Consider the following 57,671-nt stretch of genomic DNA (forward strand, 5'->3'; position numbering starts at 1 on the left):
CCCTCCAAAACGGGAACCGAATGACCTTGGCCCGTGACTACGCAACAAGCCGGGACACCTCCTCAACCAGCTACACCACTCCGTGGGACGCCACCCTTGTGCTGGCAGGCGCGGGACCTGGCGCGTAGCCCGCCACTTGCCGTCCCTCCTCCTCTGCTGTGCCGAGCCGTTGGGGAGTGCGATGGAGACTGGCCAATAACCGACTGACTACAGCCCGTCCTGACCTGCCCTCAATGCCCCTTCCCGCAGGAAGCACTGGATGCCAGCGCCGCGCGCTCGGCCGCACTGTCACACCTGGCAGGCCACGCGCCCGGCGGGACCATGAGCGCGCATCGCTTGTACCGCCCAGAGGGATGAATCACTCAAGTCACGCAGGAGAGTTGACTCGATGTGCGGCCATCATGCACTCGAGCAGACCATGGGAGTTGCGCTGCTCCCGGCCCCACCGCCTGCTGTCAGCCCTCGCCCCGCCCAATCCCGCGCCTACCACCGGAACCCACGGCGGCCGCTGCCGGTCCTGGCCGGCGGGGTTCATGCCGCCAGGGCAGAGAAGTCGCCGAAGACCTCGTCGAAAGGGTGCGCACGGTGAGTGGCGACCAGTACCCAGGCCCCGCTGCGGTGGACCCGCGCGTGGGCCGTGTAGTGCTGCACTTCGGACGGGGTCAGAACATTGAGGTCACCGAAGACGTAATACAGAGGTGTCGGGGCGTGAGCGCCGGTGAAGAGCAGGCCGGCGTGCAAAGTGGCGGTGCTGATGGCGTAGCGGTCAGTGTGGGTGCTGGGCATGCGGTCTTTGGCGTCGATGGTGACCACCTCGTCGCCGCGGGCGGCGATCAGGTCGGGGAAGTAGCGCAGCGCCGAGTCGGTGTGGGCCAGCGCCCGGCGGATGGCAGGCGGGTAGACGCCCTGGCCGCAGCCGTGGACCGTCCACCCGTGGGCGCGCAGTGCCCGGGTGACGCGTTGTTCGTGGGCGTCGCCGATCGCCTTGCGATCCTGCCAGTGCGTCACCAAGGTTGTCCCCTCCGCGGAGTTCACGTTGCGTGATACGAACATTGCTCTTTTCGTGCTACTCCCTCATGGCTATGATGCCCTGCATGGCGTCATACGTAGACCCACGCTTTCGTCCCACTCTGTGGCCCGGAACGCCCGTCCCTGCACCCGAGTTGAGGCCCGTGCCCAAGGCGCGGGCGGAGGACGGATGGGTCGTCTGGGCCCCCCACATTCCGTGGAAGGGCGCCACGGTTGCGCTGCCGGAGGACTTCTACCTGCATGAGCTCATGGACGTCGACCCCTCCGACCTCGACGACATCGCCCGCCTCATGCGCACGTACGGGCAACTGGGCGGCGACGTCGCCTCGGGCGGCTGGGACGCCGAGTACTACGAGTACTATGCCGGGCTCGAGGAGCAACTCCACCCCGTGCACGAATCGTTCGCGCTGCACGGCGAGCTCGCCACGCTGTTCGTCTCCGAGGCCCAGGAGGCCGTGGCCACCTGGGTCGCCCTGCGACGCGAGGGCGGTCTAGACGCGCTCGTCGACCAGGACGTGTCCGAGGAGGAACTCGCCCTGTGGCGGGAAGACAACGCGGACCGCTCCGAGGTTTTCCCGCGCGACCTGGAGCATCTGCGCGAGGTGATGCTCGATGTACGGATCAGTGACCTCCGGAGCACTCTCAATGCGGCCCTGAAGCCGTTCAGCATCGGCATCGGCGACCTGGGCGACCGCTACCCCACCATCCTGTCGGTCGCCTTCCTGCAGCTGTACAACCACCTCGCCGAGGACGCCACGCTGCGCACCTGCGCCAACGAGACCTGCCGACGCTCCTTCGTCCGCCAGCGGGGACGCGCCGCCTACGGGCAGAACCGCACCAGCGGCATCAAGTACTGCACCCGCGAATGCGCCCGCGCCCAGGCCCAGCGCGAACACCGCCGACGCCGCAAGCAGGCCGCTTCCTGACCGTGCCGGTGCGCAACGGCTCTATGGTGGCGGCGTATTGCAGCCGCACCCGGTGGGCCGCCCGGCCGGATGCACCGCGGCCGACCGCTGGGCACCGGCCTTCGTCGCCCTCTACCCTGCCCTCCCGGTCGGCCGTGTTCCTGTGGTCTGATACGCCGCATGTCAAAGCTGTGCGAGTCCGGGGACGGGAAACCTGCGACCCGGATGGGCGGCACGAGATGTCAGGCCTGCTACCGGTACTACCGTAAGCACGAAACCTTCGAAAGGGCTGGCTCGCGGGCCCCGATCAGTATCGAGATGGTGCTCCAGAGCGTGTCGGCCACCGAGTCGGGATGCCTAGTCTGGCAGGGGATGACGGACAAGGACGGCCGACCCCTTTACTACGACGGTGACCGCTACGCAGCGGGCGAGAATCCGCTCGTCTACGTTCAGCGATGGATGTTCGAGCGCTACTCCCGCAAACCCCTCGCGGCGGGACAGGCGGTCACACACGACTGCGAGAACAAAAAGCTGTGTGTCCATCACGCACACGCCGTTCTGTGGCGAGACTTGGGAAACGGGGCCTTCGTGAACCGTGGCAACGGTCGGGGTGTCGACGACGCGGCCCCTGCCGCCAGGTGCGCGAACGGGCACGACTTCAACGACAACAACATCCCCTATGCGAATCCGACGACCGGCGTGCGCAGTTGCCGGCGCTGCACGCGCGATTCAAAGCTGCGCGCACGCGGGATCGATCCGGAGTCGGCACCCTACGTGCCGTATCGCAGAGGCAACACTCGCTGTCGGGCAGGTCACGAGTACGCCGTCTACGGTTTCAAGAACCGAGGAGAGGGGCGTGTCTGCAACGAGTGCGTCCGGATCAAGAGCGCGAAGGGCAATCTGAAGAAGGGCTACGGTCTGACGTTCAGGGACATTGCCCGGATGCTGCTGGAGCAGGACAACGCCTGTGCCACGTGTCTGACCGGATTCACTGAGGCTGATCCCGACGACTTCCGGATGGGCGACGCCAATGTGGATCACTGTCACGCCCGCGGGCTCACCCGAGGGCTGCTCTGCATGGACTGCAACATTGCGCTCGGCAAGGTCAAGGACAACCCGGACACGCTCAGCAGGATGGTCAACTACCTGACCGGGCAAGGGTTCGTGCCCGCAACCCCAGGCACCGGGACAACGTCGGCAACGACTGGGCCCGAAGCCCGCTAGGCTGAGGCATCCGCCGCCAGCTGACGCGCCTTGCCACAGCTGGTGGACTGGGCGCCCACAGTCCCGTGTGGCGTGATACCGGGGACCTTCGCCTTTGTGTCAGGTGCAGCAGGACAGTTATCTGGTCTGCACACTGCTTTCACCGGCGACGGGTTGGCAGACTCGCCGTCACCGGATGAAGCCAGCCAGCGAGGCGTAGCTTGAGTCCTTGCCGGACTCGGCGCGGGCATCCTGACCGTTCTGGCAGGAGAGAGCGTCGCCAGCGGGGTCCTGGCAGGCGGGACCGCTTTCGCCGCCGCGGTCCTCTTCTTCCACACCATCATCGCCTGAGCGGCGGTGTGTTGTGGGGAGCCCGGGGACGGCTGCCGGACTCCCCACAACACACCGCCACCGCCCTGGCGCCCCCGCTGTCAGGCACCTGCGAGGTGGGTGATGTGAGCATTGGCGTGGATGCGGCCGCTCTCCACAAGCCACTGGTGGATCGCGGCGGTGACGTCGCCGCCTGCGGCGTCCACCCGGGGGGGGGCGAAGCCGCCGGGTGGTGGCGGAGTCGCAGGAGCGTTCTTCGGTGTGGTCGGGGCGTTGGATGACGTCGCGGCCGGGTGAGTCGGTGCGGCTGCCCGACGCGTGGGGATCGACCTCAACCCACAGGCGGGCGACGCCGGGTGGAATTGCTCACCGCCGAAGCCGCCCTCGTCGACCAGCCCGCCGCAGCCGTGCGACGCCCCTTCATAAGGCAGTACAGAAATCCCCGATGCTTCTCTCATCCGCGTCCAAACACACTGAAGTCGATCAAACTCACCCCGCCAGCCGACTCACTCACCCTCCGCGAGGACAGCGAAAGTCGAGGAACGGACATTCAGTCAAGAGAACTGGATGGAGTTGCCCTGAACCAGCCAGCTATCTCGGGGTGCCTTTGCGCCCCGTCAAGCCGCTTGCGGCTGACGCCGTTTGGGCGTTCACGATCGTGTGGCAGTCCCGCAGCCCGCGTTTTCGGCCTCCCGCATGCGCTCGTCCATCGTCGTGCTGCGATCGTAGGGATCGACCGCGGGACCAGAGCCCGCGCTCTCGCCCTCGGCGCCGAACGCCGGGATGAAGTGGCCGCCGGTGTACTCGTCACAACCACCGTTGGTGGCATCGACTTTGTAGGACGCCAGCGAGAACGTCCCGGGCTTGATACGCACCTTCACCGGGTCATCCCAACTCATCACGATCTCGCGGCGCACGATGGTGCGCGCGACCTCGTCGCGCCCTCCATCGGCGCGTACCACCGGGTAGACGTAGGTGACATCGGTGCTGACCTTGACCGCCCCGCGCTCGCCCTCGCTAAACGTCATCCGGCCCCGCGTCTTGACCACGTCGCCGACCAGCCGCACCTTCTCCTTCTCGAAACGACTGAACAGCAGCAGCGGATCGGTCTCCTTGCTGGGCTTGCTGAACGCCGCCGCCAGATAGCTCTGGACGTCCTGCTGATCCGGGTTGACCAGCGCAATGGCCCGCCCGGGATACTCACCGCGCAGGACCCCAGGATCCAGGCTGGAGGCGGCAAGGAAGTCTCGGGACTTCTGGAGGGCTTGCGCGACCTGCGCCTGGCTCATCCAGCCCGTCGCCCGCGCTGCGGGGACGTGAATACCGTCCGCCCCCTCGCCCCACCGGGCCGCCGGCGACCCGCGGAACGGCTCCTGCAGCGTGGGCGCCTGCGCCGCCATATCAGCCGGCGGCTGCTCCGGCCGCTCCGACTCCGCGGCCAGTGGCGCCTCCTGCTGGCCGCTGCCGAACCACCCCGCCACCCGCTCCGGGGCCACGGCTACGACCCCGACCAGCACGGCGGCCACCACGACCAGGCCAGCCGCGTACCGGCCCTTGCCGCGCCGCCGCTGGTCCGACTCATACGTCCGCCACCCCTCCGGCCGGCCGGGCTCCTCCCGCAGACGCCGCGCGACCATCCGCGCCCGTGCCGACGGCTCCCGGGGCGCTCCCTCGGGCCCGGCCCCCGCCTCCCGCAGAAACCGCGCCCACTCCTCGTCCGATACCGACCCGCCCTTACCCACGCGGGAATCCCCCCGATTCACATGCTTCCGGCCCCTCCCCGGGGCCAGTCGTCGTCTATGGAGCCAACCGTCCAGCACCGAGTTTCGACCGGCACGGAACTGCGATTCAACCGAGCCAGTCGACGCGCCGCCCAGGTCAAGGTTGTTTTCGCGGCCTCGATCATAGGCCGGTGGACTACCGGGCCCTCCAACGGTTCACGCTGGTCCAGGGCCCGCCAGGCCGCTGGCCATCGTCGGCACAAGCGGCCGGCATGACACTCCCGCCGTGGTGCGCCCAGACAGGCCGCCCCGGCCGGTGACGCAGCCGTGAGCGAGAGTGCACATCACGTGCTCGCTGCGGTACATCGCACCGGCACCGCGTCCCCGTACGAAGGCCAGATTCCACAACCTACGATCGGCCTGATCAGACCTTTGTCTCGCAACGACGTGGTGTTCTACAAGATCTCGAGGGTCCCGGGCGGAATCGGGCCCTCGTTTGTCCAGGCATGGCCCGACGGTGCCGACGGTGCATCGTCCTCGGCGAGTGTCAGGCTGGGCCAGGGTCCGGCGAGGACGGCGTCGTCCAGGGTGATGCCGAGGTGGCCGAGTACGAGGGCGACCGCTGGAGCCATCCCGGCGTCCTCGCCTTCGTGTGCGGCGAGCGTCTCTTGCATCCGGTCCCACCAGGGGCTGGTTTGTTCAGGCCGGGTGTGTTCCATGCCGGGCTCGAAGTACTCGACGCATTCGCCGTTGCGCCAGTACTGGAAGACGTCGATTCCCTCGGTAGTCGCCACGCTGTACGTCTCGGTGCCCCGGGACAACTCCGCGAGTGTTTCTTCCTCGAAGCCGATGCCACCTTCTTCCTCGACACAGAAGGCCCAGTCTCCGAGCCTTCCGGCCCGCAGCAGCGAGACCATCCCGTCGCCGGAGTCGCCCGGAACCAGGTCCGAGGCCGTGTCCCAGTCGAGCAGGCGGGCCTGGGCCGGTTCGGCCCCGTAACGGGTAAACACTTCCTCGGGATCGAGGCCGCGGGTGAAGGTGACGCACATCCAGGCCACTGCCCAGCGGAGCGAACGCACGTCCGTTCCTGCTTCCATGTTCTGCTCCCGTAGATCCTTGTTCATTTCCGGTACCACTGGTCGACCCCCAGGCCTCCGGGGCCCCACCGTGCACGTGGCACGGCGGGAGCACGGCTCGTGATGCCTGACTCAGGCGGTGAACTCGATGCGGAAGGGGTCGCCATCCACGAGGCGCTGGAACTTGCGCAGGGATCCTAGAACTCCGCCTGCGGAGTAGTTGACGCGCCCGGTGACGTGGAGCCGCAGGCAGGTCTCCTTGCGGGAGGTCGGGCGATCGGGCCAGGTCGCTGGGGCGGACCACACACCGTTCGCAGCAATTTGAGGGGTCAGCTCGGCGCACAGGTCGCCATTCTGACCGCCCTCCTTCGTGCTGGCCATCGGGAACTCATCACAGGTGTCCGCGTTCTTCTGCCCTGGGTACAGGCTGGTGAACGGCTTGCACGTCGCGTCACGGTTGGTCTTCGCCTTATCCTGATTCACCGCGTGGAGGATGTCGGTTCCCCGGCGTCTCATGATCTCTTCGTAGATGGGCACGACGATTCCGTGCTTCGGGTGCGACCGAGAGTAGGTCAGTACCGGGAGGTCATCGGTCGGTATGACACAGCCACGCAGCCGGGGCTGCTCCTTGTCGCAGCGGACCTTGCTGTTTGCAGGGCTGGACCAGGAGGCGCTGGGGTCGACCGGGGTCGCACCGGGCATCATCACGTACATCTTGTAGCTGGTCTGGAACGAGGAACGAGTGGTGTTCGCCGCGAAGGCGTCACCGCTGTACTTGGTCTTTCCGGTCTTCACCCCACCGGGCGTCATGGGGGTGCTGCCGAACCACGGCTGCTTCGTCTTAGTTGTACACCCGGCGCCGCAGCTGACCTGCATTTTCACCACAAGACTCTTCACATCGCCGGTGACCCGGACCAGCTTGGCGGTGATCGTCTCGTTGAGGTCCAGCGACTTGTACGAGGTGGCGAGTGTGGAGTTGACCTCGATGAGGCCGGTGCCCAGGGCCTTGCCGGATTTATCGTAAAGCGTGTAGGTGACCTTGGCGCCGTTCAGGCACATGCCGCCGGTGCGACTCCAACTCCACTGCCCCGGGTTGGTCAGCGCGCACGAGGGCGGAGGCGGCTCGGGGTCGTCGCCTTCCGGCTCGAACTCCGGGTCCGTGCCGGAACCGGCCGGTTCGTCGGCAGGGGGGGCGGCAGCAGCGGCCTGCTTGAGGATCGTCGTGCTCGCCTTGCCGGGCGCCCTATCCAGACTCACGCACGCGGTGACGGCATTGGGCACCTGCGCACGGGCGTCGATGGGGAGCCGGGAGCAGGAGTCCTCGGCAGTGAAGGCGGCACTTTGCAAGGTCGCTGACGGAGCGGCGGGGTGGGCCGAATCTGCGGTCTCGCTCGCAGCCCCGGTGACAGACGCACGGGCCTGTGCGGTCTGACTACCGACGGCGCCGGCGGTGCTGGTCCCGGTGAGGACCACGGTGAGGAGGAGGGCGGGCAACGCCCACCTGCGTGGTGAGGTCATCTCTTCTCTCTGGTGTGGGTGGGGAAGGGAAACGTAGGGCCGCTGAGGCGCCGCTCAAGCACTGGACGTGCGGGACAGTGGTCCACATGAACGGCATCCAGCGACGGGCAGGAAAAAGGGCTGGCTGCAGGGCTTGTTGTCGTACTACGTGGCGTCGGGATCACCGGGCTGATTCCCCGCGGTCGTTGGGCACGGATGCAGACAACCGGCCTGCGGCAGTGCAGTAGGGGGTGGCGGTCCTGCCTGTTTCCTGCCGACGGGCGGGATCGAGGCTGTGATCCGCGGCCATCAGGCGGTTTCCGGTGTGGTCGTGTCCGTTGCTGTGACTAGGACAGGGCCCTGATGATCGGGGAGGCGACGTCGCCGGCGAACTCTGTGACCTTCTTGATTGCCTTGGGTGCCTTCTTCACGATCCTCAGCCCTGTGCCCGCTCCTCGGGTCAGCAGGCCCAACGCTGCGTCGCCTGCGCCGTGGACGAACTCGCTGCTTCCGAAACCGTGTTCGACCCCGGTGAAGATGGCTCCGAGACCAGCGGAAACGGCAGAGATGCCGCCGATTGTCAATGCGATCGGGCCGGTGACCGGGGCAGCCGGAGGGAAGGCAAGGCTGATCGCTCCGAGACCTGCCGCGACCAGTCCGGTGGCGGCGCTGACGTTGTTGAACGCGTCAGCCCACCACCCTGCGTCCTCCCACCACTTCTCCTTCCCGGCCCCGGTCCCGTTGGGGTTCACTTGGTCGTGCTTGGGGGAATCGGCAGGGTTGCGTTTGTTCTTCCTGTCCTCGTCGGCCTTCTTCGCTGCTTCACGTGCGGCCGCTGCTATTTCCGCGCTTCGCTTCTCGATGACGATCCGTCGGGCGTCAGTGGCGGCGGCTGCCGCTGCCCGTTCGTCCTGGCCGGCCCGGATCTCGGACTGTCGCGCGCTCGCGGCTGATGCACGGGCGCGGTAGGAGGAGTTGCTGGCGCTGCGGGCCGAGTCGAGGGCCTTGTTCGCTGAATAGTTCGCCGCGCGCGATGCGCCACGGGCTGTGGCCGCTGCCTTGGTGGCCTTGTTCGCGGATGCCTGGGCGTCGGAAGCCGACTTGTCCGCGGTATTGGCGTGCTTGTTGGCTTCCTTGGCAGAGTCGTCGGCCTTGCGTGCTGAGGCGATCGCCTTGTCGGACCATTTCGCTGCCTCGGCTGCGGCATCCCACGCGTCCGCTGCTGCCTTGGAGGCTAGTGCTGCGTCCTTCTGCGCCTGATGGGCGATCTTCGCGGCGGCCGCGATTGCTGCCCGGATGGCCGCCGCGTGGCCGGCGGATTCGAGGTCGAGTTGGGCGGCCTGGTACTGCACGACGTCGACGAACCGCCGTCGCATCCACGTCGGGCCCTCCATGGCAACGTCCGCGTACGCCTTGGCGTACGCGCCTCCGGAGGCGATGACTGTTGCTGTGGTCACCGCGTCGTCCTCCTGTACCGCCTCGGCGAGGTCGTGGTCGAAGAACCTCTGGAGTGCCTGGGGGGTGTCAGCCGTGAGTGCGGCATTGGCTGCGGCCGTGATGGCCTTGCCCGGCTTGCTGTTGAGGATGCGGAAGATCTGGACGCGGTGTTCTTCCGCTCTCGACGTGATCACGCCCGAGGTGATGAAGTCCCCTTCGGCCTGGGAGCTGTCGCTGCCGAGGGCCTTGGCTGCCGCATCCGCCACGACCGGGCCGGATACTTGGGCGATGTAGAAGATGGTCTCCCGGTTGTCCTGGCCCTCGGCAAGAGCCCGGTCCAGGTCTATCCAGCTGTGGACATCGCTGTCTGTTCCCGACAGAGCAAACTGGGCGGCTTCGCGGGTCCATACTCCCCTGGAGTCCAGGAGGCCGACGGCGGCCTTCCGGCCGAGTGTGGCGGCCAGGGCCAGGTCGTCGGCGGCCAGCGCCTGCTCGGCTTTGGTGATCAGATCCTTGATGGCCTGGCTGGTCTGCTCCGCCTGAGCGCGCTTGTTCTGGGTGGCTGCGAGCTCTTCCGCTTCAATACGGGCGAGTTCCCTGGCCTCCTGCAGTCCTTGCTTGCGGTCTTCCTCCAGGCTCGCCATCTCGGCCTCGCGGGCCTTCTGTTCTACGGTGAGGGCTTTCTCAACAGCCTTGGTGGCGGTGTTGGCTGCCTTGATGGCTGCGGCTGCGTAGGCCTTGGACTTGTTCGCGTAGTCGATGGCCTTCCCCGCATGCTTCACGGCCTCCTCGGCGGCGGCTGCCGCCTTGTCCGCATGGTCCGCAGCGGAGTTGGCGGCATCGCGGGCGGTACGTGCTGCAGATGCAGCCGTGTTGGCCAGTGACTGCGCCGCCGACGCCGCGTTGGTGGCCTGGCTTGCCGCTGCCGAGGCGATGGTCGCCTGACGCTTGGCCTCTGCTGCCTCCTTCTGGGCGCTGCCCGCGGCGGACGCGGCCTGCGCGGATGCATTGGCGGCGGCAGCGGCGTTGCGGGCAGCGGAGGCCGCCGCGAAGCCGGCGCTGGCGGCTTGCGCGGAAGCATTAGCGGCCTGATCAGCGGCCTTGGCCGCCGATCGCGCCCGGCCGGCCGCGTTCCGCGCCGCGAGGGCCGCGGTCTTCGCGGCATTGGCCCGGGAGGCGTCCTTCGAGGCGGCGATCGCTGCGTTGTAGGCGCGGGAAGCCGCGGAACCGGCGGTGGCGGCTGCCTGGGATGCGGCGGTGGCAGCCCAGGACGCGCGGCGGGAGGCTTCCACGGCAGCGTTGGATGCCCGGATGGCTGTCCGGGCAGCGTCCGCCGCGCCACTGGCGGCGTTGGCCGCCTTGCGCGCCGCCGCGCCGGACTTCGCGACGTCCTTCTCGGCCTTCCTGGCCTCCGCCGCAGCCTTCTCGGCTGCCTCCTTCGCCTTCTGGGCGGCGGTCTGAGCGCGCTCCGAGGCTTCGACCGCCAGGTCGGTCTTGGCCCGCGCCCGCTTTCCTTCCCGTTCCACCACCGTGACGAGTTCCTCGATCGTCGCCTTCTCCTGGTCACGGGCCCGGGCGATGTGCTGCCCGGTATTGAGGAACCACAACACGTCTTCATCTGTGCCACTGAGCGCGCGATCCGCGTACTTTGTCACTTCAGGACCGGCGTCGACCATCATCTTGGTGATCTCCACCCGCATGTCCTCGAAGTCAGCGGTGAACTGCCCCTTGGTGAGGAAGTCTTCGAGAGCCTGCTGGGTACCGGCGTCCATGGCGGCAGCGCCTGCCCGCTTCACCGCCTTGCCACCGTTGTTGATGATGGTTGCGGTGGCCACCTGAAGGTCTTCCCTGACAGCTCGCTTGAAACCGTCCTTGATGAACGCAGCGATCGCCGCATCGCCGCGATCGAGGGCAGCTGTGGCATCCCTGCGCATCCCCTTACCGGCATTGGCCAGGTAGGTCAGGATGGCAACGCGGTTGTCCTCGATGGTCGTCTTTGGCAGCTGCTCGGTGAGGAAGGACCGGATGTCGGCGTCACTGCCGGTCAGCACCTCGGCTGCGGCGGCCCGGGTGGCCCTGCCGCCCGTGATCCATGCTTTGACCGCTCTCGCGCGCTCGGTGTCCGGAAGCGCAAGCGGGTCGGGCACCTCGCCTTCGGCGGCACGGGCCAGCGGTGTGAATGCCAGAGGCGAAGCTGCCATGGCGGTGGCAGCGCCGAGGACACCAAGGACGTGGCGCCTGCTCCAAAACGTTGTCTGCATCTGAATGTTGTCCTCGTCATGCATGCCGATATGGCAGTTCGGTGGTCACTGACGCGACAGCCCCTCTGCACAGCTGATGCACGCGCGGGCCAGACGGCCCTGCACAAGGCCTGCCGCTGATGCGGGAGCTGGGAAGGCGCCGCGTTGAGAGCGCAGTCGGCGGTGAAGCAGTACGGCCTGCTACGAGTCAACTCCACCTCATTGCCCCGGGCTGACGGTGCTATCCCCTCAGAAGCTCTGCACAGACACGAACCTGACAGACAGAAGGCCGCCGCTCCCCTTCCTCTAGGGGGTCTCGGCAGTCTGCGCCTGGAACGACAGCATCGGCTGTTGGCCGTGGCGTTTCCGTCTGAGCCCGTCCCTCCCCGAGGCCTATCGCGCCGCCCAAAAGATCTTCACACAGCGATTCCGGTGAAGTAAAGCCGGGGTCTTAATTCGCCTCCAAAGGGGCCCCGTTTCCCGATTACACGGCCGCCACCTGCGATTCAGCAAGGTCGTTTAATAAATATCGAGCGACGCACCGCAACGGATTCGTGACGCTTTCGTGACCAACCCCCGAAACAGGCATTTCAGCTCCTGAGTGACCCTGTTGTGCGAATCGACACAACAGGCGCCATCTGCGTCACTTCGCCCAGGCGTAATACCCACTCCAGAGCACATAAGTCCGATATGCCCTTCTGGACATGTGATCATGCTGTGGATTTGAATGTGCAGGTCACGCACTAGCGGCGGGGCGGGGAGCGCGCATCGCTGCCGCACCGAACGCGGCTGGGCAGTATCGGCCAGCAGCTCTTCTTTGCTCGTACTTTGCCTGTAGTTGATTCGCCCGATGGGGCCGGGCTGGCTAAGTGCATGTGCCACTGAGGCTGTTCGAAACGCCTATCGCCCATGACGTGGCGCCCTATTTTATGGGCGACACGGCGAGTGCGGGTGGCATCTAACCTACGCAGAGGAAACGCATGAAACTCATCACTCGCACCCTTATGGCAGGGGGCGCCGCTGCGGCCGCAGCCATAGCGTGGTCCGTGTCCGGTCCGGCTGGGTCGACCAACGCAGCAACCTCCGTCGCCGAGGCGACACCCGGGTACGCGGTGGAGGACTTCAACTACCCGCAGGCGGACAAAATTCAGCAGGAGAAGGGCATCCTGCTCAAGCGCGGTGACGGACACATCATGCTGGCCGAGTGCGGCAGCCAGGAGGGCCTGCTGGAGATCTGGGCGCGCAGCAAGGACAAGGTCTGCTTCCGCGTCATAGGCAACAGCGGCCATCTGAGCCTGGAGATCCCTGCCGTGTTCGGCATCAAGGGCAACAGCTACGACACCGACGTGACCATGACCGTGGGCGGCCGGGAGAAGAACCTCGACATCACGAAGAACACCTTCACCCCGGTGGGCGAAACCGCAGACCCGGACGGCCGTGAACACATGCTCGTCGAGATCCGCACCTCCAAGTAACCCTGCTCGCCGGAGAACGCACACCCCATGAAGTCAACTCCCCGCCGACGTAACGGACGTGCCGCCCTGATCGCGGCAGCTGTCGTCGCCACCCCCCTCGCCGCCGCTGGGCCCGCCCACCCCGTCACCGGCGGCAAAGAGCCCAACAACCTGCGCGCCTACACCGCGCGCCTGGACATCGGGGGCGGTGACCGCGCCTGCACCGGTGCCCTCGTCGCCCCGCAGTGGCTGCTGACCGCCAAGTCCTGCTTCGCCCAGCACCCCGCCGCCTCCATCGACGTCCCCGAAGGCGCCCCCCAGTCGCCCACCAAGGCCGTCATCGGGCGCACCGACCTGACCAGCAAGGCCGGGTCCGAACGCGAGGTCGTCCAGCTGGTACCCCGCAGCGATCGCGATGTCGTCCTGGCCAAGCTGTCCGCGCCAGTCACCAACGTCACCCCCGCGGCCCTCGCATCCGCCCCGGCAGAGGCGGGCCAGAGCCTGACTACCACCGGCTACGGCCGCACCAAGACCGACTGGTCGCCGCTGGACGTGCACCACGGCACGTTCACCGCGGCCGCCCCCGAGGCCACCAATGTGGAGCTGACCGGCACAGCAGGTAACGCGATCTGCGCGGGCGACGCCGGCGCGCCCCTGGCCGTGGGCAGCGAGGATCGTCCGCAGATCGCCGCCGTCGCCTCCCGTTCCGATCAGGCGGGCTGTTTCGGTATGGCCCCCGACCAGAAATCCACCAAGGCGATCGCATCCCGCACCGACGACCTGGCCGCCTGGGTCGGCGAGCAGACCGGCCAGGCCGGCTTCGTCGACTTCAACGGTGACGGCGTCGAGGACATCGCCATCGGCGACCCGTACAACACTGTCAGCGGCATCAAGCAGGCCGGTTCCGTAAGCGTCGTGTACGGCGGCGGCAAGGGCAGCGCCCAGATCGACCAGAGCCTGTCCTTCGTGCCCGGTGGGGCCGAGGCGAACGACCGGTTCGGGCACGCCCTGGCCACCGTCGACTACGACAAGGACGGCTACACCGACCTGGTCGTCGGCATTCCTTACGAGGACCTCAAGGGCCAGGCGGACTCCGGGATGGTGTCCGTGATCTACGGCTCGCCCACCGGCCTCGGCAAAGGCCGGGCGTCGACCAACTTCGAGCAGGGCGCGGGCACCGGCGCCCTGAAGAGCTCCGTCGCCGAAGCCGGGGACATGCTCGGCTACTCGGTCACGGCCGGGATCACCCACACCGGCAACCCGTTCATCTTCGCCGGTACCCCCGGCGAGTCCATCGGCTCAGCCAAGGACGCCGGTTCGTCCGTATACATCACCGGCGACACCAGCTTCGGCATCACACAGGGCAACGGCGGGGCCGCGGGCGCCGTCGAGGCCGGCGACCAACACGGCTGGTCAGTCGCGTCGGACGCCAACTACATCGCCATCGGCGCCCCCGGCGAGTCCATCGGCACGAAGGCCAACGCCGGCAATGTGAGCGTGCTGCGCCACCCGGCCACGCCCGGGACCAAGCCCACGTACACGGCAAGCATCAACCAGGACAAGAGCTACGTCTCCGGCGGCGCCGAGGCGGGCGATAAGTTTGGCTACTCCCTGTCCATGACCGCGTACCGGGGCGAGGGTGAGAGGACGGCCACGTCCTCCGCTCTCGCCGTCGGCTCTCCGGGCGAGGGCATCATGCCCCCAGGTGGCGGCGCGGAGAAGAAGGAAGCGGGACACACTCACATCCTGGGCCTCGCCGCCGACGGCAGCGGGAGCCAGTTGGCCTCCGTCTCGCAGATGAACACGGTCAACCAGAACGAGGCCGACACCGCGGGCGGTGCCGAGACCTACGACCACTTCGGCGAGCGCGTCGCCATCGCCAACCGCGCCCCCGGCAAGATCCCGGGCCGCTTCGACCTGGTCCTGGCCGTCGGCTCACCCGGCGAGGACCTCGAAGGCATCAGCAACACCGGCGCCGTGCAGACCTACTCGGCCATCGGCAAGCCCGGCGACGGCGACCGCTGGATCGAGATCGGCAGCAACGGCATCCCCGGCCCCAAGAAGACCAACCAGTACCTCGGCACGACGCTCACGGCCACGCCGACCAGCCTCTACATCGGCACCCCGTTCGGTCCGGCCGCCAAGGGCGCGGTCTACTCCCTGCCCTGGACCACCCTGACCGGCGGCCCGAAGGAGCCGACCACCGTGTTCCAGCCGGGCAAGGACGGCATCCCCAACGAGGGCTCCCGCTTCGGCACCAGCGTCCAATAACCCATCCCCACCACGGCAGCACCCGATTCCCGGCTCGGTATAACTCCGAGCCGGGAACCGGCCGTTCGGAACGACATACGTGCCTGCTCACGGCGAACGCTGCGGGCACTTGGTCAACGCGGGCGCCAGGTGCATACCTCAAGGTCGTCGGGGTGGATCTCGCTGTAGGCCAGGCGGCTGTGGTCGTCGACGGCTGAGTGGACGTAGTCGAAGCCCACGTTGTTGCGGGTGGCGCGGCCGGCCTGGCGGCCCAGCACCTCGTGGCCGCCGCCGTCGGGGACCCGGCCGAGTTTCTTCACGTCCACGTGGATCAGCTCGCCCGGCCGTTCACGCTCGTAGCGGCGGATGACCTGGCCGGTGGGCCGGTCCAGGAAGGCCAGTCGGTTCAGGCCGTGGCGGGTCAGGATGCGGTGCACGGTCGAGGCGGGCAGGCCGAGGATCGGCCCCAGGCGTGCGGGACTGAGCTTGCATTCCTGCCGCAGCCGGCAGACGCGGGCTTCGATGGTGGCGGTGGTTCGGTGTGGTGTCGTGCGGGGCCGGCTGGAGCGGTCGATGAGTCCGTTTTCGCCCTCGTGGTGCCAGCGCCGGATCCACTTGTGGGCCGTGGGACGGGAGATGCCCATCTCCGCGGCGACGTGCGCGACGGGACGCCCGGAGCGGACAGTTCGATGAGCAGCCGCCTGCCGTGAAGGGTCAGCCGGGCATTACGGTGGGACATGAAGGCCTCCGTGCGGTGAAGATTCGACACCTCCACCACACACGGAGGCCTTCGCCATGATCAAGCCCGGCCAGCGTTAACAACGCTCGTGATCAATACACCTAGGAAGCCCCTGATGGTTCACGCGCGTGATCCCACGTGAGTGCGACCGTGCGACAGAGATAGTCGTACATGTCGCCTCGCCGGTATTTCTTTACAGGGCTCAGCTGTCCGTGGCGGGTGTCCTCGTACTGGGTCAGATAGACGACGCGATCGGTCAGAACGATGCGGGCGATGTGGGGTTGGCTGTACAGGCGCATCTCCATCTGCCCCGAGGCTGCGTGCGCCGTCAGGTAGGAAATGTTCTGCCGTATCTGCAAGCGCAGAAGCCCGCTCCGATAGGCGTGGTCAAAGGATCCGGTTTCGGCCTCCCGGACGCCGATCCAGTCCGGCGGGCCGACGGCGTCGGGGTCTGGAAGGAGCAGCCGTACACGTTTGGTGCCTGCAGAGGCTGCGCGCAGCGTGTCCGCGAACACATGACGTTGCAGGTCGTTGCCCCGGCTCGTCATCACCGTCACCCACCTGGCTCGGGCCAACTCGGCCTGCAGGTCCTCAGCCACATGCGCTGCGTCCTTGAACGATTGTTCCAAGTCCAGGCCGAGTACACGGGTAACGATCAAAACGGTTGCATGCCGCGCAGTCCTGGAAAGGCCCCAGACCAACAGAAGAAAGATGGCTGACCCTGCGACAGAGATCAATAGTTCACGAAGAACCCCCATGCCGAAGAAAGGTAACAGCGATCCCGCAGATCCCGTCGGCGATCGACTGCAACCGCACGGACTGGGAGTCTGTCCCTTGCCGCCACAGCGCTTCGCGCCTCTCAGGCCCATGCGACCACACCGAATGGCGACAGCACCGCTGCCCCCGTGACCGCCTTCATTCCACTGCTCATCAGACAGGGGTGAGGCTGGGAGCGACGCCGTGACGCGCCAACGCGTCACCCCGTTTGCTGCTGACCTCCGCGACCAACACGACCCAGTACTCGAAGACGGCCTGCTCAACAAGCTCAGCTGGTACCACACCAGCACCTACGCGGACTGGCCTACGCAACTCGGCAATGCACTCCACCTCGGCACCTTTGAGGCCGCCCTCGAGAACATGTACAGGCGCATGCAGAACCAGTCCGACGCGGGCTCAGCGTTCCACCTTCATCGTGTGCGCATGAGCGTCGCCCCTGCCCGGGTCAACTCGGGCTATCGCGATGAGAGGACGAAACCGCGGCGAACATCAGCTTCCTGGACACGGTGATCTCGCGCATCGAAGATTGAGCGATTCTCAGCGAAGACTGGTGACTTGCGGTCCTTCTCACCGATGGGTAAGTGCGCAGGTGAGGTCGTTACGTCGCATGCCGAGACGAAACAGCTACTACGGCCCGAACCAGGCGCTGATCGTTTCGCCACGGCTTTGGCGGGGCTTCGCAGCTTCCTGACCTGCTGGATCCTCTCACTCGCCTCGGTGAGAGAGGGCCAACCCCTGTCCACTTCGGTAACTAGCCCGGTTTCTTCCGCCTATGGAGGGAAGGCCCACTGCATCCGCCTTGACGCGGACTTGGACCGCCTACGGAGCCGCTACCGCATGAGTGCCTTACCAAGGCAGAGGTTGGTGAGGACCTTGGTCAGCCATGCCTCGGGGGTTTCGATCCGTTCGTGGTCGGCCGCGTGCCAGCGCAGGTAGGTGTCCTGTACGGCGTCTTCGGCGTCGCCGGCGGAGCCGAGGAGGCGGTAGGCGATCGCCTCCAGTCGGCCTCTGGAGTTCTCGAACAGGTCGGCCTCGGGGGTGTTGAGCAACATCCGGCCAGGATCGGTTATTTGTGCAGGCCACGTCCACCTTTGAGGTGGCCGGAACCCGGCCCTGCGGGCTGTTCGTCGGGCCGGTCGAGGGTGCCGTGGAGGGGTGTGGGGCGGGCCTGGGTTGTTACCTGCAGGGGGTGCTTGTGCTGGTGGTGTGGATGCGTGCGCGGGTTGCCGGGCTCATGGCGCCCCTATGTCTTGCGTGACTCCACGCGGCTCATCACCAGGTTTGCCGCGATCCCGAGCAGGGTGGCCGCTGCTGAGGGCAGCCATGGATGGGTGGCGTGCAGTCCTGGGGTGAACTCCAGGACGAAGAGGGCGGCGAGAAACGTCGTCAGGCACGAGGTGAGCGCCTCCACCGCCTGCTTGGTCCGCTGTGTGGGCTGGTTGAGCCGCAGCAGCAGGCGCACCGGAGTGGTGAAGACACCTGCGAGCAGCCCGCAGGGCAGGCACAGCAGGGCGGCCCAGAGCAATGTGCTCACGCCGTCGAGTTCGATCACGTCGCTGAACGCGGCCGTGACGATGAGGACCATGAGCAGGAGGAAGAGCAGGACGAGGGCTGCGACGCCGAAGCTGAGGCAGGTGATTCCGGTTGCGGCAAGGATCTTTGCCTTGGTGCTGAGGGAATTCCACGTTGGTTCTTCCTCGTTTGGCGGGTGCTGCTTGCTCATCGCTCACTCCTTTCTTGTCGTGTCCGACCGTCCTGGCGACCGCCTCGCACAGGGAGGGCCGCCGGTCGGGGTCCGCGCTCGGGATGGATAAGGGGCCTACTTGATGAGGGGCCCACTTGATGAGGGGTCGATCGGCGTCGAGGAACGGCAGAGCCTGCTGCGCAGAGGTGGTCATGTGAGTACGGTGGCGGCCCCTGCCGGCGGCCCGTCTCGATGGCCGGGGGCGGGGGCAGGCCGCCGTCTCCGCCCGTGTCCGCGCGGGTGGTGCGGGGGGGGTCAGGCGCCGGTGGTCTCGCGGCATTCGACGTGGCCCCAGCCGTGGGGGTTCTTGGTGATCTTTTCGCCGGCTGCGTAGGGCTTTTGGCAGTGGCAGCGGCCGGGGAATTTGGCTTTGATGACCGCGCTCGAGGAGGACTTCCCGGCCCGGGCGGTGGCCTTCTTGGGGGCGGGGCGTGCGGTGGTGCGGTCCGGGCGTGGTTGGGGGATTTGCTGGGCGCCGTGTGCGGTGCCCGCGGGCTCCTGGGTCGTGGCGGCGTCGCTGGCTGCGACGTCGGCGATCGCGTTGAGGTGGTCGCCGTCCACCTGGTGGGCGGCTACGTGCCTAAACGTCACTGCGCGGTTGTGGAGCAGGGCGTCGATGCGTACGACGAGGTCTTTGTTGGCGACCGGCTTCTTCGCCGCGGTCAGCCAGCCGTTGCGCTTCCAGGAGGCGATCCATTTGGTGACGGCGTTCATGGCGTACTGGCTGTCCATGCGTACCTCGAGCGGCACGGTCGGGTCCGTGGCCTCCAGCAGCTCGGCCAGGGCGGTCAGTTCGGCCACGTTGTTCGTGGAGTGGCCCAGCGGGCCGGCCTCCCAGCGCTGGGGGCGGCCCTCGGCGTCGGCGACCACCCAGGCCCAGGCCGCGGGCCCGGGGTTCTTCTTCGCCGCTCCGTCGCAGGCGGCAATGATCAAGTCAGGCATTCCCCGATGATTTCATCCGGCGGCCGGCGGTCCGCACCCGGCGCCCGGGGCGCGGCGCCCGGGCCGGATCAGCTCCTTGCCTCACACGAGGTGTGAGGCAAGGAGCTGATCCGCGTCTGCCCGCGATACGTCGGGCGACACACGGACCGCCCGGTCGGCGCAGGGGGCATAGGGGCCCTGCGGGTGTGTGGTGGTCATTCGGTCGTGTCGGCCGGTGTGCCCAGGTCGACTTCGCTGATGCCCTCGATCCGTGTGAGTTTCTCCACCAGGTGGTGGCCCTGGGCTGTGCCCTGGAGTCTGAGGCGGGCCGCTGCCCGGCCGGGGGTTTCCTCGCGGGTGACCCGTACCGCGTCGACCCGGAAGCCCGCGCCGGTGGTCAGTTCCAGTACGCGGCCCAGCAGGCCCTGTGCGGTGTCGTAGGTGATGGTGAGCTGCAGCGCCTGGGGCCGGGGCTTGAGGGGGATGCGGTCGGTCAGGCGGGGCAGGCCTCGTACGACGAGGAAGTGCACGGCTGTCGCGGCGGCGGCCAGCAGGGGCAGGCCGCCGCCGCAGGCCATGCCGATGCCGCAGGTGAGCCAGATGGTCGCGGCGGTGGTGAGGCCTTGTACGGCGTCGCGTTTGACGAAGATCAGTCCGCCGCCGATGAAGCCGATGCCGGAGACGATCTGGGCGGCCACGCGGGAGGGGTCGAGGGAGGCTCCTTGGAGGTGTGCGGTGGCGGCGAAGCCGTGGATGGAGACTTCCATGAACAGGGCGCTGCCCACGCCGACCAGCATGTGGGTGCGCATGCCGGCGCTTTTCTGGCGTGCTTCGCGTTCCACGCCGATGAACAGTGACAGGACCAGGGCCAGGCCGAGTTCGGCGAACTGGCGGCCGCTCTGGCCCACGCTGGTGTCGAAGAGGGGGGCGGCGCTCGGCTGCAGCGCCTGACCGAGCGCCTGACCTGTGGACAACATGCCCTGATTGTCCCACTGTGGCGGGCTGGTGCGGGTGAGGGGGCGGGCGCGGGGGCGGGTCCGGTGTTTTCGTGGCGCCGGTGATTTCGCCGATGCCGGTGGGGTCTGGGCGGCGTCACGGTGGGGGCGCCGATGAACGATGAACACGGCGGTCTCCCACCGGGTGTGCCTTGTGGCGTGTGTCCTGAGGGGGGGCTGTCATGACCGAGAGGATCTCTCCGTGTCTGTGCATGCCTTCTCCCGCCCGGTGGTGCGGGCCTGTCTGGCCGTCGCGGTGGTCGCTGCCGGTCTTCTGGGGCCCGGTCTGGTGCCCGGCGCCCGGGCCGTGGCGGACAATCCCTATGAGCGCGGTCCCGCGCCGACGGTGGCCGGTATCGAGGCGCCGCGCGGCCCCTACGCCGTCTCGCAGACCAGCGTCTCCCGGCTCGGCGTGTCCGGTTTCGGCGGGGGCACGGTGTACTACCCGACGTCGACGGCGGACGGCACGTTCGGTGCGGTGGTCATCTCCCCGGGTTTCACCGCCTATCAGTCGAGCATCGCCTGGCTCGGGCCGCGGCTGGCCTCCCAGGGCTTCGTCGTCTTCACCATCGACACGCTCACCACCCTCGACCAGCCCGACAGCAGAGGGCGTCAACTCCTGTCGGCGCTGGACTACTTGACGAAGTCGAGTGCGGTGCGCGGCCGGATCGACGCGTCCCGGCTGGGCGTGATGGGGCATTCGATGGGCGGCGGCGGCACCCTGGAGGCGGCCAAGAGCCGCACGTCGCTGAAGGCGGCGATACCGCTGACCGGCTGGAACCTGGATACGACCTGGCCCGAACTGCGCACCCCCACCCTGGTGGTGGGCGCGGACGGGGACACCGTGGCCCCGGTGGCCACCCACTCCGAGCCGTTCTACCAGTCACTGCCCGCCTCGCTGGACAAGGCGTACCTGGAGCTCAACAACGCCACCCACATCACACCGAACTCGTCCAACACGACGATCGCGAAGTACAGCATCTCCTGGCTGAAGCGGTTCATCGACGACGACACCCGCTACGAGCAGTTCCTCTGCCCGCTGCCCAGGCCGAGCCTGACCATCGAGGAGTACCGGGGCAACTGCCCCCACACCTCCTGAACTTGACGGCCCCAGGAAGGGTGGGCGCGGGGTCTGCCGGGGGTGGGGGGTTGTGCCCGTGCACACCTGGGTGCGGGGGCTGGTGGTGGTGTGCCCAGTGCGGTGGGTGCGGGGCTTCCGGGCGGTGTTACGCGTGAGTAGCGTGCGGGCGTGGTCCTTCCGACGCCCCTCCCCCACGCGCCCGCCTCTCTGGAACTCTTCGGCCGCCGTACGGAAACGGCCGCCGTGCGGGCCCTGGTGGAGCGGGCGCGGGCGGGCCGGGGCGGTGTCCTCGTGCTGAGCGCGCCGCCCGGTCTGGGCCGCAGCGCGCTGGTGGAGTACGCGCGCACGCTCTGCGGTCCGCTCCCCTGGGTGCGGCCCGCGCTGCCGGCGGTGCCCGAGCAGCAGGGGCCGCTGCTGGTCTGCCTCGACGACGCGCACCGCTGGGATGCGGCGTCCCGGGCCGCTCTGGGCGCGCAGCTGCGCGCCCTGCCCGCCGCGAGGGCGGTGGCCGTGCTGGTGACCCTCGCCGAAGGGCGCACCGGGGCGCGGGAGTTCGCCGGGCCGGCGGCGGTGCGGCTGGCGCCGCTGGAGGAGAGCGCGGCCACCGCTCTGCTGGACCGGCTCACCCGGGGACGGGCCGATCCGGCCGTGGGGGCGTGGCTGGTGCGCGAGGCGGCGGGCAACCCCCGGCTGCTCACCTCCTACGCCGCGGCCCTCACCCCCGCCCAGCTGGCCGGGCGCGCCCGGCTGCCCGACCCCCTGCCCGGCGCGGAAGGCGTCCTGGAGGACTACGCGGCCCGCCTGGACGACCTGCCGGGCGCGGCCCGCACGCTGCTGCTGTTCGCCGCGGCGGCCACCGAGCACGAGGGGGAGGGCGCGGGCGCCGAACTCGCCCTGGTGCTGCGGGCCGGCGCCGACTCCGCAGGTCTCGCGCCCGCCGAGGCGGCCGGGGCCGTGCTCGGGGCGGGCGGGCGGGTCCACTTCCCCCAGCCGCTGCTGCGCGCAGCGGTACTGCGGTGCACGCCGCCGGCCCGGCGCCGGGCCGCCCACCTCCGCCTGGCCGGGGCGTGCCGTGATCATTACGCGCGGCTGGTCCAGCTCGCGTGTGCGGCGCAGGAGCTGGACGTACGCCTCGCCGGGCGCCTGACTGCCGCGGCGGCCCGGCGCCCGCACGCCGAGCGCTCCACCGCGCTGGCCCGCGCCGCGGCCCTGTCCGCCGGCACGGCCGCGCGCAGCGACCGGCTGGCCCAGGCGGCGGAGGCGGCCCGCCTTGCGGGGGATCCGGTGCGGGCGCGGGCGCTGCTGGCCCGTGCCGGGGCGGTCCCCGCGCACGGGGGGCTGCACCGGGTGCGCGGGCTGCTGGCCCTGGCCGACGGGCCGGTGGACGATGCCCGCCAGTTGCTGCTTGCCGCGGCCGGACTGCTGCCGTCCCATCAGGCCCGCGGCGCGCTGATGGGCGCGGCGGAAGCGGCGTGGGCGGCCGGTGACGCCGGCGCGTGCCGGGAGGCGATGACGCGGCTGGCGGTGTGCGCCGGCGACCCGCTTCTGGAGGCCTACCGGGCCGGGATGTGCGCGGTCCTCTCGGGCCGCACCGCGCAGGGGCACGCGCTGCTGCGCCGCTGCTTCGAGGGGCTGGCGGGGCTGGGGGATCCGGCCGGGCTGCTGCGTGCGGGGGCCGGGGCCCTGGTGGCCGGGGAGATCGGCATCGCCCGGGAGGCCGGGGCCCGGGCGCTGGCCGGGGCGCGCGCCCACAGCTTGGAGGTTCTCGTGCCGCGCGCCCTGGAACTCCTGGCCTACGCGGAGCTGCGTGCGGGCCGGCACACCGGCGCCCGCGCCCACGCGGCCGAAGGACTCGGAGCGGCGCAGCGGTTCGGGCAGGCCAACACCGCGGTCTGCCTGCACGCTGTTGCGGCGCTCGCCGCGTCCGTCGAGGGCGACGCCGAAGCCTGCGCCCTGCACGCGGCCGCCGCTGCGACGGGCGCGGGACCGCACGGCCTGGCACAGGCCGCCACTCTGGCCGGCTGGGCGCTCGCCCGCGCGGAGCTGGCCGCGGGAGGGTGGGCCGATGCCGCGGCGCGGCTCGCCCCGCTGGTCGCCCCGGGGCCGCGAGGCGGGCACTTCGCCGTCCGGATGCTGGCCGTGCCCTGCTTCGTGGAGGCGGCCGTCCAAGCCGGGCGGGCCGGACAGGCGCGGCGCGCCACGGCCGAGTTCGAGCGCTGGGCCCGGGCCACCGCGGACCCCCTCGCCGCGGCCCAACTGGCCCGCTGTCAGGCCCTGTTGGCCCCACCCCAGCAGGCGGGTGCGGCGTTCGAGCGGGCGCTCGCGCGGCACGAGGGGGTGCCGGGCGAGTTCGAGCGGGGCCGTACGCAGCTTCTGTACGGGCAGTGGCTGCGCCGCGGACGCCGTACCCGGCAGGCGCGTGAGCCGTTGCGTGATGCGCTGGTGGCCTTCGAGCGGTGCGGGGCGCGGGTCTGGGCGGAGCGCAGCCGGGGTGAGCTGCGGGCGGCGGGCGAGGCGGTGGCGGGCGAAACGGGAGCGGGAGCGGGCGGAGGGGGGCCCGGGTTGCTGGCGGCGCTGACTCCGCAGCAGCAGCGCATCGCGCGGCAGGTGGCCGAGGGCGCCACCAACCGGGAGGTGGCGGTGCGCCTTTCGGTGAGTCCCCGCACGGTGGATCACCATCTGCGCAATGTGTTCGCCGTGCTGGGTGTGCGGTCCCGCGTCGAGCTGTCGCGGCTGCTCGCCGGTGAGGGCGGAGGCGGGGTGTGGGGGCGGGAGGGGGAGGTGGCCGCGCGCTCGTAGGTGTCTCGGCGTCCAGATATGTCGGCCTCCGGTTGTGTCGGCCTCCAGGCATGTCGGTGTCCAGGTGTCGTGGTGACCAGGTGTCGTGGTGTCCCGGTGTCGTGGTTGCTGTGGTGTGCGCGTGGGGCGGATGAATTCCTTGACCAGGGACCAGGGGGCTTCCGGCAACCGCAGGAGTGGCTAGTGGCACATGGAGGCGTTTGCAGGCAGGTCCCGGTGCGGGGGCGGGGCGCCCCGCGGGGAGGGCGGGCCGGTGTCACCCCCACGCGCGCGCCTGACCCGGACACAGGGCTGCGGCGTGTCGGGGTCAGGTGCTCAGTACCTCGCTCACCAGCCGGCGTGCGTAGGCGGCGTCCTGGCCGCCCGGGCGGAAGAGGATGCGGTACATCATCGGTGCGACGACGTGGTCGAGGACCGTTTCGGTGCCGGGGGCGCTTTCCCCGCGGCCCGCCGCGCGGCCGAGGATGACGTCGATCTGCTCGGCCGCGTAGGCGGAGCACTGGCCCGCGTTGCTGCCGTCCGGGTCGCCGAGCAGGGCGTCGCGGATGTAGGCGCGGCCCGCCGGGGAGGACATTTCGTCGAGGAACTGCTCGGCCCAGGCCTGGAGGTCGGCCTCCAGGGTGCCCCGGTCCTCCGGCGGCGCCTCGGGGCGCAGGTGCTCGACGGCCACGTCCGACAGGAGTGCCTGCAGATCGCCCCAGCGGCGGTAGACCGTCGAGGGAGTGACGTCGGCGCGGGCGGCGATCTGGGGCACGGTCAGGGCGTCGCGGCCCACCTCCGCCGCGAGTTCGCGTACGGCGGTGTGGACTGCTTCCTGGACACGGGCGCTGCGGCCGCCGGGGCGTGCCATCGGTCTACGGCTCACGGGCATCACCTTAGAGCGGATCTGACTGTCAGCGGGCCGCGCGGGGCGCCGGGCCTGCGGGGACGGCGGCCTGCGGGGTGGGGAGGGGCGGGGTGCGGCCCGCGGCGGGGGCGCTCTGTTCGTAGGCGTGGCCCACCTGCACCAGGGCGGCTTCGGCGCGGGGTCGGGCCAGCAGTTGCATGCCGATGGGCAGGCCCGCGCCGTCGTGGCCGACCGGCAGTGACAGGGCCGGCAGGCCGGTGATGTCGGCGGGGGCGGAGAGGCGGACGTAGGCGTCGGAGACGCTTTCGTGGGTGCCGTCGGCCCAGGTGAGGCTCTCCTGGCCGGTGGGGGCGGCGGTCGTGGGAACGGTGGGGGCGGCGATCACGTCGACGTGGCCGAACAGGCGCAGCCAGGCCTGGTGCATGAGGGTGCGGGCCCGCCGGGCGCGCAGGTAGTCGCCGGCGGGCATCAGTTCGCCGGCCTCCAGCAGGATGCGGATGTCGGGCCCGTATTGTTCGGGGGCCGAGCGCAGCATCTGCTCGTGGTAGGCGGTGGCTTCGGGGACCATCAGGCCCCACTGGGTGGCCTGGATGTAGCGGGTCATGGGGATGTCGACCTCGACGAGGGTGGCGCCGAGACTCTGCAGGTGGGTGATGGCGGCGCGGACCGCGGTGTCGACCTGGGGGGTGACGCGGTCGAAGTAGTAGGTGCGGGGGACGCCGACGCGTACTCCTGTCAGGTCCGTGTCGGGGGTGGGCCGGTAGTCGGCGGGAGCCAGCGGCGGGCGGGCGCCGTGGGGGCCGGCCAGGACGTTCAGGGCCAGGGCCGCGTCCTGGACGGTGCGGGTCAGGGGGCCGACGTGGTCCAGGGACCAGGACAGGGACGTCACGCCGTGCCGGGGGACGAGGCCGTAGGTGGGCTTGAGGCCGACGACGCCGTTCAGGGCGGCCGGCACGCGGATCGATCCGCCGGTGTCGGTCCCCAGGGCGAAGGCCGCCGAGCCCGCCGCGACGGCGACGGCCGAGCCGCCGCTTGACCCGCCGGCCACCCGTGCCGGGTCCCAGGCGTTGCGGGTCTGGGGAGTGGTCAGCCCGTAGGCGAACTCGTGGGTGTGGGTCTTGCCCAGCAGCGCGGTGCCGGCTGCGGCCAGGCGGGCCGCGACCGTGCTGTCGGCCTGCGCCCGGTGACCGGTGCGGGCCCTGGAACTCGCCGTGGTCGCCAGGCCCTCGACGTCGATCAGGTCCTTCAGCGCCACGGGGATGCCGTGCAGGGGGCCTCGGAAGTGACCGGCGGCCGCTTCGTGTTCGGCTGCGCGCGCCGCGTCGCGGGCCCGCTCGGCCGTCACGGTGACGTAGGCGTTGAGGTCCGGCTCGGTCTGCTCGATCCGCTCCAGTACCGAGTCCACCAGTTCTACGGGGGACAGTTGCCGCGTCCGTATCTGGTGTGCGGCGGCGGTGAGGGTCAGTTCATACGGCTGCACGGTGCGGCTCCTCTTCGGCGTACGGCTTCTCTTCGGCGTACGGCTCTTCTCCGGCGTAGGGCTCTTCTTCGGCGGGGAAGGGGGTGGGCGGGGTGTCGGCGAAGTCGAGTTCGCGCAGGACGGCGACGACGGAGTGGATGTGGTTGGCGGTGGCGGCCACTGCCTCGTGCCGGTCGTCGGGCAGCAGGAGTCCGGTGCGGGCCGCCCAGTGGGCGGCCTGGGGTGGGGTCAGTTCTTCAGCGGCGGGCATGCGGGGGCCTCTTCTGGCTGTCGGGGGCGGGCGGAGTGCTGCGGGGCGGGGGCGCGTCCACCCGCCGCACTAAAAGCTAACTGTTTGCGTTAGGCCACGGTAGGCCCTACGCTCACTTAACGCAAACAGTTAGCTTTTAGTGGTTCACGTAAGGGCGGCCTCCCGCCCCAAGCACCCCGGAAAGGGCCACCGACATGCAGACACCCCAGTCCCAGCAGCCTCAGGCCCCGCAGACACCCCCGCACGCCCCCGCCGGCCCGCCCCCCGCACCAGCCCCCCACTGGAGCGTCGGCGACATCACCGTGCACCGCATCGACGAGACACCGCTGCCGCCGGCGACCGGACCCTGGCTGCTGCCCGGCGCCAGCGCCGGCGTGGTCGCCGGACAGGACTGGCTGCACCCCGACTTCGCCGACAGCGCGGGCACCCTGCGCCTGGACAGCCACAGCTTCGCGCTCACCCTGGGCACCCTGCGGGTGCTCGTCGACACCGGCATCGGCAACGGCAAGACCCGCGCGAACCCCGCCTGGCACGGCCTGCACACCGACTACCTCCAGCGCCTGACCGAGGCCGGGTTCCCCCCGGACTCCGTCGACCTGGTCGTCCTCACCCACCTGCACACCGACCACGTCGGCTGGAACACCCGGGAAGCGGACGGCGCGTGGGTGCCCACCTTCCCCAACGCCCGCTACCTCGTCTCCCGCACCGAGCGCGAGTTCTGGGCCGCCCAGAGCATGGACGAGCCGCGCCGGCAGATGTTCCGCGACTCCGTGCACCCCGTCGAGGACGCCGGACTGCTCGACCTCCTCGACATCGCGGAGCAGGGCAGCGACATCGCCCCGGGCCTGCGCCTGGTGCCCGCCCCCGGCCACACCCCCGGCCACCTCGCCGTCCAGCTGAGCAGCCGCGGCGCGACAGCCGTCATCACCGGCGACGCGATCCACCACCCCGTCCAGCTCCCCCACCCCCACCTCTCCAGCTGCGCCGACACCGACCCCCTCCAGGCCGAAGCCTCCCGGCGCGCCCTGCTCGCCTCCCTCGCCGGCACCTCCACCCTCCTGCTGGGCACCCACTTCCCCCACCCCACCGCCGGCCGGGTCCACGCCCACGACGGCGCCTACCGGCTGGTCCCCGTACCGCCCGCACACCCCGCACCCGGCCCGTGACACCCCGGCGGCCGCACACGGAAACCGGGCGGGGCCGGCCGGCGCCTGTCGCGGCGCGGGCCGCAGCGGGTGAGACTTGCCCCGTAAGGAGCAGCCCGCTCCCCCGGACCCCGACCACGAGGCGGCAGCGCACGTGAGCGACAGCCAGGACGCCCCCCGGCCCGGCCGGCACATCCTCGTGACCGGCGCCACGGGCTACATCGGCGGCCGCCTGGTCCCCGAACTGCTGGCGGCGGGCCACCGGGTGCGGTGCCTGGCCCGCACCCCCAAGAAACTGCGCGACCACCCCTGGGCCGGACAGGTGGACATCGTCCAGGGCGACGTGAGCGACCCGCAGTCCCTGGCCCGCGCCCTGCACGGCATCGACGTGGCCTACTACCTGGTGCACGCCCTGAACTCCGGGACCGGCTTCGAGGACACCGACCGGCGCGCGGCCACCTCCTTCGCCGAACAGGCCCACGCGGCCGCCGTGGAGCGCATCGTCTACCTCGGCGGACTCACCCCCGCCGGCGTGCCCGAGAAGGAACTCTCACCGCACCTGCGCTCGCGCGCCGAAGTCGGCCACATCTTCCTCGCCTCCCCCGTCCCCAGCATCGTCCTGCGCGCGGCGGTCATCATCGGCTCGGGCTCCGCCTCCTTCGAGATGCTGCGCTACCTCACCGAACGCCTGCCGGTCATGGTGACGCCCAGCTGGGTGCGCACCCGCATCCAGCCGATCGCGGTCCGCGACGTGCTGCGCTACCTCGTCGCCTGCGCCCGCCTGCCCGACACCCTCAACCGCGGCTTCGACATCGGCGGCCCGGACGTCATGACCTACCGCGACATGATGCGCACCTACGCCGACGCCGCCGGCCTGCGCCACCGCCTGATCGTGCCCGTCCCCCTGCTCACCCCCTCGCTCTCCAGCTACTGGGTCGGCCTGGTCACCCCCGTACCCCGCGGCATCGCCCGCCCGCTGGCCCAGTCCCTGCGCCACGAAGTCGTCTGCCAGGAACACGACATCGCCGGCTACGTGCCCGACGGCCCCGACCGCCCCCTGCCCTTCCGCCGGGCCCTGCAGCTGGCCCTGCGCCGCATCCAGGACGCCCAGGTCACCACCCGCTGGTCCTCGGCCGCCCTGCCCGGAGCCCCCAGCGACCCACTGCCCACCGACCCCGACTGGGCCGGCGGCAGCCTCTACACCGACCACCGCCGGCTGAGCGTGGACGCCTCCCCCGCACAGCTGTGGCGGGTCATCGAAGGCATCGGCGGCGACAACGGCTGGTACTCCTCCCCCCTGGCCTGGGCCGCACGCGGCTGGCTCGACCGGCTCGTGGGCGGCGTCGGCCTGCGCCGCGGCCGCCGCGACGCCCACCACCTGCGCGTCGGCGACTCCCTGGACTTCTGGCGCGTGGAGGAGATCGAGACGGGCCGGCTCCTGCGCCTGCGCGCCGAGATGCGGCTGCCCGGACTGGCCTGGCTGGAGATGTACGTGGAGCAGGACGGGCCGGGCCGCGCCCGCTACCACCAGCGCGCCCTCTTCCACCCCCGCGGACTGTCCGGCCACGCCTACTGGTGGTCGGTCGCCCCCTTCCACGCCCTGGTCTTCGGCGGCATGGCACGCAACATCGCCAAAGCGGCCGGCCGGGAGAGCGCCTGACCCGCCGGCACCCCGCCGGTGGACCCGGTGTGTGAGAGTGCGGCCAGGAGCCGCAGTTTCCCGTCGCTACCGCTGTCCTTGTCGGGTCCGGGGATTCCCGTCCTGACTTGTGCCAACCGGGCGCGGGCGGGCCGGGTCCCTATTCCAGGACCCGCTCCGCCCGGAAAACCAGCGGCATCAGCACGAGCAGCACGGCCGTCAGCACCAGAGTGCCGCTCACGTACCAGCCGGTCACCGTCGTGTACGCGTCGGGCGCCAGGCTGCCGGCCGTCGTCGCTCCCAGGGCCGGGAGCAGGGCCAGGGCCCGCGCGAGGCCACCGCCGAGTCCCGCGGTCGGCCGCAGTCCGGCAGGCCAGCGAAAGCCGACGAACACGGTGGCGGACGCGGCCCACAGCACGGAGGCGGCCGGGACCAGCAGCCCCAACAGCAGGTATCCGGCGCTGAGATGGACACTGCTGCCGCCCAGCGCCAGGGCCAGCCAGGCGAGTCCGGTGAAACCGACTACGAGCACGAGCCAGGACAGCGCCCCGGTGATCAGCGCGCACGCCGTGTAGGCGAGGTACACCGAGCGCAGGCGGACCGGCGCGGCGAGCAGCGCCTCCATGGAGCCGCCCGCCAGGTCCCCGGAGACGACGGCGCGGCTGACCGCGCCCGTGATCAGCGCGGCGGCCACCCCGAGCAGCGTGGGCGCGGCGAGCAGCGCGGTACTCAGCGCGCGGGCGGTGGCGGAGTGCAGGCCGGCCACGGCGACCAGGCCGTTGTCGGCGGCGGCGAGTTCTCCGTGGACCGCGTCGGGGAAGACGTGCGGCAGCACGAGCAGCAGGGCGACCAGACCCGTACCGGCGGCCGCGGGGACGAGCAGGGCCTGGCGGCCCTGGTGGCGCCAGGTGCGCACCAGGAGGGCGCCGAGAAGTCCGCCGGTGGTCATGAGGAATCGTCCAGGAGTTGGTGGAGGGCGGTTTCCATGGCGGCGCTCCACGTGCCGGTCCCGGTGCCGTCGGTCTCGGCTTCGGCGGTGCCGGTCGTGCCTGTGGAGGCGGGGCGTACGTCGGTGACGGCGACGCCGTCGGCGACGAGCCCGGCGATGTGCTCACCGATCGTCGTGCCCTGCCCGAGCTCGGCCCGTTCCCAGCCGCCACCACCACCGCCACCGCCACCGCCGCGCGACGTGCGCAGGTCGTACGCGCAGGGCGACTCGGTCCGCTCCGGGGCTCCCGTCACCGGCAGTGCGGTGAGCGCCCCGCCCTTGAGGATCAGCAGTTGTGAGGCGAGCGTCAGCGCCTCGGGGACGCTGTGCGTGGAGTAGAGGACGGTCTTGTCCGCGCCCCAGGAACGTACCAACGCGCGCGTGTGCCCGGCGCTGACCGGGTCGAGCCCCGTCATGGGCTCGTCGAGCAGCAGGACGTGCGGGTCGGTCAGGGTGAGCCTGGCCAGGTCGGCCCGCTGGAGCTGGCCCCTGCTCAGCCGGGCGGTACGCCGCTCGAGCAGCCGCTCGATGTCGAACCGCCCGGCCGCCTCCCGTATCCGCGCGACGCGCCGCGCCCCGTCAAGACCCTGCACCCGGGCCCAGAACTCCAAGTTGTCCCGCACGCTCAACTGCGGGCTGAGCGCCGCGCGGTGGGTCAGCACGCCGATCGCGCGCTTCGCCTCGCGGTGGGCGGCCAGGTCGGCGCCGCCCAGGAACACCCGCCCCGCGAGCGGCGGCAGAATACCGGCCAGGACCCGCATGAGCGTGGTCTTCCCGGCGCCGTTGCGCCCGAGCAGGACGTGCACGCCGGGGGTGAGTTCCGTGTCGATGGGGCCGAGCACAGGGCGTTTGCGGTACCCGGCGACGACCCCGTCCAGGCGTACTCCCGTCACGGCGCGTCGAAGAGGGCGGCGTGCTGCTCGGCCGTCAGCTCGCTCTCCTCGGCGCGGCGCAGCAGCGACAGGTGCCGGCCCGCCTTGCACATGCCCAGCCGGCGCGGACCGAGCCGGAGGGTGGTCACCGAGGCGCCGGGCACCCACTTCCCCCAGAAGACGTGGCCCTTGCCGCACGCGATGAGGGTGTCCGCGGTCATGTGTGTCTCTCCTTCAGCCGAGGTGGGGGGTGGGGGCCGGTTCTCTGTCGGGTTCGCTGCCGGCTCTCGGTTTCACCGGCGTCCCCGGCTTTGTGCGGCACACGGGCCGTGGGCTCCACGCGGTCCATGAGCTCCACGCGGCCCGGCGGCGCGGCGACCGCGGCGGAACCGGTCATGACCGGGGCGAAGCTCCACAGGCCTATGGACGCGATGACGGCGCCGTACAGCAGCACATCCAGACAAAAGACCAGCTTCCGCCAGCGCTCCGGGCCGATCAGCAGTGCGACGATCACCAGCTCAATGATGATCGCACCCCAGGTCACCGCGCTGACCAGCAGGCCGTTTCCGGACATTTTCAGCAGCGGTGGCGCAAAGGGCTCGGCGACCCCGAAGACCGGGTCGCGCAGCACGTACTACGCGGCTGAACCGTTCAGCCAGTCCGGCGCCGAACTTGCCGATGCGGTCACTCGAGTAGATGCGTATGCCGGTAACGAGGGTGCGCAAAATCGCCGTGATGTCCTCCACCGTGGCCGGTTCTTTGCCCCCATCGCAGCGGGATCTCGTAGGCGACCCACTCGCCCGGCGTGTAACCGCTCGCTTCGCCCACCACGACGCGAATGGCTTCAGCGGGTGCAGCTGCGGCCCTCACCCCTCCAGCGCGGGACACAGGGCCAGCGCCGGGACGGTGAGGCGGTAGCCCACCCCGCGGACCGTCTCGATCCAGTGCGGCGAGCCGAGCTTGCCGCGCAGCGAGCCGACATGGACATCCAGGGTGCGGGTGGAGCCGAACCAGTTCTCGTCCCACACCCGGGCCATGATCTCCTCGCGGCGCAGCACCGTGCCGGGCTCCTCCAGCAACATCGCCAGCAGGTCGAACTCCTTGCGGGTGACGCGCACCTCGTCGTCGCAGAGGTGGACCTTGCGGGTGCGCACATCCAGCCTGAGCGGTCCCGCGCACAGGTGGCGCTGCTCGTCGCGGGGCTGCTCCACGGGTCCGGGCCAGGGCACGGGGTCGGGCTCGGGGGCCTCCTCGGAACCGGGGTCGGGGGCGCTCTGCAGCGGTGCGCGGCGCTGGGCGGGCACGATGGGCGCGGCCGCCGGCAGCGGCCCGCCGGCCGCGGCGGCCGTGTCGTGGCGCAGGCAGCCGGCGCTGCGGCGCAGCACCGCCCCGATGCGGGCGAGGAGTTCGTAGCGCCCGAAGGGCTTGGGGACGAAGTCGTCGGCCCCGGAGTTCAGGGCCAGCACCTGGTCCAGTTCGTGGTGGCTGCCGCTGAGCACGATGATCGGTACGCAGGACTGCTCCCGGATGCGCCGGCACACCTCGTGTCCGGCCAGGTCGGGCAGGATCAGGTCGAGCAGCACCAGGTCGGCGTCGGGCAGTTGCTCCAGTGCGTCGCTTCCGGTGCGGGTGTGCTGGGTGGTGTAGCCGTGCATGCCCAGCATCTGCCGGAGTGCCTCGGCCATTCCGTCGTCGTCCTCGACGATCAGTACGTTCATGAATCTCGCAGGCCTTCCCGAGGAGTCCGTGGGTGGGACGGAGAGCCCCGAGCCTTGCGAGGGGGCCCGCGCAGCGTCAACGCGTGCCGGCGGGCGGGAGCAAGACGGGGGCGGGAAGGGGGGATTCCTGCCCGCCTCCTGCCATGGCGGGGGCGGGCGGCGGGGGGTCCTGTCACGGGATAGTCAGGGCAGGGGGCAGACCTTGTCATAGGACTGGGAGAGCGGGCGGGGCCGGGGCCCGCGGCCGGGCTCAGTGCGCGGCAGGGGCGCAGGGGGACAGTTCGCCGCTCCCGCCCGCCAGGGCCCGGGTCAGCGCGTCCGGCAGGCCGGTGCCGGCGGGCCGGTGGAGTGTGACCGTGACGCAGGCGCCGTGGCGCAGGCCGGCGCCGGCCAGGCGGGCGCGTTCGGCGGCCAGGGCGTCCAGGGCGCGGCCCACCGTGGCCGGCAGCGCGGCGCCGGCCACGGGGAGAGGGGCGCCGGCCGGGAGGGTCAGCGCGAAGAAGTCCAGGGGCAGTTCGGCGGTGGCGCGGTCCAGGTGGCCGGCGCCGGTCACGGCGTCGGCCAGGACGTGAGCGGCGGTCGCGGCCGACAGGGCGGCCAGGGGGCGGTGCTCGCCGTGGCCGGGGCAGTGCACCACCCCGTCCAGGCCCTTGAAGCGGTCCAGCGCGGTGCGTACGGCGGCGTGGACGTCGTCGGCGCGGGAGGGGCGGCCGGTCACGGTCACGATGCCAGCATCGGCCGGCACCGGGCCGCCCGCCGGTCCCAGCAGCACGATCCGGGCCCGGTGGCGGCGGGCCAGGGACAGCGCCAGGCGGGTGCCGGTGCCCGAGCCGGTGTCGGTGAGCAGATAGCGGCCGCCGCCGCGCAGGGCGGCCCGCGGCGCACCGCGCCCCGGGGCCGGTGCCGGTGCCGGTGTCTGGTCCGGGGTGGTGTACGGGGCGCGGACCTGGCGGCCGGTGGCCGTGTAGCGGACCTCGGCCAGTTCGGGCCGGGGCAGGGCGAGTTCGGCCAGCGCGAGGCGGAAGGGGTCTTCGGCCCCGGACGGCAGGGCCTGCACGGCGAGGCAGAGGGCGTGGACGCGGCCGTCCTCGGCACCGGCCTGCTGGGCCAGCGCGCCGAGCGCGGCGGCCAGTTCGGGGCGGGCACGGCCGGTGACGAGGAAGGCCAGGCGCACCGGGGTGGAGTGGGTGGCGCGGCCCAGGGCGTGCAGGGCCGGCAGGGTCAGTTCGGCGGCGCGTTCGGGGCTCGTGGTGGCGGCGGGCAGGTCGAAGACGAGGGCGTGCGGGGGGTGGCCGGCCCGGTGCAGGGCGGTGAGGTAGGCGCTCCAGGACGGGGCGTCGGTGGTCACGTCGCGGCCCACGCGGGCGGTGCGGATGCCCAGGGGGGCCCAGGCGCGGCCGGTGTCACGGCCGTCGACCACCAGCAGGCTGCGTTCGGGGCCGAGGGCGGGTATGCGGGGTGGGCGCAGGGGGGCCGCGGCCCAGGTCGGGGTGGGGTGGGCCGGGCGGGCGGGCTCGGGGCGGTGGGCCTGCTGCGGGGCGGGCGGGCCGGCGGTGGCGGAACGCTGGGGCTGCTGCGACGCAGACGAACCGGGCGCGCCAGAACGCTGAGCCCGCTGCGGCACAGGCGAACCGGGCGCGCCAGAAGGCTGAGCCCGCTGCGGCGCAGGCAGACCGGCGGCGGCGGTGGTGAGGGCACTGCCGTTCATCGCGTCCACCCCGTCGTCGTGAATTTCCGTGCCCGCGCCCGCCGGCGGGCCACGGACCGCTGCTGTTTCCCGGCCCGGGGGCCAGGGGACCGTTCTTGGCGCCCCAGCATGGGTCAGGGCGCGCCAGCGCAGCGCCAGGGGCGGGTCAGCTGGAGTGCACCGGCGGGCCAACACTGTGCGGTCCCGGGCCGATCGGGGCGTCCTTGTGGGAGGGGTGGCCGTGGTGGGCGGGGGCACTCCAGTGGCTCTCTTGGCATGGCTCTGGCATGGCGCTGGCACGCGATTCCTTACGGTGGCCGAAATCCCGCCCCCGTACGCGGTCGCGTTCGAAGGCAGGTGCCGGGCCGGCCGGTCAGCCGGTCCGGTGCACTGTCCCGGGCGCCTCCGCGCACCGGGGACGGGGAGCACGCAGGAGCTGTCCGCGCGGCACGGCGGGGGCGGCAGGTGATCCGGAGCGTGAGGGTGCGGGGCGGGGCGGGACACCGGGGCGGGCGAAGGGCGGGCGAACCCTTCGGCGCACGGGGCCTCCCCTTCCGTGTGACCGCGTCCTTTGCTTTTTCCTTTTCCGGTCCCTGGGTGCGTACGTGTTTTGCGTATGTCGTTTGTATACGGCGTTTGTGTGCGGCCGGGCCTCCCTCTCTTTTTGCACGGCGGCGGGGTGTGGCGGCGCGCGAGACTACGGGGGAATACAGATGAACCAGCGTGAACTGCAAGCGACCGTCACCCGGACCCGGTGCGAGGGGGCCCACTGCGGGCCCGGCCGGGACGGGGCCGCGGCGGTCGAGGGGCTGCGGCTGTGCCCGGGCTGTCTGCGGCTGCTGGCCCGCAGCCTGCGGGAACTGCCCGCCCTGTACGAGGAGTTGGTGCACCGGCTCGGCGGGGGCGGCGGGCTGGGGGTCCGTGAGCGGGTCAGCGGGAACCCGACGCTGCCGGGGATGCCGTTCAACGAGGCGGCCGCCGAGGTGCGCACCTCGATCGTGACGACGCTGGGTTCGTGGGCCGGGCTGGTCAGCGCCCAGCGCCGGGTGCCCGCGCCCGAGCGCAGCGTCTCCCGGCTCGCCGCGTTCCTGCTGCTGCACGGCGACTGGCTGGCCGCGCATCCGGCGGCCACCGACGCGGCCGGGGAGATCGCCCGTCTGGCGGCGGCCGCGCGCCGGGTGGGCCGGGGCACGCCCGTGCGGCGGGTGCGGGTCGGGCCGTGTGTGGCCGAGGGCTGCGCCGGCACGCTGGTCGCCGACTTCCGCGGGGCGGGCACGCAGGCGTGCACGGCGATCCGCTGCGAGGCCGATCCCGAACACGCCTGGCCGGGCGAGCTGTGGACGGAGCTGCGGCGCGCCCTGTGCGGTCAGGGCGAGCGGTGGCTGAGCGCGGGGGACGTGGCGCGGCTGTGGTCGGTGTCCACCGGCACGGTCTACCGCCTGGCCAGCGAGCAGCGCTGGCGGCGGCGCAGCCGGGCGGGGCGGACCTCGTACGCGGAGTCCGATGTGCACGCGTGTTTCACGCGCCGTCGCGCGGTCCGCTCCCCCGGTGCGGTGCCGGCCGCCGGGCAGGGCGGCTGAACCAGCAGGGGCGCACGGTCGCCGCGGCGAGCCGGAGGGCCCGGGGGGCTGTTGCAACGGGCCGAAGAGCGAGGGCTGTTGCAGCGGGTCTGAAATTCTCTGAAGAATTTCTGACGGAGTTCTGCACTTCTTCCCATTGAAATTCGGGCACCGACCGAAGAAGGTATGGGGCAGAGTCCGGTGAACTGTCCCCGGGCCCCGCCGAATTCAGCGGCGCGCCGGCCGCCGCGGCATGTCCGGCACTTTCCCCGCGGGCCGTATGCACGGCCCTGGCGGGACTTCACCCCATGAGCCCGCCCCACGCCCCCCTCCGCTCTTTCGCGGCGGCGGGGCGGGGCCGGCTCACGCACCACATTTCCTTCCACCAACGGGAGACAGCCGATGCACAGCACTTTGATCGTGGCGCGCATGGACCCCGGCTCAGGCGGTGACGTGGCACGGATCTTCGGGGAGTTCGACCACACCGGGATGCCCGACCTGATGGGCACCCGGCGCCGGCAGCTCTTCGCCTACCGCGGCCTCTACTTCCACCTGCAGGACTTCGACTCCGACCAGGGCGGCGAGGCGATCGAGGAGGCCAGGACCCACCCGCTGTTCGTGAAGATCAGCGACGACCTCAAGCCGTACATCGGGGCCTACGACCCGCAGACCTGGCGCTCGCCCGCGGATGCGATGGCCGAGCGTTTCTACCACTGGACCCGGTCTTCGTGACGTTTTTCCCCCGGAAGGGAGCGCCGTCCGCATGGGACGCGACGTAGTGATAACCGGCATCGGGGTCGTGGCGCCCGGCGGTGTCGGCGCCAAGGAGTTCTGGGACCTGCTGAGCAACGGCCGGACCGCCACCCGGCGCATCACCCTCTTCGACCCGACGCCCTTCCGTTCGCGGGTGGCCGCCGAGGTCGACTTCGACGCCGAGCAGCACGGGCTGACGCCGCAGGAGATCCGGCGCATGGACCGGGCCGCGCAGTTCGCGGTGGTCACCACCGCCGAGGCGATGGCCGACAGCGGTCTGAGCCCGGAGTCGATCGAGCCGCACCGCACCGGCGTCACCATCGGCAGCGGGGTGGGGGCGACGATGGCCCTGGACCGCGAGTACAACATCGTCAGTGACGGCGGCCGGCTCGACCTGGTCGACCACCGCTATGCGGTGCCGCACCTGTACGACTACTTCGTGCCCAGCTCGTTCGCCTCCGAGGTGGCCTGGCGCATCGGCGCCGAGGGCCCGGCCGCGGTGGTCTCCACCGGCTGCACCTCGGGGCTTGACTCGGTGGGCTATGCCACCGAGCTGATCCGTGAGGGCAGCGCGGATGTGATGCTGGCCGGGGCCGCGGCCGCCCCCATCTCCCCGATCACGGTGGCCTGTTTCGACGCCATCAAGGCCACCACGCCCCGCGACGAGGAGCCCGGGCGGGCCTCGCGGCCCTTCGACCGGACCCGCAACGGCTTCGTGCTGGGCGAGGGCTCGGCGATGTTCGTCCTGGAGGAGCGCGAGCGCGCCCAGCGGCGCGGTGCGTACATCTACGCCGAGATCTCCGGCTTCGCCACGCGCTGCAACGCCTTCCACATGACGGGGCTGCGCCCCGACGGGCGGGAGATGGCCGAGGCGATCCGCCTCGCCCTGGACGAGGCCCGGATCGACGCCGAACAGGTCGACTACATCAACGCCCACGGTTCGGGCACCAAGCAGAACGACCGGCACGAGACCGCCGCGTTCAAGCACAGCCTGGGCGCGCACGCCTACCGCACCCCGGTCAGCTCCATCAAGTCGATGGTGGGGCACTCGCTGGGGGCGATCGGCTCCCTGGAGATCGCCGCCTCGGTCCTTGCCATCGAGAACAACGTGGTGCCGCCGACGGCCAATCTGCACGAGGCCGACCCGGAGTGCGACCTGGACTACGTGCCGCTGGTGGCCCGCGAGCAGCAGACCGACACCGTGCTGAGTGTGGGCAGCGGCTTCGGCGGGTTCCAGAGCGCGATGGTGTTGCGGAGGGCGGCGTGAAGAGCACCGTGGTCACCGGGATCGGTGTCACCGCCCCCAACGGCCTGGGCCTTGAGGCCTACTGGGATGCCACGCTCGCAGGCAAGAGCGCCATCGAGGACATCAAGCGGTTCGACGCGGCCGGCTATCCGGCGGGGCTTGCCGGGGAGGTCCCCGGCTTCCGTGCCGAGGAGCACCTGCCGGGCCGGCTCATCGCGCAGACCGACCACATGACGCGCCTGGCGCTGGTCGCCGCCGACTGGGCGCTCAAGGACGCCGGCGTCGACCCGGGCGCGTGGGACCCCTTCGACATGGGGGTGGTCACCGCCTCCTCGGCGGGCGGCTTCGAGTTCGGCCAGCGCGAGCTGCAGAACCTGTGGTCCAAGGGCGGCAGTTACGTTTCCGCGTATCAGTCCTTCGCCTGGTTCTACGCGGTGAACACCGGTCAGATCTCCATCCGCAACGGGATGCGCGGCCCCAGCGGCGTGATCGTCTCCGACCAGGCCGGCGGCCTGGACGCCCTGGCGCAGGCCCGCCGGCAGATCCGCAAGGGCAGCCGGCTGGTCGTCTCGGGCGGGGTGGACGGCTCGATCTGCCCCTGGGGGCACGTCGCCCAGTGGGCCGGGGGCCGGATGAGCACCAGCCGGGACGCGGAGCGGGCGTATCTGCCCTTCGACGCCGCGGCGGCCGGTCACGTGCCCGGCGAGGGCGGGGCGCTGCTCATCCTGGAGGAGGCCGGCGCGGCCCGCGGGCGCGGCGCCCGGGTGTACGGGGCGGTGCGCGGGTATGCCGCCACCTTCGACCCCAAGCCGGGCAACGGCCGCCCGCCGGGGCTGCGGCGGGCCATCGAACTGGCCCTGGCCGACGCCGAGGTGACGGCCGGTGAGGTGGACGTGGTCTTCGCTGACGCGGCCGCCGTCCCCGAGCTGGACCACACCGAGGCGCAGGCCCTTGCGGCGGTGTTCGGGCCCCGGGGGGTGGCGGTGACCGCGCCCAAGACGATGGTGGGACGCCTGCTGTCGGGGGCCGCCTCGCTGGATGTGGCCACCGCGCTGCTCGCGCTGCGCGACGGCGTCATCCCGCCCACCGTGAACGTCACGCCCGACCCCGCCCACCACCTCGACCTGGTCACCGGCCAGGCGCGTGCGGCCCGCCTGGAGACCGCCCTGGTGATCGCCCGCGGGTACGGCGGCTTCAACTCCGCCCTGGTGGTGTCGCGCACCGCCCCCTAGCGGCCGGCCACGCCCCGACAGGCACACCCAAGCAATCCGTCCGTCCCGAGAGAGGGTGGCGCGTATGCCCAGCAAGGTCATGGCGAGTGGCCAGGCCAAGAAATCCGACAAGGTCCAGCACTGCGACGTCTTCATCCTCGGCTCCGGGCTCGCGGGCTCTGTCGCCGGGGCGATCCTGGCCCGCCAGGGCGCCAAGGTGGTGCTCGTGGACGCGGGGCAGCACCCGCGGTTCGCGGTCGGCGAGTCGATGACGCCGCAGCTGATCGAGTGGCTGCACATTCTCAAGTCGCGTTTCGATGTGCCCGAGCTCGGTCATCTGCTGAACGTCAAGGCGGTCGCGGACCATCTCGGCCCGCACCACGGCAAGAAGCAGAACTTCGGGTTCATCAAGCACGAGGTGGGCCAGGAGCCCGACCCCGAAGAAGCGACGATGTTCGTCATCCCCAAGGCGCTCACCGACGCCAGCCACCTCTTCCGCCAGGACAGCGACCAGTACTACTTCAACGTCGCGGCGAAGTACGGCTGCCTCACCCGGCAGAACTGGTTCGCCACCGACCTCGACTTCGACGAGGACGGGGTGACGGTCAGCGGCAGGAACGGCGAGGTGTTCCGGGCCAAGTACCTCATCGACGCGAGCGGTTTCCGCTCGCCGCTGGCGGAGAAGTTCGCGCTGCGCGAGAAGCCGGCCCGCTTCAAGCACCACGCCCGGTCGCTGTTCACGCACTACATCGGCATCAAGCCCTTCGACGACGTCTCGCACCACCCGGTGAGCAAGCGGCCCCCGGCCCAGTGGCACGGCGGCACCCTGCACCACCTCATCGAGCGCGGCTGGTTCTGGATCATCCCCTTCGACAACGTCAAGGGCTCCAAGAACCCGATGGTCAGCGTCGGGCTGACGATGGACGAGCGGACCTATCCCAAGCCGCAGGACATGACGCCCGAGGAGGAGTTCCGCTCCTTCCTGGACAAGTACCCGGCCGTCAAGCGGCAGTTCGTGGGCGCCAAGCGGGTGCGTGAGTGGATCTCCACCGACCGCCTGCAGTACTCCTCCAGCAAGTCCATCGGGCACCGCTGGTGTCTGATGTCGCACGCGGCGGGCTTCTTGGACCCGCTGTACTCGCGCGGGCTGTCCAACACCTTCGAGGTGGTGCACGCGCTCTGCAGCCGCCTGCTGGAGTCGATCGAGGACGACGACTGGTCGGTGGAGCGCTTCGCCTACGTCGAGCAGGTCGAGCGCGGGCTGCTGCAGTACAACGACGACCTGGTCAACAGCTCCTACATCGCCTTCTCCCACTTCCGGCTGTGGAACGCGGTCTTCCGCGTCTGGGGCGGGTTCCTGACGCCCGGCGTGATGCGCCTGCACCGCGCCCGCGTCCAGTACGAGCTGGACGGCGACGAGCGCCACCTCAAGGAGCTGGAGGAGAACGCCTACCCGGGCCTGTGGTGGCCGCAGGACGACTTCCGCCACATCCTGGAGCTGACCGCGGAGACCTGCGAGAAGTTCGAGGTCGGCGAGGTGGACGGGGACACGGCCGCGGACATCATCTTCGCGGCGCTGCGCGACTGCCAGAGCCTGAACCCGGTCTTCGGGTGGAAGGACGAGGAGTCCACCCGGTTCGTGTACCCCAGCACGGCGGACGTCGCGAAGTTCATGCACTGGTCCCTGCGCAAGGCGCCGGCCGGGGAGATGCGCGACATGGCCCGCTCGCTGCTGTCCAGTTCCGTGCGCTCGGCCCTCAAGGGCAAGAAGCCGCTCTAGGCGGCGCCCGCACTCTTCGAGAAGGAAAGGGACCCGGCGATGCCGCAGATCATGCCGGACACCGAGGACAGGGCCCTGTCCTCGTGGTCCTCCACCCGGCCGCAGATGGAGAACACCAACCCGCTGGTGGAGGCCTTCACCCGGTTCAACGTCTATCTGTACTCCAAGCCGCCGAACAAGTACGTCAAGAAGGTCAACAAGTCCTTCCTGCACCTGCACCTGTTCCTGTACCGCAAGTCCAAGGGCAAGGTCATGGGGCACTTCGGCCGCCTGGACGCGATGCTGCTCACCACCACCGGCCGCAAGTCGAAGCTGGCGCGCACCCTGCCGGTGGGCTACGTCTACGACAAGGGCCGCTACATCGTGTGCGCGGCGCCCGGCCACTTCGACGTGCCCGGCGGTCCGAAGGCCACCCACCCCGCGTGGTTCCACAACGTGCGCGCCACGCCGCAGGTGCGGGTCGACATCGGCCCCGAGCAGTTCCCGGCCACCGCGCGCATCCTGGCCGGCGACGAACGCGATCGCAGGTGGCGGGAGTTCACCGAGGTGTTCCCCTTCATCGCCGAGTTCCAGAAGCGGGCCAGCCGCGCCATCCCGGTCATCGAGATCACCCCCGACGACCTGGACCCGCAGGAGCTCTGAGCCGCCTCCCAGCGCGCCCCGGCCCGCGGGGCGCGCTCCGCGAAAGGACCCCCATGAAGATCGAAGCGCTGGACCCGGACACCCCGCTGATGAAGCAGTTCCAGGAGACGACCGGACCGATCACCCTGGTCAACGTCTTCGACGTGCCGCCGGAGCACTACGAGGAGTTCCTGGCCGTCTGGCGCGAGGACGCCGCGTACATGAAGGCCAGCCCCGGCTGCATCCAGACGCAGCTGCACAAGGGCACGGCCGGCAGCCGCCTGGTCGTCAACGTCGCGGTGTGGGAGTCCACCCAGGCGCTGTTCGCCGCGTTCAGCACCCCGCAGTTCCAGCAGGCGGCGGCGAAGTACCCCGAGGGGATCACCGCCTACCCGCACGCCTACGAGAAGGTCGCCGTCGAGGGGATCTGCATCGCCTGACACAGCGTCAAGAGGCGGGGGGTGCCGGGGCGGCCGGGCCGGCCGGGCGCCGCCCGGGTGTGGCGTGCGTCTCACTGGCTGCGCGCATGTCACACCCCGCGTGCGCCCGGCCCTCTTGGATGCATCACCACACGCTGTGAGCGGCCCGGACGGCCTGGACGCCCACTAGGAGAGGGACATGACTCAAGTACGACAGACAAATCCGTGGGCGGTTCTGAGCGTCTTGTGCCTGGGGTTCGTGATGACCCTGGTGGACCTGACGATCGTGAACATCGCCATCCCGGACATGACCGATGACCTGGGCTCCTCGATCGACCAGGTGCTGTGGGTCGTCAACGCCTACACCCTCGTACTGGCCACCCTGATCATCACCGCCGGCCGGCTGGGCGACATCCACGGCAAGGGAAACCTGTTTTTGTCCGGCGTGGCCCTGTTCACCCTCTCGAGCCTGGCCTGCGGCCTGGCGCAGGATCCCGCCCAGCTCATCGCGTTCCGCGCGGTGCAGGGCGTGGGTGCGGCGATGCTGATGCCGCAGACTCTGTCGATCATCACCGATGTGTTCCCGCCCGAGAAGCGCGGCGCCGCCTACGGCGTCTGGGGTGCGGTGGCCGGTGTGTCCGGGGCGATCGGCCCGACGCTCGGCGGCTTCCTGGTCACCCACATGGACTGGCGGTGGGTGTTCTTCATCAACATCCCCATCGGCGCCCTGGTGCTGCTGCTCGGCCTGCGGGTCATGCCCAAGCACACCCGCGTCATCAAGCACCACTACGACCTGCCCGGCGTGCTGCTCGCCTCGGCCGCGCTGTTCTGCCTGGCCTTCGGCCTGACCGAGGGCGAACGCTATGACTGGAACACCTGGATCTGGACGCTGATCGGCGCCTCCGTCGCCCTGATCGGCGTGTTCCTGCTCTACGAGCGCGGCCAGCAGGACAACGAACCGCTGCTGCCGTTCTCGCTGTTCAAGGACCGCAACTTCTCCGTGGTCAACCTCGTCGGCATCGCGGTGTCCTTCGGTGTCCTGGGCATCCTGCTGCCCACGACGATCTACCTGCAGTCGGTGCTCGGCTTCAGCGCCATGAAGACCGGCCTGGTCCTGGTGCCGCTGGCCCTGGGCTCACTGTTCACCGCAGGACCGGCCGGCATCCTCTCGGAGAAGTTCGGCGGCAAGTACATCCTGACGGCCGGCCTGTCGATGTTCGGCATCGGCATCACCTGGATCCTGCTGAGCGCCGAGACCGACAGCAGCTGGACGGCGTTCATCGGCCCGCTGTTCGTGGCCGGGCTCGGCGCCGGATGCACCTTCGCCCCGATGGGCTCGGAGGTCATGCGCAACGTGCCGCCGCACCTGACCGGCGCCGCCTCCGGCGTCAACAACGCGCTGCGCCAGGTCGGTTCGGTGATGGCCGGCGCCGTCATCGGCGCGGTCCTGCAGGCCCAGCTGGTCTCCCAGCTGCGCGAGGAGGCCGCCACCAGCGCCACGAAACTGCCCGCGCCCTACCGCGAGGGCTTCACCTCCGCCTTCGACGGCGCCAAGACCGTCGGGGTCGGCACCGACCAGGGCGGCGGGTCGCTGCCCGCCAACATGCCCGACGACGTCGCCCGCACCTTCCATGAACTGGCCGGCAAGGTCTTCTCCAACAGCTTCGTGGACGCGCTCCAGCCCACCATGCTGGTGCCCGCCCTGACCATGTTCGCCGGCGCCGCGCTCTGCCTGGCCCTCAAGGGCGGCCCCACCCCCTCGGGCATGGGCCACAAAACACCGGCCGGACCGGAGAGCAACACCACGGATCAGGACGCCTCCGTCGCCGGCTGACCCCGGCCCCGGCACCTGACCCGGGGCCGGCCCCACCCGCACCACCTCGCACCACCTGGCACCACACCCTTCCCGAATCCGAATCCGCCCCCGGCCCCGACAGGGCCGGGGGCGCTCGTGGTTGGACATCCCCATGATCAGTCGAAGAACACTCCTGGGCGCCTCCGGCGCCACCACCCTGGGCCTGATAGCCCTGCGGCCCACCGCCGGGCACGCCCTGGCCGGCCTGCCCTGGGAGAGGCTGCGCAGCCACCTGCAAGGCGACCTGGTGCTGCCCGGCGACGCCGGCTACGCGGTGGCCAAGCAGCTGGACTCCAAGCAGTACGACACCATCAGCCCCAAGGCCGTCGCCTACTGCGAGAGCCCCTCCGACGTGGCGCTGTGCCTGGCCTTCGCCCAGAACCACGCCCTGGCACTGTCCGTGCGCAGCGGCGGCCACAGCCTGGGCGGCTACTCCACCACCACCGGCCTGGTCATCGACGTCTCCCGGCTCAACGCGGTGGCCCTCTCCGGCGACCGCGCCACCCTGGGTGCCGGCACCCAGAACGTCGACGTGCTCAACGCCCTCGCCCCCGCCGGGCTCGCCGTGACCGGCGGCGCCTGCGCCACCGTCGCGGCCGGCGGGTTCATCCACGGCGGCGGCGTCGGCTTCCTCACCCGCCCGCTGGGAGTGGCGTGCGACGCGCTGACCTCCGCCCGGGTGGTACTGGCCGACGGCCGCTGCGTGACGGCGTCGGCCACCAGCCACCCCGACCTGTTCTGGGCGATACGCGGCGGTGGCGGCGGCAACTTCGGCGTCGTCACCTCCTACACGCTGCGCCCCTCCCCCGTCACCGACGTCTCCACCGCCACCCTCGTCTTCTCCTGGGACAAGGCGCTGGACATGCTCGACGGCTACACCCGCTGGCTGGTGGACGCGCCCCGCCCCATCGGCGGCGCCTGCGTGATCACCCTGCCCGACGCGGCACCCGGCGCCGTCCCCATCCCCGCGATCCGCCTGGTCTCCACCGGCACCCAGGCCCAGCTCGACGACGAGACGGGCCGGCTCCTGGCGCTCACCGGCCAGCCCGCCAACCGCACCGGCGGCCCCGTCGCCTACCGCGATCTGATGATGGGCATCTACGGCTGCGCCGCCAAGACCGTCCCCCAGTGCCACCGCGCCGAGGCCACCGCCGAAGGCCAGCTGCCCCGGCCCTCCTTCAGCCTCGAACGCAGCCGCATGTTCAGCGAGCCCATGGCCCGCACCGGCTGGGCCGGCGCCCTGGCCGTCTTCGACGCCGAGCGCCGGGCAGGCCAGATGCACCAGATGCAGATACTGCCCGTCGGCGGGGCCGCCGCCGACCTCAGCCGCACCGCGACCGCCTACGTGCACCGCGACAGCATCGTCACCACCAACTTCCTGGTGGCCATCCCCGGTTCGGCCACCCCCACCGCCGCCGACAAGGCCGCCGGCCAGGCCTGGGTGGACCGCGGCTTCGCCGCCATCGACCCCTACTCCTCGGGCGAGACCTACCAGAACTTCATCGACCCCGCCCTCAAGGACTTCCAGCGCTCCTACTACGCCGAGAACCACCCGCGCCTGGTCGCCGTGAAGAAGGCCTACGACCCGCACCGGGTCTTCACCTTCGCGCAGAGCGTCAGCTGACCCGGCCCGCCCGCATCCGACTCTCCCCATCCCAGGAGGCGCGCATGACCGCGACGCCGACAGACCTCCAACGACAGCAGCCGGCCCGCGCCATCGACGGCAAGACGCTGCGCACCGTGTGCGGCCTCTTCGTGACCGGCGTGACCGTGATCACCAGCGGCAGCGGGGACCGCGCGGCCGGCACCACCGTCAACTCCTTCACCTCCGTCTCCCTCGACCCGCCCCTGGTGCTGTTCTGCCTGCACCAGGCCTCCCGGCTGCGCGCCCTGGTGGAGGAGTCCGGCGCCTACACCGTGAACTTCCTGGCCGGCCGGCAGGAGCCGCTGGCCTGGGCGTTCGCGGGCAAGCACACCGCGGCCCTCAACGATGTCGAGCACCGCTACTCCAGCGTGGGCGTGCCGGTGCTCGGCCAGGCCATGGCGTTCCTCTCCTGCCGCCTGGTCAACGCCTTCGAGGGCGGCGACCACACCATCTTCGTCGGCGAGGTCGCCGAACTCGGGGTGCCGCGCGCCGACACCGAACCGCTGATCTTCTTCCGCGGCTCGATGGGCTCCCTGGAGGACGAACCCCACGGCCCGCACCCCATGTTCGACAGCTAGGAACCCCTCGTGTTCCCGGCCACCGACCCGACCAGCAGAGGGAGCCGTGGATGTCCGGCACCACCAAAACCCCCGGCGCGTCCGTCCAGCGGCGCCTGGCCCGTTTCAACCGCAGATTCGCCAACCGGTTCGTGGGCCCGGTGCTCACCCGTATGCCGGGCTTCGGCGCCGTCGTGCACCGCGGCCGCAAGTCGAACCGCGCCTACCGCACCCCCGTCAAGGTCTTCCGCAGCGGCCCGCACTACGTGATGTCGCTGCCCTATGGACCGCAGTCGGACTGGGTGCGCAACACCCTCGCCCACAACGGCTGTGAGCTGCACACCCGCGGCCGGCGCATCCAACTGGCCGACCCGCGGGTGTTCGTGGACGAGCAGCAGGCCGTCGTGCCGGCCCCGCTGCGGCCCCTGCTGCGCCGCTTCAAGGCCTTCGACTTCATCGAGCTGCGCCCCGTGGAGCCCCGCCCGCTCAGGGAGGTGCCCGAGCGCACCTGAACCGTTACCCCAAGGCCCCCCACCCGGGGGTCCGGTCGTGAACGGCGGTGGCTGTCCGACCGGGTACCGGCCGGCGGCACCCCGCATTCCGTGATGCGTGTGGAGGCGAGATGGCGACGGGCGATGCCCTGCCACTGGAAGCGATTGTCCTGATCGATGTTGCGGTCGTCCTGCTCGCGGGGGCCGCGATGGCCCGTTTCGTACGCCGGCTGCACCAGCCGCCCGTCGTCGCGGAGATCGCCGTGGGCCTGCTCCTTGGCCCCAGCCTGCTGGGGCTGCTGCCGGGCGATCTGCCCGCACGGATCTTCCCCGACGACGCCCGGCCGCTGCTCGGCGCGATCTCCCAGGTCGGCCTGGTGCTCTTCATGTTCCTGGCCGGCTGGGAGCTCGACCTGACCCGGCTGCGCGGGCGGGGACGCTCGGTCGGCGCGGTGGCCGCGCTGGCCATGACCGTGCCCTTCGCGCTCGGCGCGGGCGCCGCGGCCCTGCTGTACTCCTCGCAGGGCACCGACGACGTGGGCCGGGGCACCTTCGTCTTCTATCTCGCCACCGCGTTCTCGATCACCGCGTTCCCGGTGCTTGCCCGCATCATCCGCGACGGCGGCCTGTCCACCACGCGGGTGGGCACCCTGGCCATGGCCTGCGCGGCCATCGGCGACGTGGTCGCCTGGTGTGTGCTCGTCCTGGTGGTGGCCGTGGCGGGCGCGGGCGGCACCGGCGAGTTCTTCCTGGTCCTCGCGCTGACCGTGGCCTACGGCCTGGTGATGGCCTTCGCGGTGCGCCCGCTGCTGGCCCGGGTGCTGCTGCGGCAGCGGGCCCGTACCGGCCGGAGCACCCTGCTCGTCCTGATCGTCTCGGCGGTGTTCGTGTCCTCCTTCGTCACCTCCTGGATCGGGATCCACGCCATCTTCGGCGCGTTCGCCTTCGGGCTGGTCATGCCGCGCCGGCGCGTCCCCGAGCTGCACCACGAGGTCGAGGCGCCCATCGAGAAGGTCTCCACGCTGCTGCTGCCGGTGTTCTTCGTCGTCACCGGGCTCTCGGTGGACATCGGCGCGCTCGGCGCCTCCGGGCTGCTGGCCCTGGCGCTGGTCGTGGTGACCGCGGTCCTGGGCAAGTTCGCCGGGGCGGCCCTGCCCGCCCGGGCGGCGGGCCTGGGCTGGCGGGAGGCCACCGCGTTCGGGGCCCTGATGAACACCCGCGGCCTGACCGAGCTCGTCATCCTGGGCATCGGCCGCGAACTGGGCCTGATCTCGGCGCAGATGTTCACCATGATGGTGGTCATGGCCCTTCTCACCACCGCCATGGCGGGCCCGCTGCTGCGGCTGCTCGGCATGAGCGGATCCCCCGCGGCCACCGGCCCGCAGCGGCCTGAGAGCACGGCGGGCGCCGGGCCTTCGGTGCCGGTGGCCGCGGGCGGCCGGGGCGAGGACAGCGATCCGCTGCCCGGCCCCCGCCCGCGCTGACCTGCTGCGCTCACTCCTCGTCATCGCCGCCGGAGCGCACCCGCGCCAGCTTGTCGGGGTTGGTGACGGCGTAGATGCCGCGCACCTGGTCGCCGGCGGGCGTCAGATCCATGACGATGACGGCGTAGGGCGACTCCTCGGAGAAGACCACCGCCGAGGCATCGCCGTTGACGTGCCGGTAGTGGATGTCGATGTCCTTGGGGGCCCGCTCCGCGTACCCGGCGAGCATCCGGCAGACCTTGTCGCGGCCCGAGACGGGCCGCAGGCCCGCGGTGCGGACCTTGCCGCCGCCGTCGGTCCACATGGTGACCTCCGGGGCCAGCATCTCCATCAGCGCGTCGAGGTCGCCGCCCAGCGCCGCGGCCACGAAGCGTTCGGTGACCTCCTGCTGGACCTGCGGGGTGGTCTCGTAGCGGGGGCGGCGCGCCTGCACGTGGGCGCGGGCCCGGTGGGCGAGCTGGCGCACCGCGGCGGGGCTGCGGTCCAGGATGCAGGCGATCTCGGTGTGCGCGTAGCCGAACACCTCGTGCAGCACGAACACCGCCCGCTCCAGCGGGGTCAGCGTCTCCAGGACCACCATCATCGCCATCGACACCGACTCGGTGCGCAGCGCCTGCTCGGCGACGTCCGGCGCGGGGCCCTCGGCCGTCTTGGTGATCAGGGGTTCGGGCAGCCAGGGCCCCACGTACGTCTCGCGCCTGCGGGTGATGGCGTCCTTGCGGGCCAGGGCGTGGTTGACGGCGATCCGCACCAGGTAGGCCCGCGGGTTCTCGATCTCCTGGCGCGGAGAGCGGCTCTTCTTGCCCGACCACGACAGCCAGGTCTCCTGCAGGACGTCCTCGGTGTCGGCGACGGAGCCGAGCAGGTTGTAGACGATGGAGAAGAGCAGTTCCCGATAGCCGACGAAGACCTCGGTGGAGGCTTCGATGACGTCCTGCACGGCGCCTTCGGCCGTGACGTCCTCGTGCACGGCGTCGTCGGCCGTGACGCCCTCGTGCACGGCGTCGTCGGCCGTGACGCCCTCGTGCACGGTGTCGCCGCTGGAGTCCTCGTGCACGGCGTCGTCGCCGCCGAAGTCCTCGCCGCTGCAGTCGTCTTCCGCACTCCCGGACATGGTGCACCTCCCGTGTGACGCGTTCACCGTTGTGAGGCCGCGGCCGGGCCGGAGTGTGACATCCGCCCGCCGGATGTGTTTCACCTCACAGAATCGGGGCTCCATGTCACACACGTCCATGCCGTTCCCCTCTCGTTCGCGAGGGCAGCCCCGGCCGCGGGGTGGCGGGAGTCCGGCTGCGGAGATCCGAACTCCCCCTCCGCGGCCGCGCGTTGTCTGATATGTCGACCGGCGGGGGCCGGTCGCCGACGAAAGGAACGGCTCACCATGGCAGTTGCACAGCAGGCTCCGATCAACTTCGCCGTCATGTACGCGACGCACGATGCGTTCCGGCGTGACCTCGAAAGGTTCGCGGCGGCCGTGGCGTCCGGCCGGGCCGGCACCCCGCAGGTCCGGGCCGGCTGGGAGAATTTCAAGCGCCAGCTGCACGTCCACCACACCGTGGAGGACGCCGTGCTGTGGCCGCGGGTCAAGCAGCAGGTGACCGGGCGGCCCGATGACCAAAAGCTCCTGGCCGAGATGGAGGCGGAGCACGCCTCGCTGGACGCGGTGCTCAGCGCCGTCGATGCGGGCATGGACCAGAAGTCCGCGGACCTGGGCGAGCGGGTCGAGCGGCTGGCGCAGGCGCTCGGCTCGCACATGCGCCACGAGGAGGACGCGGCGCTGCCGCTCATCCAGGACGTGCTGACCAACAAGGACTGGGACGCCTTCCGCAGCGCGATGGCCAAGAAGCAGGGTCCCAAGGGCGCGGCCGTCTACATTCCCTGGGTCATGGACGGCCGGGACGTCGCCGAGCGCAAGCGGTTCCTGGACACCATGCCCGCCCCGGTGAAGGTGCTCAACAAGCTCTTCTGGGAGTCGAGTTACCAAAAGCGCAGGCTGTTCGCCGCCTGATCCGACCTCCGGCCGCCTCTCCGCGGCCGGCCTGTGAGCGGGCCCGGTGCGGGCCCCTCCCCCCAAGCGCGCCCCTGCCGGTGTGAATCCCCCGCCGCCGGCAGGGGCGTCGGCGTTGGGGGGCGGGGCCCGCGGGGGTTTCACCGCCGCATCCGCCGTATCCGTCACACCCGCCGCATCCGCCGTATCCGTCACACCCGCCGTATCCGCCGTATCCGCGGGTGCCGCAGCCCCTTTCCGGCCGTACCGGGCCTTGTGCCCGGTGCGGCCTTTGTGCTGCCTGCCCGCCCGCCGCGCCACGAGATCCGCCCATCCGAAGGGACAGCCATCATGAGTACTCCTCAGTTCGCGCTCGCCGACCTCACGCGCATCCTCCTGGAGGGCGCCGGCGCCGACGACGGTGCCGCCCTGGAGGGCGACATCCTCGACCAGGACTTCGACGACCTCGGTTACGAGTCGCTCGCCCTGCTGGAGACCGGCAGCCGTATCGAGCGCGAGTACGGCATCGCCCTCGACGACGACGTGTTCGCCGACAACCGCACCCCGCGCGCTCTGATCGCCGCCGTCAACGCACGGCTGTCCGCCTCCGCCGCGGTCTGACCCGGCCAATCCAGGGAGAACTGACATCATGCAGCAGGACAAGCGTGTCGCCCTCGTCACCGGAGCCACCAGCGGGATCGGCCTGGCCGTCGCCCGGCTGCTGGCCGGGCAGGGCCACCAGGTGTTCATCGGCGCCCGCACCGCGGAGAACGTCGCCTCGACCGTCAAGCAGCTGCGCGAGGAGGGCCTGGACGTCGACGGCGCCGCCCTGGACGTGCGCTCGGCCGCCTCGGTGGCCGCCTTCGTGACCGGCGCCGTCGACCGCTTCGGCCCCGTGGACGTGCTGGTCAACAACGCGGGCCGGTCCGGCGGCGGCGTCACCGCCGACATCCAGGACGAGCTGTGGGACGACGTCATCGACACCAACCTCAACAGCGTCTTCCGCATGACCCGCGCGGTCCTGAACGCCGGCGGCATGCGGCACAAGGACCGCGGCCGGATCATCAACATCGCCTCCACCGCGGGCAAGCAGGGCGTGGTCCTCGGCGCCCCCTACTCCGCGTCCAAGCACGGCGTCGTCGGCTTCACCAAGGCGCTGGGCAACGAGCTGGCGCCGAGCGGGATCACCGTGAACGCGGTGTGCCCGGGCTATGTGGAGACGCCGATGGCGCAGCGGGTGCGCCAGGGCTACGCCGCCGCCTACGACACGAGCGAGGAGGCGATCCTCACCAAGTTCCAGGCGAAGATCCCGCTGGGCCGCTACTCCACGCCCGACGAGGTCGCGGGCCTGGTCGGCTATCTGGCCTCCGACACCGCCGCCTCCATCACCGCGCAGGCGCTGAACGTCTGCGGCGGCCTGGGCAACTTCTGAATCCGGCCCGGCCCGGCCCCACCAGCCAACACACCAAGGAGAGTTGACCATGACGACGCGTGAGGTCGAGCACGAGATCACGGTGGCGGCCCCGGCCGAGACCGTCTACCGGCTGATCGCCGAGGTGGAGAACTGGCCGCGGATCTTCCCGCCCACCATCCACGTCGACCACGTCGAGCAGGGCGAGCGCGAGGAGCGCATCCGGATCTGGGCGACCGCCAACGGCGAGGCCAAGCACTGGACCTCGCGCCGCACCCTGGACGGCACGGACCTGAAGATCACCTTCCGTCAGGAGGTGTCCACGCCGCCGGTCGCCGCGATGGGCGGCACCTGGCTGATCGAGCCGCTGTCCGCGAACGCCTCGCGGATCCGCCTCCTGCACGACTACCGGGCCCTCGACGACGACCCGGCGGGGCTGCAGTGGATCGAGGAGGCCGTGGACCGCAACTCGCGCGCCGAGCTGGCCGCCCTGAAGGCCAATGTGGAACTGGCCGTGGCCGCCGGGGAGTTGACGTTCTCCTTCGAGGACAGCGTGCAGGTGCGGGGCAGCGCCAAGGACCTGTACGACTTCGTCAACGAGGCCGGGGCGTGGGCCGAGCGGCTGCCGCACGTGGCGACCGTGCGCCTGCAGGAGGACACCCCGGGCCTGCAGAGCCTGGAGATGGACACCCGCGCCAAGGACGGCTCGGTGCACACCACCAAGTCCTACCGGGTCTGCTTCCCGCACCACAAGATCGCCTACAAGCAGGTCACGCTGCCCGCGCTGATGACGCTGCACACCGGCTACTGGACCTTCCAGGAGGGCGCCGACGGCGTCACCACCGCCACCTCGCAGCACACCGTGGTGCTCAACACGGCGAACATCGCGCGGATCCTGGGCGCGGACGCCACCGTCGCCGACGCCCGCGACTACGTGCGCGGCGCGCTGTCCACCAACAGCCGGGCCACGCTGGGCCACGCCAAGGACTACGCGGAGAAGCACTGATCATGGCCGTGGACCGTGTGGAGAGCGACGTCGTCGTGGTGGGCGCGGGGCCGGTCGGGCTGATGCTCGCCGGTGAACTGCGCCTGGGCGGCGCGGACGTGGTCGTACTGGACCGGCGCGAGGGCCCCACCACGGAGTCGAGGGCCTCGACGCTGCACGCCCGCACCATGGAGATCCTCGACAGCCGCGGCCTGCTCCAGGAGCTGGGCACGCCGCCGTGCGAGGTGCGCGGGCACTTCGGCGGGCTGCCGCTGGATTTGACGCTGGAGAGCACCCACCCGGGGCAGTGGAAGGTGCCCCAGACCCGCACCGAACAGCTGCTCGGCGACTGGGCGGCGGGCCTGGGCGCGCGGGTGCGGCGCCGGCACGACGTGCGCGCGGTGCGGGTGAGCGGGCCGGGCGTGGAGGTGGTGGCCGCCGGCCCGGACGGCCCGGTGCGGGTGCGCGCCCGCTACCTGGCCGCCTGCGACGGCGAACGCTCCACGGTGCGCCGCCTGCTGGGCGCCGCCTTCCCCGGCCAGGACGCCGGGCGCGAACTGCTGCGCGCCGACGTCGCCGGCCTCGACATCGCCGAGCGCCGCTTCGAGCGGCTGCCGGCGGGGCTGGCCATCGCCGCCCGGCGCGCCGACGGCGTGACGCGGGTGATGGTCCACGAGTTCGGCGCACCGGCCCCGCAGCGGTCCGGGCAGCCGGACTTCGCCGAGGTGTGCGCGGTGTGGAAGCGGGTCACCGGGGAGGACATCGCCTGCGGGGTGCCGCTGTGGGTGAACTCCTTCGGCGATGCCTGCCGGCTCCTGCAGAGTTATCGCCAGGGCCGGGTGCTGTTCGCGGGCGACGCCGCGCACCAGCAGATGCCCATCGGCGGCCAGGCCCTGAACCTGGGGCTGCAGGACGCGGTGAACCTGGGCTGGAAGCTGGCCGCCGTCGCCCGGGGCCGGGCACCGCAGACACTCCTTGACAGCTACCACCGCGAGCGGCACGCGGTGGGCCGGCGGGTCCTGGACAACATCCGCACCCAGACGCAGCTGCTCCTTGGCGGCGCCGAGGCGGCCAGTCTGCGCGCGCTGATGGGCGAGCTGCTGCCGCATCAGGACGTGCGCCGGCATCTGGCGGGCATGATCTCCGGCCTCGACGTGCGGCACGACGTGGGGCCCGGGGAGCATCCGCTGCTGGGCGCCCGCCTGCCGCACGTACGCCTGAAGGTGGGCCGCCAGGAGTCCACCGGTGCGCAGTTGCTGCGGGCGGGGCAGGGCGTGCTGCTCACGCTGCGCCCCGAGGCCGCGCTGCTGCACTCGGTGGCCGCGTCCTGGCCCGGCCGGGTGGCCTGGGTGGCGGCGCGGCCGGCCGGGGAGCTGCCCGGTCCCCTGGAGGGCATCGCCGCGCTGCTTGTGCGCCCCGACGGGCACGTCGTCTGGGTGCAGCCGGGCGAGGCGGTCTCCCTGCACCAGGCGCTCACGCGCTGGTTCGGTGCGCCACAGCCCGTGCCGGGCGCGGCGCGCCGCTCGTCCCCCGTCCTGTCCCCTGCTGTTTTCGGAGAGTGAGCCATGAACACGAGCGAGCGACCGGACGACCGCTATGACGTGGCCATCCTGGGTGCGGGCATGGCGGGCGGCATGCTGGGCGCGGTCCTGGCCCGCAACGGCGTGAAGGTCCTGCTGATCGACGCCGGTGTCCACCCGCGGTTCGCGGTGGGCGAGTCGACGATCCCCTACACCTCGGCCATGACCCGTATCATCGCCGAGCGCTACCGGGTGCCCGAGATCGAGGCGCTGGCCTCCTTCCGCGGCATCCAGGACAAGATCTCACCCATGTCGGGGCGCAAGCAGAACTTCGGCTTCGTCTACCACCGCGAGGGCCAGGAGCAGAACCCCGAGGAGATCAACCAGCTGGTGGTGCCCGAGTGGCAGCGCACCGAGAGCCACCTCTTCCGCCAGGACACCGACGCGTTCCTGTTCAACCTGGCGGTGCGCTACGGGGCCGATCCGCTGCTCAACACCCGTATCGCGGACATCGAGACGGGCTCTGATGGGGTGTTGCTGCGCTGCGAGAAGGGCAGCGAGCACCGGGCGGAGTATCTGGTGGACTGCGGGGGCTTCCGCTCGCCGGTCGCGGAGAAGTTCGGCCTGCGCGAGGAGCCGACCCGGGCCCGCCACCACTCGCGGTCGATGTTCACGCACATGGTGGGCGTCACCGCCTATGACCAGGCGCCCTCGGCGGCGGGCCACAAGCAGCCCAGCCCCTGGCACCACGGCACGCTCCACCACGTCTTCGACGGCGGCTGGCTGTGGGTGATCCCCTTCGACAACCACGAGGGGGCGCTCAGCCCGCTGTGCAGTGTGGGGCTCACGCTGGACGAGCGGGTCCATCCCCAGGACGGCTCGACGCCGCAGCAGGAGTTCGACGCGTTCCTGGCGCGGTTCCCGCAGATCGCCGAGCAGTTCACCCAGGCGCGCGCGGTGCGCCCGTGGGTGAGCACCGGGCGTCTGCAGTACTCCTCCTCGCGCACCGTCGGCGAGCGCTACTGCCTGACCGCGCACGCCGCGGGGTTCACCGACGCGCTGTACTCGCGGGGGCTGACCAACACCGTGGAGGTGGTCAACTCGCTGGCCTGGCGGCTGATCGAGGCCGCCCGCGACGGCGACTGGTCCACCGAGCGGTTCGCCTACATCGACCGGCTCCAGCAGGGTCTGTACGACGTCCACGACGATCTCGTCTACAGCTCGTTCGTGGGCTTTGGCCACTACGACCTGTTCAACGCGGTGCTGCGGGTGTGGGAGTCGACCAGCATCATGCCGACGATGACCATCGAGCGGGCCTACCGCAGGTTCATGGAGGGCCGCGACGAGCAGGTCCTGCGGGATCTGGAGCAGACCACCACGCCCGGTCTGCCCGCCCCGGTGGGCGAGGACATCAAGGCGCTGCTGGTGTTCACCCGGACCAACTGCCGGGCGGTGGAGGCCGGTGAGCTGGAGCCGGCCGAGGCGGCGCGGCGGATCTTCGCCCGGGTGCGGGAGGCGGAGTTCCTGCCGGCGCCGTTCGCGCTCGGTGACCCGGCCACCCGCTGCTTCGAGGCCACCCCCGAGCTGCTGGGGCAGGCCGTGGAGTGGGGCAGGACCACGGCCCCGCAGCACATCGCTCAGCTCTTCGGCTGAGGCGTTCCAGGCCAGTCGGCCACCGGATTCGAAGGAAGGTCCAGCATGGACGCGGACGTGATCGTGGTCGGGGCGGGCCCGACCGGGCTGATGCTCGCCGGAGAACTGCGCCTGGGCGGGGCGCACGTCATCGTGGTGGAACGTCTGGAGCGGCCCACCGGGCAGTCCCGCGGGCTGGGTTTCACCGCCCGCGCCATGGAGGTGTTCGACCAGCGGGGTCTGCTGGCGCACTTCGAGGGCCTTGAGGTGGCGCCGCTGGGTCACTTCGGCGGGGTGCAGTTCGACTACACCGTGCTGCCGGACGCCCATTTCGGGGCGCGCGGCATCCCCCAGTCGCGCACCGAGGACGTCCTGGAGCGGTGGGTGATCTCCCTGGGGGCGGATCTGCGGCGCGGCTGGGAGTTTCTGGAGCTGCAGGAGCACGAGGACCGGGTGGAGATCGCGGTCGCCACGCCGCGGGGGGTGCAGCGGCTGAGCGCCCCGTATCTGGTGGGCTGCGGCGGCGGCAGCAGTGCGGTGCGCCGGGCCGCGGGGTTCTCCTTCCCGGGCACGGACGCGACGCGCACCATGTATCTGGCCGATGTCGCCGGGTGCGGGCTGCGGCCGCGTTTTCTGGGCGAGCGCCTGGAGCACGGCATGGTGATGGCCGCGCCGCTGGGCGAGGGCGTGGACCGCATCATCGTGGTGCCGGACCGGGCGCCGGACCAGGAGCGCGAGCGCAGCGTGTCCTTCGCCGAGGTGGCCGGCGCGTGGCGGCGGATCACCGGGGAGGACATCAGCAACGGCACGGCCCACTGGGTCAGTTCGTTCACCGATGCGACGCGGCAGGTCACCGAGTACCGGCGCGGGCGCGTCCTGCTGGCCGGGGACGCCGCGCACATCCATCTCCCGGCCGGCGGGCAGGGGCTGAGCACCGGCGTGCAGGACGCCGCCAACCTGGGCTGGAAGCTGGCCGCCCAGAGCCGGGGCAGCGCGCCGCGGGGGCTGCTGGACTCCTACCACGCCGAGCGGCACGCGGCCGGTGCGCGGCTGCTGATGAACACCCAGGCGCAGGGCATGCTGTTCGTCGGCGGGCCCGAGATGGACCCGCTGCGCGCCCTGTTCGGGGAGCTCATCCAGTACGACGACGTCAAGCGTCATCTGGCCGGGCTGGTCAGCGGGGTCGACATCCGCTACGACACGATGGCCGGCGGCCACCGGCTGCTGGGGCGCCGTATCCCGCCGCGCGTGCTGGCGGGCGAGTCGGGGCCGACCAGCACGATGGAGCTGCTGCATCCGGCGCGCGGGGTGCTGCTCGACCTGGCCGGGGACGCGGCGGTGTGTGCGGCCGCCGGGCCGTGGGCCGGGCAGGTGGTCACCGCGCGGGTGCGCACCGAGGTGCCGGGGGCGCTGGCGGACGCGGCGGCGCTGCTGGTGCGCCCGGACGGCTATGTGGCCTGGGTGGCCGAGCAGGCCCAGGATCCCCAGTCGCCCAAGGGGCTGCGGGCGGCGCTGCACCGCTGGTTCGGCGCGCCGCCCGCGGCCGCGGGCCCCGCCCGGGAGCGCGCGGCGGACACCGCGCGGGTGCGGTGAGCGGGCCGGCCCGCTCACCGGGCGTGCGGGGCATCACCCTGGACGCCGGCGGCCTGGCGCTGTCCGCCCTGCTCGGCCCGGCGGCCGGGGGCGCGCCC

General features: G+C 71.1%; 47 protein-coding genes and 2 pseudogenes (1 of these 49 only partly in view). 28 read left to right on the forward strand and 21 right to left on the reverse strand.

The window, feature by feature from the left end; all coding sequences use genetic code 11:
* Positions 1–531: 531 nt before the first annotated feature.
* A complete protein-coding gene (locus ACFVYL_RS21520; protein ID WP_389718438.1) occupies positions 532–1,008 on the reverse strand; it encodes a hypothetical protein in 477 nt (158 codons plus the stop codon).
* Positions 1,009–1,172: 164 nt separating this feature from the next.
* Here ACFVYL_RS21520 and ACFVYL_RS21525 point away from each other — a divergent pair, with 164 nt between their 5' ends.
* Both ACFVYL_RS21525 and ACFVYL_RS21530 read left to right on the forward strand, forming a co-directional pair.
* The gene (locus ACFVYL_RS21525; RefSeq protein WP_389718439.1) at positions 1,173–1,955 is read left to right on the forward strand and encodes a hypothetical protein; all 783 of its coding nucleotides are present in this window, start codon (positions 1,173–1,175) and stop codon (positions 1,953–1,955) included.
* 351 nt (positions 1,956–2,306) lie between these two features.
* A complete protein-coding gene (locus ACFVYL_RS21530) occupies positions 2,307–3,158 on the forward strand; it encodes an endonuclease domain-containing protein (RefSeq protein WP_389718442.1) in 852 nt (283 codons plus the stop codon).
* Between the two features lie 959 nt (positions 3,159–4,117).
* On the opposite strand, the gene ACFVYL_RS21535 is transcribed toward ACFVYL_RS21530, so the two are convergent.
* From ACFVYL_RS21535 to ACFVYL_RS21550, 4 genes are all read right to left on the reverse strand, one after another.
* Positions 4,118–5,209, reverse strand: a complete 1,092-nt coding sequence (locus ACFVYL_RS21535) for a hypothetical protein (RefSeq protein ID WP_389718445.1) — start codon at positions 5,207–5,209, stop codon at positions 4,118–4,120.
* 434 nt (positions 5,210–5,643) lie between these two features.
* Entirely contained in the window at positions 5,644–6,267 is a 624-nt protein-coding gene (locus ACFVYL_RS21540; protein WP_389718448.1) for a DUF6461 domain-containing protein, read from the reverse strand.
* Between the two features lie 129 nt (positions 6,268–6,396).
* Complete coding sequence (locus ACFVYL_RS21545) at positions 6,397–7,782, reverse strand: hypothetical protein (protein WP_389718450.1); 1,386 nt, start codon at positions 7,780–7,782, stop codon at positions 6,397–6,399.
* 326 nt (positions 7,783–8,108) lie between these two features.
* Entirely contained in the window at positions 8,109–11,483 is a 3,375-nt protein-coding gene (locus tag ACFVYL_RS21550) for an ALF repeat-containing protein (protein WP_389718453.1), read from the reverse strand.
* Positions 11,484–12,418: 935 nt separating this feature from the next.
* Between ACFVYL_RS21550 and ACFVYL_RS21555 the strand changes: the two genes are divergently transcribed.
* Both ACFVYL_RS21555 and ACFVYL_RS21560 read left to right on the forward strand, forming a co-directional pair.
* Positions 12,419–12,913, forward strand: a complete 495-nt coding sequence (locus tag ACFVYL_RS21555) for a hypothetical protein (protein WP_389718455.1) — start codon at positions 12,419–12,421, stop codon at positions 12,911–12,913.
* 27 nt (positions 12,914–12,940) lie between these two features.
* The gene (locus ACFVYL_RS21560; protein ID WP_389718457.1) at positions 12,941–15,163 is read left to right on the forward strand and encodes a trypsin-like serine protease; all 2,223 of its coding nucleotides are present in this window, start codon (positions 12,941–12,943) and stop codon (positions 15,161–15,163) included.
* A gap of 143 nt (positions 15,164–15,306) precedes the next feature.
* Here ACFVYL_RS21560 and ACFVYL_RS21565 read toward each other — a convergent pair.
* The 6 genes and pseudogenes from ACFVYL_RS21565 to ACFVYL_RS21590 form a co-directional block, all read right to left on the reverse strand.
* Positions 15,307–15,881, reverse strand: a pseudogene (locus tag ACFVYL_RS21565) (helix-turn-helix domain-containing protein); the annotation flags it as partial.
* A gap of 101 nt (positions 15,882–15,982) precedes the next feature.
* Positions 15,983–16,480, reverse strand: coding sequence for a hypothetical protein (locus ACFVYL_RS21570; RefSeq protein WP_389718458.1), 498 nt, complete (start codon positions 16,478–16,480; stop codon positions 15,983–15,985).
* A 1,023-nt stretch (positions 16,481–17,503) separates the two neighbouring features.
* Positions 17,504–17,710, reverse strand: a pseudogene (locus ACFVYL_RS21575) (sigma factor); the annotation flags it as partial.
* Between the two features lie 191 nt (positions 17,711–17,901).
* Positions 17,902–18,381, reverse strand: coding sequence for a hypothetical protein (locus ACFVYL_RS21580; protein WP_389718460.1), 480 nt, complete (start codon positions 18,379–18,381; stop codon positions 17,902–17,904).
* A 276-nt stretch (positions 18,382–18,657) separates the two neighbouring features.
* A complete protein-coding gene (locus tag ACFVYL_RS21585; RefSeq protein WP_389718461.1) occupies positions 18,658–19,344 on the reverse strand; it encodes a ribonuclease H in 687 nt (228 codons plus the stop codon).
* Positions 19,345–19,538: 194 nt separating this feature from the next.
* A complete protein-coding gene (locus tag ACFVYL_RS21590; protein ID WP_389718644.1) occupies positions 19,539–20,267 on the reverse strand; it encodes an MgtC/SapB family protein in 729 nt (242 codons plus the stop codon).
* A 253-nt stretch (positions 20,268–20,520) separates the two neighbouring features.
* On the opposite strand from ACFVYL_RS21590, the gene ACFVYL_RS21595 reads away from it, so the two are divergent.
* Together ACFVYL_RS21595 and ACFVYL_RS21600 are read left to right on the forward strand one after the other, a co-directional pair.
* Positions 20,521–21,417 (forward strand): alpha/beta hydrolase family protein, encoded by an 897-nt coding sequence (locus ACFVYL_RS21595; protein WP_389718464.1) that lies wholly within the window; start codon positions 20,521–20,523, stop codon positions 21,415–21,417.
* A gap of 150 nt (positions 21,418–21,567) precedes the next feature.
* A complete protein-coding gene (locus tag ACFVYL_RS21600; protein ID WP_389718467.1) occupies positions 21,568–24,198 on the forward strand; it encodes a LuxR C-terminal-related transcriptional regulator in 2,631 nt (876 codons plus the stop codon).
* Between the two features lie 307 nt (positions 24,199–24,505).
* Here ACFVYL_RS21600 and ACFVYL_RS21605 read toward each other — a convergent pair whose 3' ends face one another.
* The 3 genes from ACFVYL_RS21605 to ACFVYL_RS21615 are packed head-to-tail and all read right to left on the reverse strand — an operon-like array spanning position 24,506 to position 26,775.
* Positions 24,506–25,069 carry a TetR/AcrR family transcriptional regulator gene (locus ACFVYL_RS21605; RefSeq protein WP_389718469.1) on the reverse strand — a complete coding sequence of 188 codons (564 nt, stop codon included), beginning with the start codon at positions 25,067–25,069 and terminating at the stop codon, positions 24,506–24,508.
* 22 nt (positions 25,070–25,091) lie between these two features.
* A complete protein-coding gene (locus tag ACFVYL_RS21610) occupies positions 25,092–26,525 on the reverse strand; it encodes an amidase (RefSeq protein ID WP_389718472.1) in 1,434 nt (477 codons plus the stop codon).
* The gene (locus ACFVYL_RS21615) at positions 26,512–26,775 is read right to left on the reverse strand and encodes a hypothetical protein (RefSeq protein WP_389718474.1); all 264 of its coding nucleotides are present in this window, start codon (positions 26,773–26,775) and stop codon (positions 26,512–26,514) included. The genes ACFVYL_RS21610 and ACFVYL_RS21615 overlap by 14 nt, the downstream gene beginning before the upstream one ends.
* Before the next feature lie 194 nt (positions 26,776–26,969).
* Here ACFVYL_RS21615 and ACFVYL_RS21620 point away from each other — a divergent pair, with 194 nt between their 5' ends.
* Both ACFVYL_RS21620 and ACFVYL_RS21625 read left to right on the forward strand, forming a co-directional pair.
* Entirely contained in the window at positions 26,970–27,941 is a 972-nt protein-coding gene (locus ACFVYL_RS21620) for an MBL fold metallo-hydrolase (protein ID WP_389718477.1), read from the forward strand.
* A 133-nt stretch (positions 27,942–28,074) separates the two neighbouring features.
* Positions 28,075–29,580, forward strand: coding sequence for an SDR family oxidoreductase (locus ACFVYL_RS21625; protein WP_389718480.1), 1,506 nt, complete (start codon positions 28,075–28,077; stop codon positions 29,578–29,580).
* 139 nt (positions 29,581–29,719) lie between these two features.
* Here ACFVYL_RS21625 and ACFVYL_RS21630 read toward each other — a convergent pair whose 3' ends face one another.
* The 6 genes from ACFVYL_RS21630 to ACFVYL_RS21655 form a co-directional block, all read right to left on the reverse strand.
* Positions 29,720–30,508, reverse strand: coding sequence for a hypothetical protein (locus tag ACFVYL_RS21630; RefSeq protein ID WP_389718483.1), 789 nt, complete (start codon positions 30,506–30,508; stop codon positions 29,720–29,722).
* Positions 30,505–31,440: an ABC transporter ATP-binding protein gene (locus ACFVYL_RS21635; RefSeq protein ID WP_389718485.1), complete on the reverse strand. Its 936-nt coding sequence runs from the start codon at positions 31,438–31,440 to the stop codon at positions 30,505–30,507. Before ACFVYL_RS21635 ends, ACFVYL_RS21630 begins: the two co-directional genes overlap by 4 nt.
* Complete coding sequence (locus ACFVYL_RS21640; protein ID WP_389718488.1) at positions 31,437–31,640, reverse strand: hypothetical protein; 204 nt, start codon at positions 31,638–31,640, stop codon at positions 31,437–31,439. The genes ACFVYL_RS21635 and ACFVYL_RS21640 overlap by 4 nt, the downstream gene beginning before the upstream one ends.
* Positions 31,637–32,050, reverse strand: a complete 414-nt coding sequence (locus tag ACFVYL_RS21645; protein WP_389718491.1) for a hypothetical protein — start codon at positions 32,048–32,050, stop codon at positions 31,637–31,639. Before ACFVYL_RS21645 ends, ACFVYL_RS21640 begins: the two co-directional genes overlap by 4 nt.
* 235 nt (positions 32,051–32,285) lie before the next feature.
* Positions 32,286–33,137 (reverse strand): response regulator transcription factor, encoded by an 852-nt coding sequence (locus ACFVYL_RS21650; protein ID WP_389718494.1) that lies wholly within the window; start codon positions 33,135–33,137, stop codon positions 32,286–32,288.
* 250 nt (positions 33,138–33,387) lie between these two features.
* The gene (locus tag ACFVYL_RS21655; protein ID WP_389718496.1) at positions 33,388–34,845 is read right to left on the reverse strand and encodes a KR domain-containing protein; all 1,458 of its coding nucleotides are present in this window, start codon (positions 34,843–34,845) and stop codon (positions 33,388–33,390) included.
* Between the two features lie 692 nt (positions 34,846–35,537).
* On the opposite strand from ACFVYL_RS21655, the gene ACFVYL_RS21660 reads away from it, so the two are divergent.
* The 12 genes from ACFVYL_RS21660 (at position 35,538) to ACFVYL_RS21715 (ending at position 48,445) form a co-directional block, all read left to right on the forward strand.
* On the forward strand, positions 35,538–36,404 hold the full coding sequence (locus tag ACFVYL_RS21660; RefSeq protein ID WP_389718498.1) for a hypothetical protein: 867 nt from the start codon (positions 35,538–35,540) through the stop codon (positions 36,402–36,404).
* A 381-nt stretch (positions 36,405–36,785) separates the two neighbouring features.
* Positions 36,786–37,115: a TcmI family type II polyketide cyclase gene (locus ACFVYL_RS21665; protein ID WP_389718501.1), complete on the forward strand. Its 330-nt coding sequence runs from the start codon at positions 36,786–36,788 to the stop codon at positions 37,113–37,115.
* 31 nt (positions 37,116–37,146) lie between these two features.
* Complete coding sequence (locus tag ACFVYL_RS21670; RefSeq protein WP_389718504.1) at positions 37,147–38,403, forward strand: beta-ketoacyl-[acyl-carrier-protein] synthase family protein; 1,257 nt, start codon at positions 37,147–37,149, stop codon at positions 38,401–38,403.
* Positions 38,400–39,614: a ketosynthase chain-length factor gene (locus ACFVYL_RS21675; RefSeq protein WP_389718507.1), complete on the forward strand. Its 1,215-nt coding sequence runs from the start codon at positions 38,400–38,402 to the stop codon at positions 39,612–39,614. The genes ACFVYL_RS21670 and ACFVYL_RS21675 overlap by 4 nt, the downstream gene beginning before the upstream one ends.
* A gap of 64 nt (positions 39,615–39,678) precedes the next feature.
* On the forward strand, positions 39,679–41,373 hold the full coding sequence (locus ACFVYL_RS21680; RefSeq protein WP_389718509.1) for an NAD(P)/FAD-dependent oxidoreductase: 1,695 nt from the start codon (positions 39,679–39,681) through the stop codon (positions 41,371–41,373).
* A 39-nt stretch (positions 41,374–41,412) separates the two neighbouring features.
* Entirely contained in the window at positions 41,413–42,015 is a 603-nt protein-coding gene (locus tag ACFVYL_RS21685; RefSeq protein ID WP_389718511.1) for a nitroreductase/quinone reductase family protein, read from the forward strand.
* Positions 42,016–42,068: 53 nt separating this feature from the next.
* Complete coding sequence (locus tag ACFVYL_RS21690) at positions 42,069–42,434, forward strand: antibiotic biosynthesis monooxygenase family protein (protein ID WP_389718513.1); 366 nt, start codon at positions 42,069–42,071, stop codon at positions 42,432–42,434.
* Between the two features lie 178 nt (positions 42,435–42,612).
* On the forward strand, positions 42,613–44,247 hold the full coding sequence (locus ACFVYL_RS21695) for an MFS transporter (protein WP_389718516.1): 1,635 nt from the start codon (positions 42,613–42,615) through the stop codon (positions 44,245–44,247).
* 133 nt (positions 44,248–44,380) lie between these two features.
* A complete protein-coding gene (locus ACFVYL_RS21700; protein ID WP_389718518.1) occupies positions 44,381–45,892 on the forward strand; it encodes an FAD-binding oxidoreductase in 1,512 nt (503 codons plus the stop codon).
* A 44-nt stretch (positions 45,893–45,936) separates the two neighbouring features.
* Positions 45,937–46,491, forward strand: coding sequence for a flavin reductase family protein (locus ACFVYL_RS21705; RefSeq protein WP_389718521.1), 555 nt, complete (start codon positions 45,937–45,939; stop codon positions 46,489–46,491).
* 50 nt (positions 46,492–46,541) lie between these two features.
* Positions 46,542–46,982 (forward strand): nitroreductase family deazaflavin-dependent oxidoreductase, encoded by a 441-nt coding sequence (locus ACFVYL_RS21710; RefSeq protein ID WP_389718523.1) that lies wholly within the window; start codon positions 46,542–46,544, stop codon positions 46,980–46,982.
* Positions 46,983–47,092: 110 nt separating this feature from the next.
* Positions 47,093–48,445, forward strand: a complete 1,353-nt coding sequence (locus ACFVYL_RS21715; protein ID WP_389718526.1) for a cation:proton antiporter — start codon at positions 47,093–47,095, stop codon at positions 48,443–48,445.
* A 10-nt stretch (positions 48,446–48,455) separates the two neighbouring features.
* On the opposite strand, the gene sigJ is transcribed toward ACFVYL_RS21715, so the two are convergent.
* The gene (gene sigJ / locus ACFVYL_RS21720; protein ID WP_389718528.1) at positions 48,456–49,559 is read right to left on the reverse strand and encodes an RNA polymerase sigma factor SigJ; all 1,104 of its coding nucleotides are present in this window, start codon (positions 49,557–49,559) and stop codon (positions 48,456–48,458) included.
* A gap of 267 nt (positions 49,560–49,826) precedes the next feature.
* Here sigJ and ACFVYL_RS21725 point away from each other — a divergent pair, with 267 nt between their 5' ends.
* From ACFVYL_RS21725 to ACFVYL_RS21760, 8 genes are all read left to right on the forward strand, one after another.
* Positions 49,827–50,453, forward strand: coding sequence for a hemerythrin domain-containing protein (locus ACFVYL_RS21725; protein ID WP_389718531.1), 627 nt, complete (start codon positions 49,827–49,829; stop codon positions 50,451–50,453).
* A gap of 330 nt (positions 50,454–50,783) precedes the next feature.
* Positions 50,784–51,053, forward strand: a complete 270-nt coding sequence (locus ACFVYL_RS21730) for an acyl carrier protein (protein WP_389718533.1) — start codon at positions 50,784–50,786, stop codon at positions 51,051–51,053.
* A 28-nt stretch (positions 51,054–51,081) separates the two neighbouring features.
* Complete coding sequence (gene fabG, locus ACFVYL_RS21735) at positions 51,082–51,864, forward strand: 3-oxoacyl-ACP reductase FabG (RefSeq protein WP_389718535.1); 783 nt, start codon at positions 51,082–51,084, stop codon at positions 51,862–51,864.
* A gap of 49 nt (positions 51,865–51,913) precedes the next feature.
* Positions 51,914–52,849 carry an aromatase/cyclase gene (locus ACFVYL_RS21740; RefSeq protein ID WP_389718538.1) on the forward strand — a complete coding sequence of 312 codons (936 nt, stop codon included), beginning with the start codon at positions 51,914–51,916 and terminating at the stop codon, positions 52,847–52,849.
* Between the two features lie 2 nt (positions 52,850–52,851).
* Complete coding sequence (locus ACFVYL_RS21745; RefSeq protein ID WP_389718540.1) at positions 52,852–54,390, forward strand: FAD-dependent monooxygenase; 1,539 nt, start codon at positions 52,852–52,854, stop codon at positions 54,388–54,390.
* Positions 54,391–54,393: 3 nt separating this feature from the next.
* Positions 54,394–56,001 carry an NAD(P)/FAD-dependent oxidoreductase gene (locus tag ACFVYL_RS21750; RefSeq protein WP_389718542.1) on the forward strand — a complete coding sequence of 536 codons (1,608 nt, stop codon included), beginning with the start codon at positions 54,394–54,396 and terminating at the stop codon, positions 55,999–56,001.
* Positions 56,002–56,046: 45 nt separating this feature from the next.
* Positions 56,047–57,573, forward strand: coding sequence for an FAD-dependent monooxygenase (locus tag ACFVYL_RS21755; protein ID WP_389718543.1), 1,527 nt, complete (start codon positions 56,047–56,049; stop codon positions 57,571–57,573).
* Positions 57,570–57,671 carry the 5' end (the start) of an alpha/beta hydrolase family protein gene (locus tag ACFVYL_RS21760; RefSeq protein WP_389718545.1) on the forward strand. Its footprint extends 798 nt past the window's final position, so only the first 102 of its 900 coding nucleotides appear in the window; the start codon lies at positions 57,570–57,572; its stop codon lies beyond the right edge, outside the window. Before ACFVYL_RS21755 ends, ACFVYL_RS21760 begins: the two co-directional genes overlap by 4 nt.

The sequence above is a fragment of the Streptomyces sp. NPDC058308 genome (assembly GCF_042880275.1).
Lineage (GTDB): Bacteria > Actinomycetota > Actinomycetes > Streptomycetales > Streptomycetaceae > Streptomyces.

Bases quoted from the DNA above. Each gene is read 5' to 3' on its own strand.
- ACFVYL_RS21530 (WP_389718442.1), top strand. From the start codon at position 2,307: ATGACGGACAAGGACGGCCGACCCCTTTACTACGACGGTGACCGCTAC.
- ACFVYL_RS21545 (WP_389718450.1), bottom strand. From the start codon at position 7,782: ATGACCTCACCACGCAGGTGGGCGTTGCCCGCCCTCCTCCTCACCGTG.
- ACFVYL_RS21550 (WP_389718453.1), bottom strand. From the start codon at position 11,483: ATGCATGACGAGGACAACATTCAGATGCAGACAACGTTTTGGAGCAGG.
- ACFVYL_RS21555 (WP_389718455.1), top strand. From the start codon at position 12,419: ATGAAACTCATCACTCGCACCCTTATGGCAGGGGGCGCCGCTGCGGCC.
- ACFVYL_RS21560 (WP_389718457.1), top strand. From the start codon at position 12,941: ATGAAGTCAACTCCCCGCCGACGTAACGGACGTGCCGCCCTGATCGCG.
- ACFVYL_RS21580 (WP_389718460.1), bottom strand. From the start codon at position 18,381: ATGAGCAAGCAGCACCCGCCAAACGAGGAAGAACCAACGTGGAATTCC.
- ACFVYL_RS21585 (WP_389718461.1), bottom strand. From the start codon at position 19,344: ATGCCTGACTTGATCATTGCCGCCTGCGACGGAGCGGCGAAGAAGAAC.
- ACFVYL_RS21605 (WP_389718469.1), bottom strand. From the start codon at position 25,069: ATGCCCGTGAGCCGTAGACCGATGGCACGCCCCGGCGGCCGCAGCGCC.
- ACFVYL_RS21615 (WP_389718474.1), bottom strand. From the start codon at position 26,775: ATGCCCGCCGCTGAAGAACTGACCCCACCCCAGGCCGCCCACTGGGCG.
- ACFVYL_RS21620 (WP_389718477.1), top strand. From the start codon at position 26,970: ATGCAGACACCCCAGTCCCAGCAGCCTCAGGCCCCGCAGACACCCCCG.
- ACFVYL_RS21630 (WP_389718483.1), bottom strand. From the start codon at position 30,508: ATGACCACCGGCGGACTTCTCGGCGCCCTCCTGGTGCGCACCTGGCGC.
- ACFVYL_RS21640 (WP_389718488.1), bottom strand. From the start codon at position 31,640: ATGACCGCGGACACCCTCATCGCGTGCGGCAAGGGCCACGTCTTCTGG.
- ACFVYL_RS21650 (WP_389718494.1), bottom strand. From the start codon at position 33,137: ATGAACGTACTGATCGTCGAGGACGACGACGGAATGGCCGAGGCACTC.
- ACFVYL_RS21655 (WP_389718496.1), bottom strand. From the start codon at position 34,845: ATGAACGGCAGTGCCCTCACCACCGCCGCCGCCGGTCTGCCTGCGCCG.
- ACFVYL_RS21660 (WP_389718498.1), top strand. From the start codon at position 35,538: ATGAACCAGCGTGAACTGCAAGCGACCGTCACCCGGACCCGGTGCGAG.
- ACFVYL_RS21665 (WP_389718501.1), top strand. From the start codon at position 36,786: ATGCACAGCACTTTGATCGTGGCGCGCATGGACCCCGGCTCAGGCGGT.
- ACFVYL_RS21670 (WP_389718504.1), top strand. From the start codon at position 37,147: ATGGGACGCGACGTAGTGATAACCGGCATCGGGGTCGTGGCGCCCGGC.
- ACFVYL_RS21680 (WP_389718509.1), top strand. From the start codon at position 39,679: ATGCCCAGCAAGGTCATGGCGAGTGGCCAGGCCAAGAAATCCGACAAG.
- ACFVYL_RS21685 (WP_389718511.1), top strand. From the start codon at position 41,413: ATGCCGCAGATCATGCCGGACACCGAGGACAGGGCCCTGTCCTCGTGG.
- ACFVYL_RS21690 (WP_389718513.1), top strand. From the start codon at position 42,069: ATGAAGATCGAAGCGCTGGACCCGGACACCCCGCTGATGAAGCAGTTC.
- ACFVYL_RS21695 (WP_389718516.1), top strand. From the start codon at position 42,613: ATGACTCAAGTACGACAGACAAATCCGTGGGCGGTTCTGAGCGTCTTG.
- ACFVYL_RS21700 (WP_389718518.1), top strand. From the start codon at position 44,381: ATGATCAGTCGAAGAACACTCCTGGGCGCCTCCGGCGCCACCACCCTG.
- ACFVYL_RS21705 (WP_389718521.1), top strand. From the start codon at position 45,937: ATGACCGCGACGCCGACAGACCTCCAACGACAGCAGCCGGCCCGCGCC.
- ACFVYL_RS21710 (WP_389718523.1), top strand. From the start codon at position 46,542: ATGTCCGGCACCACCAAAACCCCCGGCGCGTCCGTCCAGCGGCGCCTG.
- ACFVYL_RS21715 (WP_389718526.1), top strand. From the start codon at position 47,093: ATGGCGACGGGCGATGCCCTGCCACTGGAAGCGATTGTCCTGATCGAT.
- sigJ (WP_389718528.1), bottom strand. From the start codon at position 49,559: ATGTCCGGGAGTGCGGAAGACGACTGCAGCGGCGAGGACTTCGGCGGC.
- ACFVYL_RS21725 (WP_389718531.1), top strand. From the start codon at position 49,827: ATGGCAGTTGCACAGCAGGCTCCGATCAACTTCGCCGTCATGTACGCG.
- ACFVYL_RS21730 (WP_389718533.1), top strand. From the start codon at position 50,784: ATGAGTACTCCTCAGTTCGCGCTCGCCGACCTCACGCGCATCCTCCTG.
- fabG (WP_389718535.1), top strand. From the start codon at position 51,082: ATGCAGCAGGACAAGCGTGTCGCCCTCGTCACCGGAGCCACCAGCGGG.
- ACFVYL_RS21740 (WP_389718538.1), top strand. From the start codon at position 51,914: ATGACGACGCGTGAGGTCGAGCACGAGATCACGGTGGCGGCCCCGGCC.
- ACFVYL_RS21745 (WP_389718540.1), top strand. From the start codon at position 52,852: ATGGCCGTGGACCGTGTGGAGAGCGACGTCGTCGTGGTGGGCGCGGGG.
- ACFVYL_RS21750 (WP_389718542.1), top strand. From the start codon at position 54,394: ATGAACACGAGCGAGCGACCGGACGACCGCTATGACGTGGCCATCCTG.
- ACFVYL_RS21755 (WP_389718543.1), top strand. From the start codon at position 56,047: ATGGACGCGGACGTGATCGTGGTCGGGGCGGGCCCGACCGGGCTGATG.